The following is a 57,671-nucleotide window of genomic DNA, read 5'->3' as shown; positions in this document are numbered from 1 at the left end:
GGTGACCGCAGCATCATCAAAGGTTATATCCACCATCGGATACGGTTCATCTTTGACCTTTGTCGCTTCTCGCAACATCAGCTCAATAGCTTTGAGCCCGTCGGTGGTGATGATGCCAAAGTCCTGATCCGGTGCTTGACCGTTGTCCGCTTTAGCAATAGTGGTAGAAGGGTGGGTGCTGACATTAATCTGGATCATTTTGGCGGTATCAGTGGCTTCGATGACCAGTCTGCCGCGCCGTGCCACGACGTGTGCACCATCAATGGGCAGTTCTTTGGCGTTGTTGGGCAGCTTCTTGGCGATGAATAGCACGGCGTTTTTCACGGCGTTATGAAGGTCTCGGGCTGGCAGACAGATGGCTTGGAGCATGGCAATGGGGTCTTTCATGTCGGGTGCTATGGACTACCTTTACTGTGTCCGGCATAGTGCCAGTAGGCGGATTCAGGCGTTGTGGGATAGCTCTTCAAGGCCCATAAACCATGACGTAATCGGCATGAGCCGGGCGTTTTCCATCCGCAGTGTTGCCGCATTTCTGATGGCGGAGTCGCAGTGTTCAAAGGCCATGAAGCTGCCGGCCTTGAGCAGTATCTTCACTTGACGAGTGCCAGCGCTATTGGTTGTCTCGCCAGTTTGATACGTCACAGAACGATGCTGGCTCCATTGCTGAAAGACCAACTCTAAAACCTCCGAGACCTCCTGTGCTGTGTCTGGTGCAAACTCCACCAAGTAGACCCGGCCATACGTGGTGGTTGATCCGGGTTGGGGTTCGCTGGCGTATGTACCCCATCCGTCAATGGTGTCCCCTGGTTCAAAAGGGGTTTCAAGCAGGGCGTTGTTGTGCAAAGATGCCTCTTTCGTGTGCATGTGGTTGGGCAGGGTGCTTTCAGGCGTGCGCGAGCTGCCGACGGTGCGGCAATGAAACGTTCATCCAGCCGTCTAGGGTCCTCGACAGTCGGTGGAGCTCTGCTGGCGCAATGACGTCGTGGTTGATGGTGGATTCCATGCCCAAGGTGAATTGCTCATCTGGTGTGCCGACTGCGGTGCGGTAGGTGACAGAGATCAGCCCTTGATAGCTTGATGCAGCGTGCCGGATAGTCGAGGTAGAGATGGTGAGTCGATTTGAGCCATCGTGCAAACTGATGACGGTCAGTGCGGTTCCGGTCTCAATGTCGAACTGCCGAATATCGACATCAAGGTCATCTTGGCATTGGGTACGCTCAGCCACCATAGAGGTGACCGTGCGCGCCAAGTGTTGCGTTGGGTGCAGTGTCATGTTGAGCACTCCTGGAAGAATATGGTTTGTAAAATGGGTCTGACAGCAAGAAAGGATGCACCCAGGTAATTCCGGGTGCATCCTTGAAGTGTCCGGGGTCAGGCCGTGTGGCGGTCTTGGCCTTTCCGCTTGGCGACGTGATGGTCGAGGACGTCTTGCAACGTGGCGATCATCTGGCCATCTTCGTTGTAGACCGAGCTTGTCCAGTGCCAGTAGCCGTAGGTGCACTTGTAGTAGGTGATGGGCTGCATCGTTCGACCCTGTTCACCCAGAAACAATCGCTGGCCACGTGCATCAGCAAGGCTGTAGTGCTGCTGCTTTCCGCATCGGCACTGTTTGCGCGGCCGTGATTTCTTACGCTTTGACATGGCTTGGTCGCCACCTTCCAGATGATGAGGGTTTGCTGTTCTTCATCAATGTGTCCGGCAGCGACCAAGACCGCGTGTTGTTAGGATTTTTTCTTCCTGGCACCTCGTGCACCCAAGAGGACAACGCCGATCACACCGGCTGCTGCTAGCGCCCAGACTGGGTTGTCGCCAGCCCAGCCCACTGGATCATCCAAGGCCGCTTGAAAGTTGGTTGCTTCGATGTGGTCAGCGTCACGGTCACCGGATTGCTCCTGGGTGGAAGTATCAACAGCGTCGGCGTCGATGCTGGACATAGTCACTGCTGGGTGCGCTGGAGTTTCCTGACATTCGTCGTCAGTTAGGATCGAGGCTGCGACATCGTGCTCGGCTTGATCCATGGTCAGATCGTATTTGCGCTTGACCAAAACGGTGGTGGCGACATAATCGCAGTACAGTCCTTGGTTGGGTGGCAGATAATTGTCGATGTCGGCGTCAGATTTAGATTGGTTCTCTGATGCGATCACCGCCAGCAGGTTATCTTTATCCTGATAAAATTCCTGTTTCATGTCGGCGTCCCAGCTATGTGCACCACTGCGGTTTGCTTCGGCGATAGGGACTACGTGGTCTACGTCAAATGGGGTGCGGTTGAAGTCTGCTGCGTCACGGTCATGTTCAACGAACTCGCCGGTGTATGGGTCTACTGCGGTGCCAAAAATCAAGGTACAGCCGTCGTCGTCGATGACTTGCGATGCAGGCTCGGTGTCGCGGATCAGGATGTCTTGTTGGGTAGTGCAGCCAGTGTCGTCGGCATCAGCCCAGCCACTGGGTGCCCATTCGTCGCGGTCATAGGGCGCATCGACATGTTCTTCGGCAATGGTGATGTCATCGAGCAGGTCGATAGCAAGCTCGCCTTGGGTCGCGTGCGCCGGTGCTGCCACAAGGCTGATCGCGGCGATGATGGTCGTTGCTGCAAAAGTCTTTGAAATGCTCATACACAGACTGTGTCCGGCACTTTGACATCAGGGTAGCTGGTGGCTTCAGGTCGCCGGTTCAAACGGTGCTACGAATAGTCTCCGTTATAGGTTTTCAAAGACGCTAGCCGGTCATACTTGTCGTTGAAATACTGCTGTTCTCGCTGTCTTTTCTGTGACCTGTTCTGTGATCTCTTCTGCAAGATTCGCAATGCTGCATCGTAGGCGACATTTGGCAGGGATCGTACGCTGACGGCTATCAAGTATTCGGTCGCTACCGCGACAGAGAACCGTCCGATACGTCGGCGCAACTGTACTGCTGTGGATTGGTGGAAAACGCTGGTTTTGATGCGCCAAAAGTGCTTAGACGATGGCGGGTCTGGAAGATGGATGGAGTGTTGGTTCATCACAATCGCCTGCATCTTCTTCGAGGTCTGAACCTCATCGCGTCACGCTGTCAGGTTGCGGCACTTGCCAAATATCCACGACCGGATCAGCTTGGCCGCCTGCGAGGTAGTCTGTTTCGTCCAGCAATACCGCGTCGTCGGCTGTGGTGGCAATGTAGTGCTCTTGGTCAGTTCCAGAGTTGCCGGTTAGTTCAGCGACTGCTCCCTTGATTTCTACCGTGGTGCCGGTTGGCAGCTGAAGGTGTCGCACGAGCATGTCGCCAGCTTTGACTTGAGTACGGTTAGTCACCGGAGTCCATGCGTGACCATGGTCTAGCCTGTTCGATGGTGTATTTGCGTACCCTAGCGCCATTTCTGTCCAGGCATCGAAGGATTGCGGCTGTCGAATGGTATGGGTGGTGACTTCCTTGTAATAACCAGCCTCCGGGTCGGCAAAGAATATCCACCCGGTGTTCCAGCACATAACCCAGTGGTGGTGCTCTACGTTTGGCAGCAGTGCCAGTGATGCGGTGTGAAAGATCGTCAAATGTTCATTATCATCGTCCTCCGCCTGTGCCAAGATTGCTCCACCGCGGTCGGTGACCTGTTTGTCGCTTATGGTGGCGATAGCTCCCTGGGTTGCGATCAGTGTTCCGCTGTGCAGCTGTTCGACACGGCGCACTATGTCTCCGGGGATGGCGTCGGATTGCAGTTGAACAAAGCTACTGTCGTGCTCTGTCAGGTGCCTGGGGTGTTGAACTGTTGTACTCATGTACCTACAGTGTCCGGCGCCCCGGTGTAGAGGTCTGTTGGTGTAGCTTGTTCAACGTACCCGCTGTCGATGGGTTCAGTTTCGCCCAACATGGCTCTGACTGCCTGGGCTAGGAAAAATCCGAGGTTGACTGGCACAGCGTTGCCGATCTGACGGTACTGACTACCGATCCCGCCGGCGAAATGCCAGTTGTCGGGGAAGGTTTGAATTCTGGCATACTCTCGAACATTGAGCGGTCGGGTTTCGTCCGGGTGGCATAGCTCGGTCTGCTTCTGCGCCGGAGAACATGTCAGTGTCGGGGATGCTTTCGTCCACGCCAGTCGTCTGGCGATGCTGGTGCGACCTCCTGACCCATAATATGCCTTGCCCAGATAGCTTTTGGCGATGTTGTCTGGCAGGTCACGCCAGTGTCCACCAGCAGGCACCATGTCTAATACCGCGTGCTTGGCTTCAGAATAGGCTTGACCATCGCCTTGTGGTCGGTCGCCGATGGCGTCCTCCAGCGTATAGAGCTGCTGCTGATCCTTCGGGAAGAAAGTGGTGTCCCCGACGTCTGATCTCACACCGACAATGATGACTCGCAACCTGTTTTGCGGTACAAAGTGATCTTGGGATTTCACGATGCGATAGCCGATCCGATAGCTTGCACCGGTAGATGGGTCTTGTATGGCTGAGAGTTCATCCAGCATCGTAACTATGGTTCGGCCTTTGTCGTGACTCAGGAGACCACGCACATTTTCACCCACAAAAACCTTGGGCATCACCTGGGCAATGGCGCGTGAGAATTCAAAAAACATTGTGCCTCGGGTATCGGCTAGCCCCTGACGATTGCCGGCATAACTAAACGCCTGGCATGGGAAGCCACCTTCAACGACATCGACCTGATCGTAAAACGGTGTGAAGTCTATGTCGGTCACATCACCGTGGGTGACCGTCCACTCGGGACGGTTGGCGGCAAGTGTGGCCACTGCATCGTTGTCGATCTCTGACAGCAGCACGTGATCGAACCCTGCATGATCAAAGCCCAACGCGGTGCCACCTGCTCCGGCGAAAAGGCTGATGACGGTGGGGCGTGATAGCGGAGCGGGGTCATGGAGGATTGGGACACGAAATGCGGCTGCGGTTGATACTGCGGTGAGGGTCATGCACCGGTAGTGTCCGGGCTACCCTCTATCTAGTCAGTGGTGTCGCCAGTCCAGTACACCAGCCGGTGCAACTGTACACCCATGCGGCGGTAGTCCGTCAGCACAGGGCCGCGAAGTCGGTGCACCTGGTGAAAATCTGTCCGAAAGAACACACCGTCATCCGATGGCTCGAAGATACCGTGTTGCGCTGTGTTGAGGTCAACTGCTTCAAAGCGACCAGTCATCGCACCACCAGCCAGGCGAAAAGGCCGATCACAAAGTTCAGCGTGATGGCAATAAATGACGCTAAAATACACACGCGAGCTACGAGCTCTCGGATGTCGTAGAGGTTGTCCGATGGCGACAGCTTCAGCCAGACACTGCTAGCGATAGAGGTGACTGTCAAGATGGCGGCGATCCAGAGTATAGGCGTCCATGACGCTGGCGCGTGGCTGATGGCGTATTCCAGTGGTTCGGTGTTCATAGCCTTACCGTGTCCGGCAAAGCTGCTGGAATATATTGGTGTCCCCTATCGCTTCGACTTCTTCGACGACTTTCGCTGCTTCTTCTGCTCGCGTCGGGCTTTGTTTACAGCAGCTTCGACGACATCGTAAATAATCTCTGTGATGGACGATTCCATGTCTTGTGATTCGCCCACATCAGCTCCAGGGTCGATCACGCCGACATATTCAATCTTCTTGGCCAGCACGTTGTGGACCTGTTCGTCAAAGGTGCCCACGGCGACCATGTGGGTGACTTCAACCAGTTTGTCTTGGCCAATACGGTCAGCCCGATCCATGGCCTGAGCGTTGATGCCCGGAGTCCACCAGTGCTCGACGAACACAAGGCGGTGAGACCGGGTGAGCGTGACCCCGACGCCGGCTGCCTGAATGGAGGCAATCAACACATCAATTTGTCCGTCTTGGAAATCATCGACGATCTGACCTCTGTCATCTGCTGAGGTTGCACCGTCAAGCACGTCGATTTCATAGTCGGTTTCGTCCATGAGCGTGCCGTAGAGCTCATTGACGACATCCTGGTGGTGAGCAAAAACAATCAGTGGCGAACTGTCATCTTGTCGCATGAGGGTTTCGATCATCCCTAGAGCGGGCTCAATCTTTGATCGACCTGCCGCCCGGAACATCGGTGACATAATGCCCATGCCAAAACTGTCGGCAAAATCTGCAATGTCGCTGTCATCTAAGACAGCAGCCTCGTGGACACCGCCGAGCTTTTCAATGATGTTGTCGATAACCTCAGCGTGGGCTTTGCGATACTCGGTGGTAGAGACATCAAACAGTCGCCAGTCGTGGGATTTGCCTTGCAGGTGAGGTAGCAGTTCTGCCTTGGTCTTCTTCACCCACAGGGTGTCCATGATGCTGGCAAGTTCGGGCAGGCGTTTCTTAAGTGCTCTTGGATTGCCGAAATTATCTAGGGTGGTGTATCTGTCCATGTATTCGCCATAAGAGCCGAACACTGCCTCCAGCTGGCCGGTGATGGCCAGCAGGTTCGCCATCTCGCCGGGGTGTGATTCGGTTGGTGTTCCGGTCACGGCCAAGCGCCGGCCAACAGGGATTGTACGAGCCAGCTGTCGGGCGGCAATGGATCGCTGTGATTGCCATGTGGAGTATTCGTGTGCCTCGTCAAAGATCATGGCATCTGGGGAGAAGGCATCAATGAGTTCACGCACGTCGTCGCGTTGTAGCAATGATGATGGCACAACTAGCGAACCGACCTCGGGGGCATCAGGTAGCTTGCGTCCAGATGCTATGCGGCGCACCCAGGGACCCGATTCAGCGGCTTTGAACTTTCCGGGCTGTTGGTCTGGATGGGTTGTGGCAAACACTGGTGTCAGCCACTGGTTGATCTCCGAAACCCAGTTCGTTGCCACAATCGGGGGGCACACCACCAGCAGTCGCTGGGTGTCCAATAGATCGACAGCTGCCAAAGCAATACACGTCTTGCCAGCGCCCATATCGTGACACACCAGCTTTCGCGCCCCGGCCACAGCGTAGGCAGAGGCTTGCTGAAATTGTCGCAGAGCGTAGTGCTGTCCGCCAAACCCGTCGCGCTGGTCCCCAAAGACTTCTGCTGCCTCATCTAGCAGTCCCTGATGTTCTTCAGAGGTCATGTCGGCAAGGTCTTGGATCAGCGATGGGTCGTAGTGATCCAGCGGATGGATGAGCATCTGAGCTGCGTCATCGATGATCTGGTCTGCACAGTCAGTCTTTAGCCTTGATCCACCGATGAATAATGTGGTGGTGTCGGCGTTTTAACGTAGAGATGCGTCTTTGACGTGGGAAAATAGTAGGTGTTGAAGCCAATATTTCCCGTCCGAAAGACGCACCTCGTAGATGCTATTTAACCACACCGAAGCTGCTGTGTCGTATTCGTTTGATGAGCCCAATCTCGTGTCTTCGGCTGGGTTGGTCCCTGTCATGCGTTTAGCGCAGCAGGCCGGGCTGGCCCAGTTAGCCCAGCAGATGGTCACAGTCGCCAATACTGGGGCAGATAAAGGCGCCAACGCTGGCGCAAAGATCAGCTCGTTGGTGGCGGGCATGGCTGCTGGTGCCGACAGTATTGATGGCATGGATTTGCTGCGTCACGGCGGGATGACGTCGTTGTTCGATCAGGTGTATGCGCCCTCCACCCTGGGCTCGCATCTACGAGAATATACCCATGGTCATGTCAAACAACTGGCCGCGGTCTCATCACGTTTTCTGGCTAGACTGGGCACCCAGACGCCATTATTGCCCGTTGGTCCGCTAGCTGGTCATGGTGAACACATGGTGTTTGTGGATATCGATGACACCGTCGTCGAGGTCTATTCACCCAAGAAACAGGGTGCAGGGATTGGCTACAACAACACCCGCGGTCTCAACGCGCTGCTGGTGACAGCTTCCACCGCCAAGGCCGCCCCGATCATTATCGGTCAGCAGCTGCGCAAAGGCGCTGCTCATTCAGTGCGGGGAGCCCATAAACTCCTCTCCGATTCGTTGGCGACACTTGGCCGGTTGTCTGGGCAGAATGCTGCGGTGGTGGTACGAGCTGACTCAGCCTATTATTCGGCCAAAGTCGCCAAAGCCGTGCTGGCCAATGATGCCCAATTGTCAGTCACGGTGCCGCTGAACGCCGCCGTGCGAAAAGCTATTGCCACCATTGACCAAACGGCTTGGCAGAAGATCGAGTACACGCAGGCGATCAGGGATGAACATACTCAGCGATGGGTTTCTGCCGCCGAAGTTGCTGAAGTCGACTTCACCGCATTTTCGTCAAAACCAGATGCTGCTGACCACGTCACCGGGAGGTTGGTGGTGCGCAGAGTGCCAGAGAAAAACCTGCAAAAGCTAGCTGCCACCCAAGGCCAGTTGTTTGCCACGTACCGGTATCACGCGTTTTTCACCACGATACCCACCACAGTGCTAGACACCGTTGCCGCAGATAAGAGCCACCGCCAACACGCCATTATTGAACAAGTCCATGCCGAACTGAAAGCCGGGCCGTTAGCCCACATGCCGTCCGGTAGATTTCAAGCCAACGCCGCTTGGTTGGTAGCAGCTACCATGACCCATAATCTGATGCGAACCACCGCCACGATCGTCGGTGGCGCATTGGCCCGGGCACGGGCGTTGAGTATCCGACAGAAAATTATCACCGTCCCGGCCCGGATCGCTCACCGAGCACGCCGACTCATCATGCATCTACCCACCGGCTGGAAATGGGCCAGAGCATTCACCCGACTCTGGAACACCGCCCTATCGCCGCCACCTCAAGAATCCAGGACGTAACCAAGAGCTCTTTGATGGGCACCAGGCCGGGGCAGAAAGGACACCCGGAAAACTCACAGTGGACAAGACCAGAACAGGCTGGCAGACCTCACCCTGCCCAAAACCGGTGACGGACCCACCGAAGAATTTTAGGCAGACGTCCGACTACTCATCGGTGGATCAAGGTTTAGGCCCCGCACCGTGATCCGTTGGCCGTCCGAGAGATCAGTGGCGTCAACGATGAAACAGCCCAGCGGCTTTGACCAGACGGCACCGCGGCCAATATCGGCGGCAACGTCATCGTATCCGGCAAATCGGTGGTAAACCCGGTACGAGCCGCCGCCATGTGGAACTGCGACGGGGTGCCAGTGGTCATCGAGCTCGGTGTCGATGAAAAATCCGAGGTCTTCTAATACATCGTTAGGGTGATCGGTAGTGCCGGTGCCGGTGATAGACCAGGTTTTGTCCTTGGGATTCCAGGTGCGAGATGGCAGGGCTTTGACAGCATCCACAAGGCGTGTCCCGTCCTCGGTTTTGTCGTTGAAGCCAAATGTCACATCGACCCGCGGAATCAGCGGATCGTCGATGAATTGTGCTGTAACCATGTTCTCTACGTTCTCCGGTGGTAGAAAAATCGCCCACCAGACCGCAATGGCCTGATGGGCGAGGTGCCTTACGGCAAAGTGCTAACGGAAATGCTTAGTCATCGTATCCGCGTGACCGGCGCGACCCACCGGAGCGGGAGCGTGACGAGCGGGAGGTGCGGGACGACCGGGCTGAACCACCCGAGCGCGATGCACTTCCACCGGAGCGTGACGAGCTGCGGGATGAACGAGAGCGACGTGGCTTCTCTTCTTCCTCTTCGTCAGCGCCATCTTCATCAACAACATCTTCTTCGACGTCTTCGTCGATGTCATCGGTTTCATCGGCTTCTTCTTCACGACCGCGGCGACGGCTACGGCCTCGGCCACCGGAGCGACCTGAGCGGCCACGACTAGAGCGGGATTCGCGTGCTTCACGAGCCTCGTCTGCAAGGCCATCTTCTTCCAGTGAGCCAACGTGCCAGCGAAGGTCTGGTCCACCAGCAATCATGGTCAGACTCAGATGAGTCTTATCCACGACGTCGCCTTTGCGGTTTTCGCCTTCTTCTTTGTATGACTCAACTCGGCATGTGATGGCCATCGGAGGGTACTTTCCGGTTTCGTCTTTGATATTGGCAACCGTTTCTGCCAAGTTCAACGCTTCGCGTCCAAAGACGGTGAACGGAAAGTCCTGCTGCTTGTCGTACTGCTCGGTCTTAGGGTTGTAATGGTTTTCAATAACCGTTGCAACACCACGGACTCGTTCAATGTCGTCCTCGTTGTAGAGGATTACGTCGCCGGCCATATTGCCGCGGAGGGTGATCGTTTTCATCGTTTTCAAATTCCTTTGCTTCGTTTTACTACCGCCCAGGGTCTTCGAGGCGATAGGGTCGGTGGCCGATCCCCAGCCACCTGGCTATACAGTGTCCGGCGCTGCAACCTGTCCGAGGATGTAGCGTTGCGAACCTGCTGTGCTAACTGTGTCCGGCATCTCGGATGGTCTTCATCCGGTAGCTGCTGGGCTGCGTTGCACTATGACTGTGTCCGGCATCGGTCTCTTGCTCCGACAAGCGTGACGAATCCAAATCGCTGCGCTCTGCTGGGGTGAGTCCGCCAAACATGCCAAACCGCTGGTACACGCTGGTTCCGCGCTCAAACTCCATGACTTGCTCACGGCATTGCTGCATTACTGGGCACTGGTGACAGATGCTGCGTGCGGTGTCGTATTGGCGTGCCTGAGATGCTGTCCTCCCGGCGGTATCCGGGAAGAATGCCTCTGGGTCAACTTGGGAGCACATCGCCTCATCGACCCAATCTTGAGCCAACGTCGGTGGCGTAAGGCCTTGTGTCGGTACGGATATAGCTGTAGTAGTCATGGCCTACTGTGTCCGGCAAGGATCAGAACACCGTGGCCGTTGAACTGCGGTGGCGGTCAGGATCAAGCTCATGGGGCTTGCGAAGCACGATCATGCCGTCGGTATGATTCGTGTCGATGGCCATGACGTGCCCCTGTTGGCGGGAGCTAAATATGTCGTTGAGGTCCTTGTAGCTGGCGGCAATCGAACCGCCTTCTAGCTCCAGTCGGGAATGATCTTGGGCCATCTTCCGGGCGTCGTCGTGGTCGTCGAGTACAGCGACGTTGCGGTAGCCTTCTTCAGCCTCGGTTTCGGAGTGCACACCGTAGGCGTGGGAGACGAGCCACTTCTGCTGGCCTTCGTCATCGTAGGCTGACACGATGTAGGCAGACCGCAGTTCGTCAGCCAGGCTGGCACCGACACCGTAGTGGTGCTGCTGCATGTTGGAGTAGATCGATGTGGCGTTTTCTAAAACCTCGACGGGTGCTTCTTGGTAGTTTTCTAAATGCTCGGATTTGGCGAAGCTGCCGATGGCGTCAGAAGTCTGGGCATCATGGTTCACAGCTGACAGCACTTCGATATTCTCGGTGCGAGCTAGATCGTCTAGCACTTGTGCACGGTCGTCGTGACGGGCTACATAGGCGTCATTGAGTCGGCGGGAGCGCACTTTGTCTTTCGCCCAGTCGATGGCGTCATCCATGCTGTCTGCCTCGTAGGAGCTACGATGCTCGGATACTAGCCAGCCATTTTCTTCCAGTTCGGTGGCATAAGGTCCAGCCAGATCGTGGCCGTCAGACGGTGATTCGCAGTCGATGTTGATTTTGCCATTGGACAGATGATTTTCAGCGCCGATAGAAAACACCAGGTTCGTATCCTCGTAGTCGTATTCTTCGCGTTCATGGCTGCGGTCTGGCGCATCGACCTCGTGGACGTAGCTGACCTGGGAGTCTTCGTTGTGATCCACTACCCAGGATTGTTCGATGTCTTGGGAGAACTCTTGGAGGGATTCACTCAGCCGCTCGCCCAATTCGATGTGGTCTTCAGGGGTGAACTGTCGGGAGGCAGCCAGGTTCACTTCCGCTGCTTCGGAGTGGTGTTGGTGGCCGAATTTGCCGTCGGTCTGTCGGGAGCTTTCACGTCGGGATGCTGCATCAGAGCTGAAGTGGTGTGTCATGGTCAGCTAGTGTCCGGTGCGATGCAGAGACCTGAGACACCAGCACCCCTCTGCAGATCAGCTCAGCCATCAAACACTTCGGCGTCGTCATAGTAGATCTCCAGCTGCGGAGCCTGACGTCCAAACCCTTCGATCTTGCGTGTCCCCTCGGTGCCCGGACCCTTTTTATTCGACGACCGTATGGGTGTGCCCTGGTGGACGTAGGTGTGCAGCAACGACTGAAAGCGGTCAAGACGCTTGTATTGATCACCTTTGGTTGTGTCGTTGTAGAGGATGAACGAATACGGAGAGTCTCGAACGGGGTCGGACGCACCTTCACCATGCCCGACACTACGCAGTGAATAACCGGTGATCTGAGCAACCTTCATGACATCATCATCGGTCAGCTCTTGGTCGGCTTGGAGTCGGACTGCCTGGGGTTCCATCGGTGCCATACCTTCACGTGCGCGGTGATATGTTCGACCTTTGGAGACGACGGTGTCAAAGACCTCCCCGGTTTGCACGGCATCGCTGGTGGCGCTGATGGGATTGTCTGGACTACCCAGGGGGTGCTCTAGCTCCGGTGCAGGCTGAGCTGCTGGCTGTTGGACCGTGGATTGCTGATCGCTGAAAGCCTGTGGGTGGCGTTGGTTGAGAAAATTCCTAGCGTAGTGAGCCGCCTCTGGCTCCATCTGAGATAAGGCATTTCGGATGGCTGATGCTCCGATTGGATCGTAGCCAAGGCGCTGATGGCCAATCTGTGAGGCCACGGCTCGGATGTGCTGTGGCGTGAAGTTTCGGGTGTGCTTGATGGTTTCAACCACTTCAGGTCCAATAGCCTCAAGCTCGGGTTCAGTCATCGCCGTTGCATCGTGAACTGCATGGGTCGCTGCTTCGTCAGACACCAGCTCAAGCGGGGGCAATTGGACGCCCTGAGCTTCAGAATGAGGCTTGGTGGTGTAGCGGCCACCGGTATCGCGGTTGTGCTGCTGTTCCTGCTGCGCTTGGGTCATTGGCTTGCTCATGCACTGACAGTGTCCGGCGTGACGGGGTTGTGGGTGAGCAAAGGGTGTATACCCCTGGGGGTATTGGTGGGGTCTGTGTTAACAGTATGTATGTGTTAAGACAAACTCATTCACATACACATACATACAGCTCTGCTCTTTTCTTGCCCACACACTCTCTGCACGCTCGGGCAACATATTTGGCCTTATGGCAACATCTACCCTTGGAATGGCAACATATTTTCCTCTATGGCAACACTGCCATTTCACTACCTTGGCTCTATTGCAACGATCTGGGCACTTTATGGCAACATGGCAACGTATTATGCACCACAGTTTCCTACGTGCAACCCCCTGACTCACCCACCCACCCTCGTTGCTCGTCTGCTGTGTGACCTAATTTTGTGACCTAATTCAGACACACTGTGCACCCTGGTTTTTCCACTCTGTCCCTTAACCCCTTAAGGCGTGTTTTCCGCAAATGTGTTGCCATGTTGCCGAAAAACTCTACTTCCGCACAAACAAGCCGATCCAGCGATGGCAAGGAATGTTTTTCGACCTTGCCAATGGCAACATATTGTTACCATTTGTGGTTTTTGGTCTCGAAATCACCGAAAAACACGAACATTCGTGGCGACGGGCATCACACCAGCGTGATCGAAAACCGCCGGATTCTGGAATTTTTGCGGCAACGGCTTGACATGATGTGCTACCCTTGCTGAAGAGATGAACAAGCTCTACAGGCTTCATAGCAAGGGTAGCAACCTGATAATTAGGTCATACTTGAAAAATTCAACAATCTCCCCTCCTGGTGACGTACGTCACAACCTTACTGGACTCTCATCGACTGTGATGCGGTCGAATTCTGAGACAAACCCTGCTGCGCCGGACACTGTCTGGTCATGGAGCAATCAGATATCACTGCTAACAGCAGCTCAGACATTCCGGAAAAACGATCATCTCGTCGAGGAAAAACCCAAAAATCCTCGGTAAACACGAGTCATGGCAACGCCACCTGGTCGATTGATGACTACGGAAAAGACATGACCGGCGCTGCCGCGGCCAAGCTACACGACTCAGCGGTGGCTCCAGTTGTAGCTGCCGCACGTGGCTACTGGCGAGCCTCGACACAAGAAGAATACGACCGCTGGGCGAAATACGTCGGCATCAAAAAGACTCAACTGATGTACCTCAGCGTGGCTGAAGGTGTCGTTGGAACCGATGACGACGGCTTTGAACTCGACGGGCTGATCATGCCCTGGTATTCGATCAAATACACTAAACTGCAACGCGACGGTGAACCTACTGATGGCTTTGAGCCAGAATGGCAACTGCGTCCTGCTGAGCCTGTAGATATGGGCAACCCCAAGCCGATGAAGTACGTCTTTTCCAAAGGCGCTTCAATGTATCTGGACATTCACCCAGCCACGCCGAGCTCCTGGCTCGATAAAGCTCCGGTCGTGTTATTTGCCGAAGGTTTACTCAAAGGCGACTCAGCAATGACCGCCCACCTCATTGCCCATGGTGCCGACGAGGATTTGCTCACCGACACCTCCGAGCACGCCGCTGATCGTCTGATGGACTTTATGGAATCCCTACCCATCGACTCTCGTGTGCTGGTGCTTCGGTCGCCATCGGCCACCACCTTCCAAAACGACCCTGTCTCGCTGGGCATGTTGAACCTGACAGATCGCGTGGCGTGGATGGGCTTTGATGCTGATATTGAAACCAACCCCAAGGTCTGGGATCAAGCTCGCAAGTTCCGTCAGCATCTGCTGAACCACCAAAAAGTGCGCCAGGTCAAACTCCTGTCACCCACTGCCGACGATGGTGGCAAAGACGGCATTGACGATTTCTTGTCGCACCGGGGCAGTTGGGAAGACCTCATTGACCCTGATGGTGGGCACCTTCGCCACAAGATGCCAGAGCGTCCGCGCATCACCGACGAGAACGTCAAACCAGGTAGCTGGCGCATCACCGACGACTTTGCCGCGGTCGAGGAGCTCAAAGTCACCACTGATGATCAGGGTCTGAACTCTGGGACGCAGTGGATGCCAGCAGATGTCGGACTTGGCGGTCAGGTGGTCTTCATTGAAGATCGTCGTGAACCCACCAACAAGGAACTGCTCACCGGTCAGGCAGCCGACCCTATCGAAGGTGGATCAGCAGACGCCTACGTCGGCATTGACGTCTCTTACCGCACCGATGACAACGATGTCATCACCTACCGCGTGGTCGGACCCATCGTCATCCTATCCATGCTGCCAGCAGAGTGGCGCCAGACAGACACCCATATCCCCCACGGCCTGTCGATGCACCCGCACTGGCCGCCGCGTGGTCAAAAGGGCGAGAAGTGGTTGGAAGCCGTCAAGCGCGCCTCAAACAACACCGAAACTTACATCGAGTGGACCAAGATGGGTTGGGTGCCAGTCGAAGGCGATATGCCTGCATTCATTGTCGGCGACACGGTCACCGCATGGTCACACGAGTCGGCAGCATCAGTACGCCCAGGCATCACCACTGACGACCTACATAACCTGACCAGTTTTGGCGTTGGCGGCACAGATGAGAACCCGGTGCACCACCCGGCAGACAATCTTGAAGCATGGCGCACCCAAGCTGTTGAAGACTTCCACGAGATTCGCAGACTGTATTTAGATAACGAACCATGGACTGATCTGGGGGTTGCCGGCATCGTGCTGCTGTCGGCATTGCGTCCGGTGGTGCCGATCTTTGAACCAGTGTCGAATCCGCGATCAACGATCTTCATCTACGGTCCTGCTGGCGGTGGAAAGTCCATGACGGCAAAGTACATCATGGCTTTTTGGGCTGCCAACGGCTCAGACTTCAGCTCAGCACTACCCGGCTCAGCAGAAGACACCAGGGCCGCCATGGAACACGCTGTGTCCATCACACCGATCTGGACTATCGACGACCTGGCGCCAAGTCCCACCCGCCGAGCATCAGAAGCCCAGGAGACGGCCATTACTGACATCATCCGCTCCACGTTCAACGCTTCACCAAAGATGCGGATGACTCGTGAGATGGGTGTTCGTAAAACGTCCAAGCCAGCAGCTCAGCTGATTGTCACCGCAGAAAATGAGCTGTCAGTTCCATCGGCAACACAGCGGTCGGTCATGCTGCGGATTGGTCGCGGATCGCTGAACCCCTCACCAAATGTCACTAACACCATCAATACTGCCGCAGCATCCGGCCTGCAAGCTCGGGTCACCCAGCACGCAGTGCTTGGCTTGTACCAGTGCATGGGGCCATTTGGATGGCGTCGGATTACCGAACTGTTCACTCAGTATTACCACGATGAACAAAAACTGATTCAAAAGATGCTGATGGCTCGTGGACTGCCACAGTCGAAGGTGCAGCGTCTTTCAGAGGTCACGTCCGATATCACGATTGTCATCCCGTTTTTGAGAACACTTGCTCAAGGTCTAGGTCTTGGCACCGAGTGGGGTGAGTATCTGAAAGAAGACCCTCGGTGGGGCAAAGAGAAACTGCTACGGGAAGCTATCGTGGACTATATGGTGTCCAACTACCAGGAGCAGGAAGATGCCACACCTGGTAAGTCTATTCTTACCGCAGTGCGACTGACCCTCGATATGCACCAGGCGCATATCGAATCGGCTGAAGACCCCAAGCGTCCACCGTATGTCTCTGACGGCGACGAAAAGATCGACGGCATGACCGATGCCCACCTGAACTCTCGACTGGGCTGGCTCATTGATGCCGAGGGCAATGCCCGGCCACAGGGTCCTACTATCGGCAGGCTCATCCGGTCATCGAAACATGGCGATGTTGTGCTGTTAAATGCCCACGCAGCGTTCACCACCGCGTCTCGACATCACGACACCATCATTCTGCCGGGTATGAAACAGCAGGCTGCGATGAGTGGCATTTGGGAAGAGGGCTTAGCACCTGAAACGTTGTATGAGTTGCGCGGCAATGTCGGCAACTCACGCAACGGTGTTCGAGTGCAGACGGACAAAGGCGTGCGGTTTACCGGGGTGCCGGTCGATATTCGCACCCTACTTGAACTAGATTGAATATAAGCCAGCAGTGTGAGGTCTGATCGCTCCATACTTTCACCACACACTGGATGAAAAAACCACAAGGCCGGTGCAACGTGAACGCAACATTGCACCGGCATTGTGCTGTCTGGAGTGCTTGCCGATCTGGAGCTTACGCTGAGTCGATACCGTAGTGCTCCCGCAGCACCACAATGGATAGTTGTCGGATTTGTTCGGCAGCCTTGGCGCAGTCATCAAGGGTCCGGTAGTCGGCATGAAGCTTGATGGCCTTGAGCACACCGTGCTCCGAACGCTCACCGGCCAACGACTCATCAAGCCAGACTTTGGCAGCAGTCCCAAGCTGCTCATCTTGCATCTTGGCATAGTGCACTACGGTCTCTAGGAACTCCCGAGATTCCTGTGGCATCAAGACATAGTCAGGGTCGTCGTAGTTCTCAACATGAATGTGCTCATGCTCCATGGGTGGTGGGGTGTTTTCATGGAACCCAAACACGCTGTCATCAATTGCTCGACCTTGGCGCCGAGCATCCTTGCGACCTGAAGCCCGAGCATTCCACTCAGCAATAACCTCTGCACGTGTCGGCGACCGATGTAATTGCTGGGCTAGTTCGTACTCTAGGGTTTCCAACTCTCGGGCGTTGCGGAATCTGGAACGTGCTCCGGTCAGTCCACCGGTTTCGTCACGCTCAAACTCATCGCGGACGTTATTGCGTATCCGCAGGCGAATCACCGCGCGCAGTGATCGGACTTTCACTGCCTTGTCTGGATTGTCGCAGTAGTACCGCAGTAGCTGCCATGCAGCCAGTCGGGTGATCTGGACAATGTCATCTTCTTTATGCCTGGCCAGTCCACGGCCAAAGGCTTGTTGGGCACCGTAAGCAACTTGTTTGACCCATGGGTCAAAGACACTCAGCCACTGTGCGATAGCCTGTTCTTGCAGCTCCGGCGCCAAGTGGCAGATGTCGATAGCGGCGGCCTTTGGATCAGTATGATCAAACAAATCGTGGTTCATTGCGGGTTGCAAGCCTTTCCATACGTGAACGGGAAGCCTTCGTGGAATGCCACTTTGCGCGAATCGTGCACGGCGTCGAGCAGGGCTTCAAATCGTCGGCCAGATGCCCATTGGGATATCACCCAACCAACGGTGATCCGTTTGGGAACTTGGCGAATATGCGGGTACATCGTTTTGAACATGTTGGCCACAATCGCTCTGGCGCTTTGGTAGCCAATGTCCGGATCGTCAGAGATGATTTGCACCAGTGACTGGTTTCGTAACTGTGGGTCGTCGGTTGCCGCTCGAAGATAGTCTGTCCACGGCATCTGACCTTGGGTGATTGCCAGACGTAACGTTGCACGCTTGCGCTCTGCCTGAGCCTTGCCACCCATCAGGTGTGCGTTTGAACCTGGTTCGGCTAGCGCCATGTCGCCCACCCACTTTGGTCGCTGATGTCGTCAACGTCGAAATCGCTTGCAGCGACAGCAACCTTTGGCACTGGATTCAGCGCTGTTACAACCGAGGAGCGATGGTGGCGAACATTCGTCATCCCATGATCCAACATGAGCTGCGGGAGGGCTTCTGGGTCTTTGCAGTTCAACGTCTTGGCAGCGTTGCGTATTCGGGAGCCTAAGCCATTTGCTAGGTCGCCGATGGCGTCGTAGATCATAATCTGGGCCATGCGGCGAATCTTGGACGTCATGTGCCGCTGCGGGTCTACATTGTTGAAAAGCTGCTGGTCGGTGATGTGAGCTTCAAGCGTTGCCATCAGCGAGTGCGATGGGTTGTGGACTGCTGTAGACGCCATGTAGTCGATGTCTTCTGACGTGACCCAGCGGTCATACGAGATACCCAGCGTGGAATAGATTTCTGCGCGGAGATTGCTGTGCTCGTGCTCTAGTGCTGCCACCAGCTGCCTCTCCATGGAAAGTAAGATATCCCACAGCGCACCATGACCTGCACGATCTAGCGAGCTTCGCTGCAAGGACGTTTCGACTACTATTGAATTGCTCACCAGCAGCTTATCGTCAGACACAGCTTGCTCAGACTGGATTCTGTGCTGCTGTGGAAAACTTTGCCACGACAGCTCGCGTCGAAATCCGCCAGCACCAACCGCCACACATTCAACAGTCTGCATCTGATCGCCATACAGTACCTGTTGATCCTCTGGATACTGGAGGCGAACTGGCATCAGATATCGTTGCTGGCCAGCGCCCAGTTCAACGCCTCGTGGTGGGTGAGCCTTATCCCCCACAGCATCTCCGAGGTCTGTCCAACCAAACATTGGGGACACGACTGCTGGCAACTGTTTGACGTCGTGCAACAACCGTTGGGCGCGAACGGTGGAGAGTTTCTGGCAATACCACTCAAGATATGGATGGCGTGCCCATTCGTGCAGTGACATAGTTTATCCACGTCCCAACAGGCGTGCGAAAAAGCCTGGCTTTTTCTCTGCTCGACCTTGCTGGCTTGAATCTTCTGAACTCAGGATGTCAGTGTCAAACTTCTTATCGAATTCTTCGTATCCGGTGACTTGGAACAAGATGTTGTAAATGACTTGGTCAAACTGGGTGTTCATCAAGTCCGGCTCCCCTGCCAGGTTTCGACGCCAGACCCGTTGGTCTTCGTTGATGACCCCGACGTAAATTCCTACGCGAGACTGAATCTGATGCCGCAAGGTTTTCTCAATGGACTCAGTGGCAGATTTGATCGGTGGCACCTTGTTCATCGTCACCAGAATGCGCCGACGGTCAACGCCCATTTGCACCATGGATCGAATGCGATTGACCAGGTCTTTCAATGCAGAGTTTGAACTATCGGCAATGCCCACGTAGTAGGCTCCGTTGTCTCGCACTTCTGGGATGATCAATGTGTTGGTGAGCTTGAATTCGTCGGTGGTCTTCATAATTTGTGAATCTAAAACCACCATGTCGAAACGCTGTCGGACATCGGCCACCAGTTCCACATAATGGTGGGCGGTGACATCATTGACTGCCTGGTCGTCGTCTTCTGGTGCCAGCACTACAGATAGCAGGTCGGGAACAGGCGTGGAGTTGTCTGGACGGAGTTCATCGATGACATTGGATGTCAGCACGATCTCTTCCAGTGATGCGTCACCGATAGCGAAATCTGAGATGGTTGGCACGTTGTAGCTTGAGGTGTCCATACGAAAGAACTTGGCAACATTGCCCTGGCCAATATCTCCGTCGATCAGCACGGTGCGGTAGCCCTGTGATGCAGCGTGGATAGCAGTCTGCCGAGCAAGGGTGGTCTTGCCGACGCCTCCTTTGGCGCCGGAGAAGATAATCAACGGGCATTGGCGTGTTCGCACCCGAGCATTGCGAATGTCCCGCTGACCATACATACCTGGCACTGGACGCTTAGCAGGCGCTGGAGGTTGCTCATGCGATTGATTCCACTGTGGGCCACCCTGCTGTGGTGGTTGACCGTGATGCGGCTGCTGGGGCTGTGGAACAGAGGGCGCTTGACGGCGGTTTGCACGACGCGGTGGCAAAGACTCGGCTAGTTGCTGAGCTGGTGGTGGCTGCTGATGTTGGGCGGACAAGTTGAGGCCGGTGTTGTAGACATCCGTTTCATCGGACTGCTGACTGTAGTCCACTGGCTGTTGTGGGGTGGGCAGCTGGGTTCGATCCTCCACCGGTGCAGGCGCTGGCTCGTCAGCCGTCTGATCGTGCTGCATTTGCGCGCGACGTTCGGCGAGGCGGCGGCGATGCTGTGCAGTGGCATCCCAGGTGTCTTCTTCAACCTGTGGATTGCCACTGGTGTCCCCCTGGTGTACAGCGCCGTCAGAAGGTGAGTCACCAGGCTCCTGATCGAAGCTTGGCAAGCCTGGCAGTTGTGGCACAACACCCTGATTTTGTTCAATCTCAGTCTCTTGGTCATTCTGTGGCCAGACGACCTCTGCCCACTGCTCATCAACTGGAGCTAGGACAGCTTCTTCCGCCAGTTGTGCCAAAGTGAACGGAGCTGGGATTTCTGCAATGTTGTCGTGCACGATGTGCTGTGCTGCGCCATCGGTATCTGCATCATCAGTGGTGATGACCGAGACTTCTGGCCCAGCCTCCATGGAGGCTACAGCGGCAGTCCACTCGTGCAGTCCGCTGGTTGTTGAGTCTGCCACCACGATTGGAAACGAACCGGCGGTGAACGCTTCTTGTATCGCTTTGACGGCATCGGCCACCGTGTCACCGGTGACCACTTCATACCCGGCGTCGGACAGCACCGGCACCAGGTCGGGGACTTCAATAAGCCCCACGCGACGATCTTGATTGTTTTGGCTCATACCTTCTATTACCTCGACCAACCGCTCCGAGTCTTCCCGAACTCGACCAGCACTATGGATACCTCCGCGAGGTTCGGATGTGCGTAGTGGGTTTGGTTGAAAGCAATAGCTTTAGAGTCACGACCGCTTGCGATCAGCTAACGTTGATTTCCACAGTCGGCCAGCTGCCTCTCGATGTGACTCAACACATCTCCCCTGCCACCTGTCATTTGGCTCAACCACTGCAAGACCACTATCGGCACCACTGCACGAATAGATACCGACAGTCTTACACCAAAGTTCAGCTAATGTCGCCATCGGTGTAGAGCCGTGGTCAACGATTTTTGAGGTCAGTTGGGTTGTGTCAGATAGCGTCGCGAGTCACTATGGACAATCATCAGGTATGGCAAATTCAACCTCAACACGCTCAAAGTTACCGTGTCGTAAACTTACTCGTGATCTTCACGACAAAATCTCATTTGACATGCCCGTTTGTCGCGGCAATTCAAAAGGTGTTAGACATCTCGCCCCGACTGTCAGTTAGACCGACTGATGTAAACAAGCGTGAAGTACACTACCCAATTGTCTGCTTTTTTGCATCCAGCGACACCGCACATCAAGTCGTGTTTTTCGATTGAGAATCCTCAAACGCTGTTCACCAGCAGGTGAGTTCGTGGTTTGATAGTGCAAGTGCCCTGTCGCCTCTTGAGGCGACGCAATAACAGTACAGTAGGAGAAAAAATCGTATGGGAAGCATTGACCACACATCGGTCGTGTTACATGAATACTTCCACACACTGGTGGAGCCGCTGTTTCCACCCGAGGTCTCCCTGAAACGCTATGAGAATACTGTTGATGTCATGGTGGATCGCACCACCTCAACGACGTCTTTGCGTCGGCTCAGCGGGTTAATAATGACACTGATTGCCTCGCTGGACCCCGAAGACCCGCACCGCAACATTGACATTGCCAACCCCACCGACTTCACATCGCAGCTAACAGTGACTGTTCACGGCGATAGCCGACCCTTTGACCAAGCCACGATGGTCGGCGACGTGCATAACCTGGACGCCACTGACCCGGCAGAACGTTTAGAGTTCGAGGCGATATCCGACATCGACATTGAAGCACTTTCAACATACCTGCTGCTGTGCACGATCAGCCCAGTCCAAGCCCAGCAATGGATCGCTGATGACGGTAGACCAGCGACCACTGATGACGCCGAGCTGGTTACCCAAGCACTACGGTATGCACTGCACCGGCGGCGCACTTTTGTTGGCACTGATGATCCGGGCACATTGATTGCGATGTATGAATGGGAAGTAGCAGACGTCACCGATGCTGGAATTGATGAGGCGATAGCCAACGGATACGAACTCGCCCATGAGATCGGCGTTGGCGCCGGCGTGTACCGCACCAGGCGCATCAGCGACTGAACCCTGTGCCCAGCGCTGGCGCTGGGATGGTCCGGCGATAGCCACACGGATGCTGCCGAGCGGATGGGGCGGTATAACTTAAGATGCTCACCGCCGTCTGGCGGCGTCGGTTCGCTGGATCATCCTTTGGTTTGATCATCACCATGTCGGCACCTTCACTGCCACAACCGTCCTAGATCAGTCATCTTCCCAAACACCATCTGTCAGCCTTGCAATGCTTCGCCTTGCACCCCGCGCGATGCGCGGTGTCGTGTCTGCTGGTGTGGTCGTGACTGGAACGGAGTTGTGTCGGTTGCGGTGCCGGTGCGCGATGCGCACATCGTCGGTTTCTTTGGTCGTCAACATTCACTGATGTGCCAGCTGCTTGGTCACATTGCACGAAGTGCAATGACTCTTCCTCATCTTTGTTCTTCACCACTGGGTCAGCCAATCATCGGGTTCATCGAGCCACGATGTGGCTGACCTCCGTTGCCTTGTCCAATCAATGCCACTTCGTGTACCAGTACCGTCTCCACCAGCAGCAATCACCCGCCATTCAACCACCAGTGGCATCTTTCCGACACCCAGTTCAACCACTACTCGTATCGGTTTTCACCCCGCAGTTCGCACCGGTGATCTGTGCCTGGATGGCGACATCGTCTCACGATGTGGACTCGTCCCATCAGCGTCCACCTCCCCCACCGTAGCGAGCATCGTTCCGGCCACCGTGCCGGACATCTGTACACGCCAACGGAACCCAGTACCGCCAGTTCATAGTGCACCAGGTGCTGACCCGTAGCGATAACCACAATGAATACCTATCCGGTGATCCAGATGCACGATGTGCATACCCATCCCCGGCCTGGTAACCACCGTCACGCCGCCCAGACCGCACCCCGCACCGACCCCCATGTCAACCGAAGATGCACCCAACCGCCAGTCACTCCGCAGCACCCCGGACACTTCAGATGTACAACCCAACTGTCAGTCACCGGCCACCATCGGTGGCACATCCAGCATCCAGTCACCCCAGTCCCCCGCACCGACCAACCTGACCGAGTCACGTGCCGTCGGCACGTTGAACGCCAGCCCAACCAGCCGACCAACCAGGCCAGCCCACCACATCGTGGTCGAGCCAGTGCATCCGCATCACCAGGCGCAGCAAACACTTGAGGACGACACCAGCAGACAAGATGGCCAAACGCAACGACACACCAGATGGCACACGTGCCGCCTCGCGGGACGGTGACCTTGCAAGTCGTGGCTGGACAGCTTGGATGCGTCGGCATCAGTGGTGCAGCGTAGCCTGGCGGATCACTGGTGAGTCAGCACACCCGAAAACGTCCCACTGTATGAGATGACCCCGCAACGAAGTGACCAGGCGCGTCTCACTACGTGGACATTTGAGGGTTGCTGTCGGGCTGGCCGGTGGATTTGTGGAATACATCGGGTTTACGGGAGGAAATTGGTCTAGCCGAACCCGCGTGGATTCGGGACTTCCCGCAAAATCGAGGATATTTCGCCCCCGGACACTCTCAGGCCATGAATGATGCTGTGTTTTACACCTTCCAACGCGCCACTGGGATGCGTCCAAATCCTCAAGAATTTACCAGTAGAGCCAACGCTGCGATCAATGGTGCCGCCAATGCCGGTGACACGATGCTACTGGTGCATCGCACCGCCAGCCGGTACACGACCTACTTTGCCGTGTCGAAGTCAGCAGCCAGTGCAAATAAAGGATTAGAGCTTGCCCAAGCCTACGGTGCACGCGCCACCACGGTCGATGAACTGCCAGACGAGATCGTCGAAACCCCGCACATCGTCAAGCTGAAGTTTCGGTCATCCGACTTCGGTGCCGACACCCAGTACGGTGCTGATCCTGCCGAGATGGCGCGCAGTTTATCCAACGCCATGCCCGATGATTCCTGGGTTGGGTTTGCCATCCGGCAGGTGACCAAGCAGGAGACGCGACGTAACCGACCCTACGTTGACCACCGAATTGGTCCAGGCTCTCGTCACCTGTCCAAGACCAAGTCTGCATTAGTGTTTAGCATCTATGTGGGCGCTCAGTCTCGGACTGAAGCCATCAATTTGGCGCGCGACATTCCAGACATGATGACCGGTTTTGACCTGGCAGCCCGTCCAGTCACTGTGTCGAATGTCAACCGGAAGGCTGCGAAGTTCCTGGGGGTGGCGATTGCCGTTGCTGCGGTCACCGTTGCAGCCGATTCTGCATTCGACACACTGCCCGATCAAGTGGTGAGTTTCGGCTGGCTTGTCGCCGGACTGCTGACCCTGTTAAGCCTGGTGGGGTTTGTCTTTGGTCCACCGAAGCGTCAGGTGAGACGACATTTACAGCGCGGATTTTTACCACGTCCAAAGAGTTCGCCGGTCTTTGTTCGCAAGCCCAGAAAAGAGGGCACGAAAATCTTGCGAGACCATGAGGGTAACCAGCGAATCAAAACCATCAAAGCCTTCGATGGCAGCTACCCATTCCACAAAGAAGCGTTCTTGTTTGAACCTACCGTGTTTGCTCCAGCAGGCAACCCGCACGGCTCATCGTATGCCGGAGCGATCACGGCGTCAGACCGCGAAGTGACCCCAGAATTAACATCGTCGCATGGTCCAATCATCGGTCACACGGTGCAAGGCACATCAGTGCCCATCCCTGCATCATCGCTGCGGTACAACACCATGATTTTCGGTGAACCAGGCTCCGGTAAGTCGGTACTGTTGCAAGGTTTATGGGGTTGGCTGTGTCAAGAGCGAGTCAACCCGTCAGGCCGTGAACACCACCCCGGAGCAGACTCCACACTGATCGCTATCGAGACTAAAGGCAGCGGCGTGGAAGGCTATCTGTCGCACTCAGCGTTGCACGGTGACAAAGCGATCTTAGTCGATGCACTTGATCACACCACTCCGGCTATTGACCCATTTGATTTCGGCGACCTGCCAATGCGGGAGCAATCTGAACGGATCGTGTCTGCACTGAAGTATGCCTTTGATGACGGTTCGATTATGGGTCGATCTGCTGAGTCACTTCGTGCAGTGTACCCAGCAGCATTGGCCGCCATGCACTATCAGATTGTCGATGAGGATTGGATGGGCGATGACGCATCCCACCGTCGGCTGTCGCAACCCGGTGTCACCGAGCACGACTTCGCCCATGCACTGCTGATGGGTCAGACTCCAGAGACTTTTGACGCCATCATGGCAACGCTGTCCACACTGGCTGACCGGTGCAAACGTGAAGGCGATCTTGACGCTTACGATGAGATTACCGAAGCAGTCGATGACATGGGCACGCTGATCCAGATGACACCAGCAGCACGCCGGTCACACACCGAAGCGCCGAGAAATAAGATTGATGTGTTGCGCCGGATGGGGTACTACTTCCGAGACGACCGACCAGTAACCAGTTTTGAAAACGTGTTACGCAAGCATCAGGCCGTGGTGATAAATGTCGGGTCCAATGACAGCGGCCAGGTCATGGAAGATGAGCAGTCCAAGCTGCTGGCTTCCCTGTTGGTTTACAACTTGCGATCTGCAATCCAGCGCGTGTGTTCATCCTGGGAGGCTCAAGGCCGATCAGTGTCTTTGCTGTGTGATGAGCTGTCAATGCTGGCAGGCTCTAACGAAGAAGTGCTGATGTGGATGCGAGATCAAGGTCGGTCATACGGTGTGCGGATGCATCATGGTTCTCAGTTCCCAGCGCAGTTGAACGTGAAGTTGTTAGAAAATGTGTTCGGTTATCACACGGTGGCAACCTACACGATGGGGTCCAGCAAGCCGTCAGAAGTGGTGGCTCACGAGTTCGCTGACGATGTGACCGGCGAAGAAATCCGCAACCTTGGCAAGTACCAGTTGCTGATGGTCACCAACGTCAATGATGAAATCCAGCCGCCCGTCACCGTCAATGTCCACAACTTCAATGAGGACGTGTTACTGTGAGCCGATTTGATACCGGAGTCAACCTTCCGTCACTGGATGAGGTCACCGAAGACGATGCCGATAAGCAGTCAGTTTTTGACCCAGAAACCGGCGAGGTCTTCGACGATGAGTCCGTTGAGCTGCCAGATTTCGGCAACCCATCCGACAGTGATGCTGCACCTCAGTTACCCAACTTGCCCGACTTCATCACTGGTGACGATACCGCCAACCGTGACACAGGCAGACCAGACCTCCAAGGGGACACCAGTGACGATGTCCATCCTGATCCAGCAGTCGAGCAACAAGGCTTCCGCGCTACCGACGATTCACCAGTTCCGACCTCCGGATATGCCACCCGGTTCGACCCACGTGTCGCCGACTTGCCCGACACCCGGCCACAGCTTGGCAAGCCAGCGTTAAAAAATCCTCACGCCCACAGACACCGTGCCGACCCGTTTTATGACAAGCTGTGGCAGTTCGGTTCACAGGCGGCATGGGCGACCTATGAGGGCGTGGTCAAACACCGCAAGGATGGCTCATCGATGCTGCTGCCATCCGGGGTCATCAGGAAGGAACGAGCCACTGAAATGGTGCGCTACGGCGACCACCGATCACAACGAATTGCGATGCTATCGGCTATTGATTCCTGGGGTACAGTCACGGCTGAGCAAATGGTTGCGCTGACTGGCTATCGCAACCTGTTGCACCCGGATCACGATGTACCGATGTCACTGTTTTCGACTTCTTTGATGGATATTGGCCGATTGCAAAACTCCATGGTCGCTGTCAAAGATGATCCACGGTCTACCGTCTACCGGTTCCGCTCCCCTCGTGGACGGATACGCTCTGTTGCCAAGCGTGCCTGGACTTCTGCTGAGTACCTTCAAGTCGATGCCGGGGTGAACTTTGCTCCATCATTGGGTTTTATGGATCGCCACAACATCATGTCTACCGAGTTCGCCTTACGGTGTGCCGAGTCGCACCCAGAAGTGAACATGGTACTGGGTGAAAAGTGGTCATCAGGCGACTCATTGCTACCGCATACCCGAAAGAAGATCGGCTTTCACCGCACCTCCGAACAACACCCAGTTCGCGGCGACTCCACCATCATTTTGAAAAACGGTCTGCGGGTCGTAATTGAAATGACCTCGGGACACTCAGCGTCGGTCTATCGCAAGCTACAGCGCTGGGCGCAGTTTCTCACCAGGCACACATTGGCCGAGTCCGGCATCGTGGTCATCTTTGTCATGGCGTCATCAAAATACTCTGACGGTCGAGACTACGAGACCTCAGTCTCCACCTTCCGAACGTGGATGGAACGCACCTTGCGACGCTTCCGGTCACGCGACCAAGACTCCGCGGCAGCTCGCATGGGGCTTGCTCGATGGACTGACATGTTCCCGGCCAAACACGAGCTCGGAGAAGAGTTTTACACCCTGTCTGCCGAATACCTCGATGTGGACTGGCAGAAAAAGCCCATTGATTTCTTTGACCCCCAGTTTGCCGACCCACACGTTGCTTCAGCACCGATTGCCATGGGACCGGTGCTGGCCGCTACACCGCACTGGTGGCGTCGGGGAGATCAGACACCGCTGATCGGGCTGCCATCATTGCGAGCCGGAGAATCGCCACTGACCGATGACCAGACACATTTGACCACCACCGGCGCAGTGGATGAAGTGCATCCGCCGTCACGTCTCCGAGCCGTTGGGGCGCAGCGTCGGTTCAACTCCGCTGACGATGTCACTGGTCCCGAGGTGGTTGACCAGACAGATGACCAAGCAGCCAGCGATGGCCGAACGAAGGCAGAAGATGACGAATAACAATCAGCCAGAGCGCGACCCATTTGACGACATGCTGGCACGCTACTGTGTCAACGGCTCCAAACAGGGTCAACAATCAGCAGAGAATCAACCCACGACCTGGCAAGAGATACAAAACCGGCAGGATGGTGCTGACCACGGCATGATGGAAGACCAGAAATCTGAAGGAGTCTGGGATCGTGGAAAACAATTCATCCTGCCGGCAGTCTTAGTGCTGGGCATCGTGCTCAGCGTCGTGACCGGACTGTTTTAGGCCGGCGACACCGCAGCTGGCTTGTTCATCTCGGCACGTTCCTCCAGCCAGTCCATCGCATCGTCGAGATGATCGAATTTCTCACCATAGATGTCGATGCCTGCAAGGTACATATTGCGCGTCCCTGCTTGGTAGCTGATCGGTGAACCAGGCTGTAGTCGAGGGTCAAGCACAGCGACCATTCCGCGGTCTGATCCTGAGTTCCCTGCGATGAACGTTCTGCCGTTTCGGCGAGCAACAACGCTGCCAAGCTCAGTGTTGATGCACCAGGTTCTCCCAACGCCGTGATCGACAACATCCTTGCGAGTAGTATTTACGGAACCACGAGCCGCAAAGCGCACCTCCCACTGAGTCTCACTACGACATACAACATTACTTCGGTAACCGACTAAAGCGCATATCTCTTGGAATCTGTCGGCGTTTAGCTTGGTGCCAGTGTGGAAAGCTCCAGACTTGCCTTCTTGGGACCATTTGTACGTTCCGTCCCCAAGCATTAGTCCGTGAAATAGTGCAAGAAGATTTGGTCTAGATGCAGTATTGATAATCCACCGGGGGATAATTTTTTCTGCATCAAGCCAATTCCACACATCACGGTAGGAGGAGTATTGAACCGATCGAAACGATTTTAACTTTGACTTTCTTCGCCGCTGCCCTAGAACCATCAAATCGCGGATTCGAGAAGAGTCATGCCCATTGATCACCCACGTAACGAGGTCGCCATTACGGGTATATTCTTTCCCTCCCCGGACTGACAGTTTCGTGCCACTACGCTTCTGAACGTACCGGTTGAATTTCATTTCCATCCCGCTCAAGAGTTCGTCAATCTCATCGACTACCTCCTGTTTCGCGGTACTCTGCGCCAAGGTGATACTGTTTTTGCTCTTTGAAATGTGTCCATCACTTATGACTAAGCCAAGGAGCGTAAACCATTCTCTGGGAAGCTTCGACTGACCTCTAGAGACGCGACCGGCTAGCGGTAGTTGGAACCTGTGTGGCAGGTCATCGAATCTAGTTTTCACGTAGTCAGGAGCCTTACTGACATAGTATTCTGTGCTCCCGTCAGCGCGAGTTTGTATAGGTCTGGTTTTCTGAGGTTGGACCAACATTGTGTGGTCAGGTGTTGCTACGATGTCAGCCATCCTATTTTTGAACCGAAGCAGTGGCTCTGGATCATCGTTCACCTTAATCGCTTTGACTTTATGCTGCTCGATAGTTGGTGCGCCTTTAGTCGAGGCTGCCCTAGTCCCGCGTGCCTGCATTAGATGTGGAGGAATGCCGTATACCGTGTCACCAATCTCGATCTCACTGTAGTTCTTCCACCCATCTGTTGTGAGTATTTCTGTTTCGAGGTCGAAGCATCTTATTAGGCGACCTGCGGCTTGTTCCAATAACACTGCGGCATCTTGAACATACACTCTGGTGTCTGCCACCCATTTGTTCACACCGTTGTCGATCAGGGTTGCACACCGCGCTTTGTCTACCGGGTTCATCGGAGCGCGCGCCGGGCGGTCAATGACTACTAAGGTGTTGGTCAGCCCAGATGCATCCACCCCAGTCATTAAGGACCGAGTGCCGACAATGACTGATGAGGTTTCAGCGATCCAGTCATCAATAGCCTTGGCTCGACCGCGCGGGTCCCACTGCGTGTAGACGGTGAACGGCAGGTGCGGGTCGTCCTCAATAGCTTTGGCATATTCTTTGGCAGCTGATGCGGTTGCACAAATCACCATGGCCGAGCCGCGGTTGGCAAAAATCAGTTCTAGCATCTGTTCTTTTGCCCACGCGCGATGCAGCCCGGTATCCATTTTCATCTTGCCCCACCGGTCAGTAGTGATCTCTTCTAGGTCTTCATCGTCTGGATACGGGATATACAGTGCCGAGTTTGCATAGGCTGTGGAAAACGGCGTCACGACATCAACCACGTCGCACCGTAGACCTGCTTCAAACGGGAAGTCATCGGACAAGGTGGCCGACACAGCAATCACCGTGGAGCGTACCCGGTCAGCAACTGGCTCCACAGGTTCGTCACCTAACAGTCGCGCGAGGGCTTCTTCAGTCTGCTGCTGGGCAAGATCAACATCATTGGCACCGCCCACGGAGGGGTCGCGAGTCCACAAGCGGTGAAACAAATTTGATGACACATCAATCGGTGATGCAGCAAAGGATGGGATAACCGCCCCTGATGGAGTGGACTGTCGGATTGCCCACCGTGCCGTGTCCCGGATCGTCGTGGAGACCAGGTCAATGTCGTCAATCAAGGATTCAACAGACGAGATGTTTCGCAGTCGAATGTCTTGGGTCAACATACCGTCGTCTTTGATCGCTTCCTTCAGTGTGGACAGGCGAACATTGAGTGCGTCGAGTTCGGAGAATTCTTCATCATCTTCGATCCAGACTTCTTCGTCATTTCGGGCATCGCCGATGTAGTCGTTGAGGCACTGGGTGACAAACGGCAGAAGTTGTCGCACATTTTCACCAGCACTTTTGACCATCGGAGATGGTTGAGCGTCGGAGTCATCGGGTTCGACGATTCGGTTGAGTAGCCGGGCAATGCGAGGTTCCGAAACTTCGACGGCACCATTGGACCGCACCACGGATGGCAGTGCGTGAGCTTCGTCAATGATGATGTGGTCAAATTCCCCAAGTGTTTTGGAATCCACTAGCACCGGGATGCTTTTGGTGGCTTGAATGGCGATCAACGTGTGGTTGGTGACGACAATGTCTGCCACTGCTGCGGCCTTCCTGGCCTGATGTCCAGCACAGGCATCGTCGTTGTCACCGTCATTGGAGCATTGGCCAGACGGCACCGACACAAGCGACCATTCTCGCTCAATGGGCACCGGGCATTCATCACGCTGGCCGTTGGTTGGGTCACTTGAGTGCATCATCGCCCAGGTGACCAAATCCACCAGAGTACCCACGGTGGATTGAATTCCCGAGATTTTCATTGGTGTGGCAGCACCCAGCTGGTCTTTGACCTTGGAGAGACGGGTGAACAAATCTGTTGGCGATGACTCACCGGCTCGGCGCAAAATACGGTTCGCGGTGACCTTGGCAGCTTCGTTACACACGTAATTGCCAAAGCCTTTGAGTACCGCCACTTGTGGTTCACGGCCATACATCTCGGCGGTGGCCGCAGCGACTGCCGGGGCGTCTTTGGTGACAATCTGACGCTGTAGTGCCAGCCCCTCGGTGGAAATAAGCGTGCGTTCACCGCGGGTGGCCGCTGCGGCAAAAGCCGGAGTGAGGTAGGCGAGCGATTTTCCTGTGCCGGTTGGCGCTTGTGCAGCTAAGTGCTTACCACCAATGGACAGTGCTTGTTCGATCCAGCCAGAAAGTTCCGCCTGGGGTGCACGTGGTTTGGCTTCGGGTATCCCGGTGGTCTTGATGACCGCCTGGGTCAATAAGTCTTGTTGAGGTGTATTCTGATCTTCCATACCAGCACAGTGTCCGGCAGGACTAATCAGCTTGATAGGTCGAATGTGGGCAGCGGAGTGCTTGGGAACAGTAGTTGATGCCTAGCGGGTTGTCTTCGGTGGGTGGCTCGTCGTCGGTGTATCGCGATACACTGTTGATTTCCAAATTGTCCGTGTGGTTGCTGTCGCACTCTGGGCACCAGTCGCAGACGTAAATCTGCTGGTCGAGCTGGTCTTCGGGGATTTGGGAGAGGGCTTCAAGAAGTTCTCTGATCGTCATATCCCAACTGTGTCCGGCAAGGTCGGTAGAAGCCTGCTCCACCCGAGGTTGGTCTACCGCTCAAGGGCTGCGTTGAGATCGTCCATCTGGCCGTCGTACGCGGCACTTCGACGATGCTGCGATACCGCAGAGCGGCTCAGGTGTTGAAGCAGCCGTTTGATCCAGACCAGAAAAGGGGTGGCAGTTCTTTGACTACCACCCCTTGTGCAAGGACAGCGCTGAATTCATGCAACGCGCTCTAGTTCTTCCACTAACGTCGTAGCGTGTGCCAGCGTGTTTTTGAGTTCGGTCACCAGTGTTGTGATGTCAGGGCTGTCGCCTTCTGCCGCGTTGGGGTCTACTACGAAATAGCGACGTGGTGAATCCTTCCGAACCACCAATCCCTCATCGATCAACGTGTTATAGGCCGTCCTAACGGTTTGAACGCCATTGATGCCAAAGCGTTGCTGCACCTCAGAAATGGTCGGCAGCATAGCTCCGTGGTGGCGCTGCTCGACGAGGGTGCGCAACCATTCAGTGATCTGCTTGTAAACCGGTACATAGCTCATTGTTCTTCCTTTGCTTTTAGTTTATACCCTCATTTTTAGAGGACATAAACAGAATATCACAAATGCTCAGGGTTGGTCTCGCAATAGCCGTCAGTTCACGACGAAAAGTGCCCGGACACTATCAGGGCATGAACACATTAGACACGCTTACCCTCGATACGCTCACCGCCCCGCAAGACGTCTTGGCAGGCTACCGGGCTACCGACACCTTTGGCTCCGGTTCCGGTTGTCACCGATTGATCTGTGATGACAACCTGACGGTGCTGCATCAGCTAGATACCTCCGGTGAACTCTTTGATTTCATCTTCGTTGACCCGCCCTACAACACCGGACGCACCCGAGATGCCTACCAGAACCGATTTGATGCCGGAGACTGGCAGATGGCACTGTTGGAGCGCCTACAAGCCGCACAGCAAGTTCTGGCGCTGTCTGGCGCGATGGCGCTGACAATTGATTCACGGTCGCTGGCAGATGCTTTGCAGGTCGTAGAACGGCTGATGGCACAGTCAACAGGTTGGTGGTATCAAATCATCACCATGTCCACGGTGCCATCGGGATCGGCAATGAAAGGCTTTCGCCGTTCGCACGAGTACATCATTTGTATCCATCCGGCCTCTGGCGGTCCACAGCCAGCAAAGCTCGGCGACCATTGGGGGTTGCACCAAGAGGGTCGCGTGGCAGGCACAGTGCAGTGGAATCGGCTGCTGAAATCTGGAATCGGTCACACCGCCCAATCGTCTCCGGGGTGCTTCTACCCGGTATTCATCGACCGTGCCACCGGAAAAGTTGTTGGGGTGGGAGAACCGGTGTCCCCTGGTGCCTATCAGAAATTCAATGACCCCGATCCTGATGTGGCTACCTGCTGGCCTATTCGCAAAGACGGATCACTTGGACGCTGGCGGGTCTCTGCTGACACCGCACGAACATTGCTAGCCCAAGGGTTTGTCACTACCGGACGGCTCGTGCGCGGCGATGAGCACAAGACGGCGATCAAATACCTCACTTCCGGGGTGGTTGCCAAAATTGACCGCGGGGAGTTTGAAATCACCGGATACGACGAAGACACTGGTGCTGCCATCGTGGTAGCCACTGAGGATGATCCAGCAGTGCTGCCGACGACAGTATGGACGGTGCCCAGTCACAACTACTCTGTCTATGGTTCGTGGTTGCTGCGCAAGCTGGTGCCACAGTGCACGTTCTCGCATCCCAAATCAATCTATGCCATGGAAGATTTGTTGCGCTTCTACGCCGCCGATCCAGACGCCAAAATTCTTGACCTGTATGCCGGATCAGGCACGGTTGCTCATGCTGCGATGCTGCTGAACGACACCGATGGCGGGTCCCGCGATACGGTCTCTGTGACGCTCAACGAGCTGCCCCAGCAAGGTCATGCACCTGGTGATAAGGCCGGGGTCTTCCACGCGGTGCTAGTGCCCCGGATGCGCGCTGCTTCAACTGGTATCACCACAGCAAAGCACCCCGTCGCGGGAGACTATGAGTTTCCGCTGCGGGGTGCGATAGCTGATGGCTTGTCTGGGGCTGTTGAGGTGCTGATACCAGATCAGTCGTGATGTGCTCCTACTGCATGAGCACTGGCTGGTCTCCGGGAATGTCGGTGGCGTCGAGGTTGATGGCAATACTTGATGCTGTCAAATAGGCAGATGCACGGTCGGCGTATTGTTGCGATGTTGCATCTGATAGGTCGATACCGACGAACACAGGAGTACCACGAGAACGAGAAACCGACAGTGTGAACCGAAATATGTTGAGTGTTTCTTTAGTCGTCTAGGGACTCGTCTTGTGAGTTGTCATCTTCATCGTCATCCACCATGGCGGCTTCATCATCGTCCTCGAAACCCTGTTCTTCGCTGAATCCCTCTTCGTAGGAATCCTGAGCTTGTGGGGTCCATAAGCCTGCATTGCGTAGGGCTTCCAAAGTGCTCACAATTCCTTGAGATGCATTGAAATTCGCAGTTTTGAGAGCATTTTGCAGACCCGGTTGAGTAATCGTTTCAAAAATACTGTTGTAGTAGTCCCTGCCAGAGATGTTATTTAGTGCAGTTTGGAGAGCAGCGGATGAATTCAATTCACTCATAACTTGCTCGACAGCACCGCTATGCCACGGAAGATTGTAAGAGCTTTGAAGGACGGGTTGTTGCTGAGCTTTACGCCTCTCATCGGCATATGTGGTGACATCTTTTACTGTTTCTTCTTTGACACTCTTGCCTCGCTGCCACGCCTCTTCGACAAAATCTTCGGATGTATAAAATTTTATGTTCCTACCGCCGCTGTACCTTAAATACTCGTCGATAAGTTCTTGTCGAGCTGCAATGGGGCCAGTTTTGTCAATTGTCCACCAGTCTTCCTTGAGGTCGTCTGTTATGAAGATAACCGAACACTGGTTTTCGCGAGCAAAATCGAGAATCTGAAACCAAACTATTAAATCCCCAAACTTGTTGTTACCTTTGCCAGCATCTTTGTAGCCGGGGGGGAATGTTCAAGCGATATCGCTGTTCACCTACGCTGTGGATCTTAAGCAGCTTTTTTGAGGTATAAGACTCTCCAACGCGACCATCATAGAGTTCAGAGATTTTCTGGAAGGTTTGGTCATGCGCGTCATCACTGAGAACATCTACTTTGTAGTCATGGAACTTCTGTTTAACGCTCTCACGCAAGGCGTTCAGTTCTTCATTAATAAAATCTGAAATCTCTTCTGATTCCTCTCTCATAAGTGGCTTAAAGTCACTCAGAAAGGATTTCAAATTGGCTTTGGCACCTTCAATCGCTTTACTGAAACCTTTTAGCGCTTCTTTCTGGCGTTTCGGAACTTCCAGTCGTTCGCGGTGAAATTCAGTGCCTACTTGATTAGGCATCCACAGTCTTTCGGCGAGCTCTTCAAGTAAGTGCAGGAAATCATTACGGGTCTTGGAAGGGTAGCGAAAAACGTCCAACAACACATTGGTATCGAAAACAATGGTGGCGTTTTCCCACAAGTCAGACAACTCATCGTCTGACATCGAGTAATGAGCCCTGAAATGATCTCGCAATGGTTCTCCCAAGTGTAATAAAAACTAACTGCTTTTCTCACCATAACTAACGCCACTACTTGAAGTCTTGATGCTGCTAGCTACTGCGCAAAAAGTTGCCGTGGTCGCCGGACATATACGCTCGACGATCACCGTTGACTACCTGGCCAAATGCTTGCCGCATCATTTGCACATCGACCAGCGCGCGGTGGGCGTCATTACCGTAAGCGCCACCTGTCAGCTGAACCATGTCTTGCATTCGGTTGCCCGAGCCTGCTGGGGTGTGGACGAAATAGGTCATAGTGTCTTTGGTGTCCAAGGTGTCGCGCCACTTGCTGGCATAGCCGTTGAGTGAATATGACAGCTGCGTATGTTCAAAGTTTGCTTGGTGAGCTACCAGTACCGAGCCTTCCATGACCTCCATCATGTGTTGCTGGATTTCTGAGTCGGAGAATTTCGGCTTGCCCTCAATCATCTCAGGGGTGATGTTGTGAACATCCTGAGCGCCGGTCCCGGCCAGTGCTTTGAGTTTTTCGTCGGCATCCAGCAGAAACGATCCGGAATCAACCCGTCCATCGGGGTGTACCTTTTCGTAACCGACCTCAATAATGTCGGAGTATTGACCGGTGTCCACGGTGCCAATATCGTCAGTTGTGCGACAGGCGGTTTCAAAGTCAATGAAGACTAGTGGCTTGTCGTCGCGGATGTTTGCAGTCGCCCAGAGTTCTTGCATCGCCTGGTGTCGGTCGATGCCGCGTTCATGCATCAGCGCTTCAGCTCGACGGTCAACTTCTTTGGGGTGTCGTCCGGTGAATGTGGCCAGAAATCGCTTGGCTTTGTTGTAGTGGTAGTCATCGTTCATGGTCGGATTTGGCATGTGCACATATTCTGCACCCCGAGCCTTGTTCTGCTGATCTTTCCAGCGTTGGAAGTTCTCGGCTTCACGTTGATAGTGGGTGTAGCTGTTGAGCGCCATAGCTGACCGGTCATAACCGTGGTCTTCTGCGTGTTTAGCGTGAGCAACATCGGTCAGCGACATCTGGTAAAAAGCTTCCTTGCGTCGCAGGTGTGCCTGATACATGGCATCATCAGCGGGAAAAGCGCGATATGACCCTCGACCGGTACGGCGCTTGTTCTCGTTGTAGGCGTCCCAGAATCGTCGTTCTGCGGCGACAAACGCTTCGATATTGGCGCTGTTAGCATCGTGTAGCTGGTGGAACTCATCTCGCTCGATGTCAACGCGGTGCACGTAGGATTCCACCCCGCCTGATGCTGCATCCTGGGAAGACAGGCTGAGGTCGCTGGCTTCCGAGTGGTGTTTGAAATCGTACTGTCCACTGGTGCGGCGGTTGTTTTGCTGGGCAATCTGAGCTGCGGTCATCGGCTTCATCATACAAGGTCAGTGTCCGGGCGGCAGGGCTCTTATTCCGCGCCGTCGTCGCGAATGATGCGGAAGATGCGTTCTTCAATATCGACCGGACTCAGATCATAGGGTGCGCCCCAGGCTGTTACGAGATCAAGGTAGCGTCCATAGCTCGGTGTTCTCTTGTATTTCAGCTGTTCTCCAGCATTGTCGTTGATCCAGTCGATAACCTCGTCGTCCAAAATCGGTGCTGCACCGTCTTCGCCCTGTGGTCCAGTTGCGGTGATGTAGTAGAGCCATTTAGTGAAAAAGGACGGGCCAAGTCCACGCAGTTTGCCGCCATTATTTAAATGCGAAAACCCTGCAACGCTGCCTTGCTCTCGTGCAACAGTGATGGAGTCTTGAAGTTTTCCTACGACTGCGTCGGAGAGTTTTTTACCATCTCGAAAGTTATCGCTGAGCACCTGCAATGTTCGGTATGGACCGTAACCGACCGTGCCATGCCCCCAAATCATGACCGCGATGAAGGCCCCGGACAAGTTGTCATTTTCCAAGTCGCTCACAGCCTGACGAATGATGTATCGATCTACGGCATCTGGCAGGGAGTTGATCGCATCGGTGGCACCGGGGATATCTCCCAGCCACTTCAACCACTTCTCAGGGTCGTACCCAAAAGCACGCTGCGGCGGGAAGGGTGGCTCCATGAGTTCGACAAGTTCTGGTGGCGGCGGTGGAATGGGTGCTGACATGACGTTTCCTCTGAGAATGTGATGAGTGTCTACTATCGAGCCTAAGCAATACCGGGGACACCAATAGAAAAGTCAGCGCTTCCCTGGCTATGTGACATTTGGGCACCTCAAACAAGGGTGCCGGCACACCGCGGCCCCGACACACTTGTTTGATGAACTCACCTGCTAGCTTTCCTCAGCCAACCGATTGACTAGGTCCTCGTCGTCCAAGAAGTCGATCAGCTGCCGACGCTGCTGTGTGATGGTGTTGTACTCATAGGCAGCCTGACGATATTGAGGGTCGGAGGTGTCGTTGACCTCGTATTCGATACCCAGTTCATCAGCCCACTCGTCAAGATCGCGTTGTTCATAGGAGTTTTCAACGTAACTGACATCGTGGAGCACCGTGGACATGACCTCGGCGCCGTAAACCTCCTTGTCAGCCAACTGCCCTGATGTCCAGCCAGTGGCAAAGTGCCGCTCGTTGCCATCGTCATCCTTGCGGTAAAAGTGCACGGTGGATTCAAAAGCATCGGGTGAGCGATACGGGCTGTCGAGGTCTTCCAAAGGGTTTCCGGAGCCGTATTCGACAAAGGTTCTGACACCTTTGGCGTGCAAGGCATGAGCCACAGCCATCTGGCCTTCGCTGAATTCTCCAGGCCCTTTGTCCGGCAGCAGCCCAACCTCGGTCTCACCATCTGGATGCGCTGTGTTCAATGGTGAGTTCGGATCGTTGTAGGCGGTTTGAATGTCGGAGACACTGGTGGGCGGGATAGCGTGAACAAAATCGTAGTCGCCGCCGTAGTAGTCGTACTTGTTCAACTCTGGCTGGTGTCGGTTCTCTGGGTCATCGTCAAAGAAATCTTCGGGGTTGGTATAATCGTCGTAAGCATCTTCGCCACGCCCTTGCGTGAGCAGGTCTTGGTCTGACACTTTCGCCCAGCTTTGCCCGTCCTTGTCTGACATCCACAGTTGCGGGGTATAACCACTGTTTGAGTGTGCGGCATCATAGGGGTCAACCTGATCGTCATAGAACTGGTGCAAGTTGATGGTTTTGAACTGGTCGTTGAGCTTGGACATGTCATACGGGTCGTGGACGTCCCAGCCGTAGTTGGCGACTTCTCGTAAGGCAGGGACGTCGTGGTTGATGAAGTCTTGATGCCATTGGTCGTCGTGGCCATCTGCGAATATCTCCAGACGTCGTCGTTGCTCGGAAGTGCTGTCGCCAGCACTCAAACTTACCTCTGCTTCGGAGTGGTGCTGGTGGCCGAACTTGCCGTCAGTCTGTCGGGCGTTTTCACGTCGGGATGCTGCATCGGAGCTGAAGTGATGTGTCATGGTCAGATAGTGTCCGGCTATCAGTGGTCGCCAAGGGGACACCAGTGTTAGGCCAGACTCAAAACGCCCCGGCCAACACAGCGATGAGCGGGGCGTTGTGACCACCGTTGTAGTGTGGCAGTACAGTCTCTTAGAAGCCTTCCATAGTTATCTGGCCATCTTCCAGCTCCACATTGACCTCTAGGCTTTGCATCTCGTGGATCGTAGAGCGCTCAAGTCGCCGGGCAATAACCTCAGATTCAATATCAGCGGCGTCAGTATTGGACCGGAAGCCTGAGCCATGGCCTGATGCTGCAAGGTAAGCGTCAACGCCGCTGTGGACGTAGCCAGATTGTTTTGATGGCCTGCCGACCTTCGACCACGCTGCCAAGTCGCCAGCATTATTGTCATAAAATGATGCTGCCATATCTTCCAGCTTCTTCTTGGTGTCGGCGTCCACGTCGATGTCGCCGATGTCTGTTTCCTCATCGTCGAAGTCGATCTCATCTTCAAGTATTGCCAGACTGTCCTGCCGATTGGCACTCACGAAGTCGTTGATGAACTGCTGCTTGTGCGGCTCGTCAGTTTCTTCAGGGTTGGGCAGTTTGGCCATATCGTGGTCGTGTAGGCGCTGGGCAAGCATAGCGTGGACGTTTTCTGTACCGTCTGCACCCACCATGTCGTTGTGGAATTCGGTGGCTTTGGTGTCATTGATCAGCGTTTCAATGGCATCCGGCTCGGATATCGGGCCATCGACATTGGTGGCAAAGTCGAATGAAAACGCACCTTCTGGACCAGGGTCGAGCTGGGCACCCGGATAGCGTTGCTGGACGAAGTCTTCGATCACGTGTGCTCGACGGTTGAGGTATTGGTCGATGTCATCTTCGTCAAAGCTGTCGCGCATTGCATGAAGCTGAGCAGGAAGGCAGTCGCGCATGGTGTTGCTGACAGTTGCCTCGACTGTGTATTGACCCTCGTCGTTGAAGATTTCAGCGCGGTCGAAGCCGGTGCCGATCAGGAGCCGGTGGTTGATTTCGTGGCTGCCACCGTCGTCAAGCTCTATCCGGTGAAGCGCAGCATCATTGATACCAAGGCCAATATCAGCTTCGGAATGTGATTTGGTGGTGTATTTGCCATCCTCGGTGCGGTTGGTCTGTTGGGCAAGTTGTGCAGAAGTCAGTGGCTTATTCATGCCCAGCAAGTGTCCGGTGACTAGCTTGCCCGCAGTACACGTGCCCGGTAGCGGGTGTAGAGCTTCGGGTTGGTCTTTTTCAACCGGACGGTATCTACGACATCGCGCTGCTTGTGGTACTTTTCAAACAACTTCGGATGTTCGTCGCGGAACTTCCGCTCAGAGAACGTGCCGTTTTGCTTATTCGTTGCAATGATCATGCCGCGGTCATCAGTCAGTGCCTCAGCATTTTCCATGTAGGAGCGGATTCTGGCCTCATAGTGCTTGCTGAGTTCTTTGGCCTTGACTTCTGTTTCTTTCGCTTTCCGATACTTGGCGATGTCCTGAGCAGCCTGGTCATCGGCTACCACGGTCGTGCCAACATTGGCACGAGAGTACACATCTTTGATCTTGTCTAAACGCTCTGGTGCTGGTGGGACGTCTTGGACGAGATGGTAGTGCCAGAAGTGGTCGATTTCAGAGATGAGGTCATCAATGAGGTCGTCATCGCGTTCGATGTAGATGATGTGGAGTTCGCCACCAACATCAGCCACAATCCAAGCGTGCGACCTGCCGGTGACATACATGCCATGCTGAACTTGCCAGAAGGACTCTGATGACACGCGGCCTTCGATTTCAGACCAGTCATCTTTGAGGTGGTGGGAGTGCACCTTGGCCTCGAACAGTCCACCATCAGAGGTTAATGCATCGACGTTGACTCGAACATAAGGACGCTCTTTGCTGGCCATCAGTCCGCGGCGCTGGGTTTGGATGCCGGTCTCTCGGGTGAATTCTTCTCGCAAGAAGTCTTCCATGTGATGACCTCGACGGGTGAGGTAATTGCCCTCGAAGTCCGGGGCGAGCCCCTTCTTTTCCTCATAGAGGTCTAACAGTTCACGGTAGCGGTTCTCGCCCATGATGATCGACGCCTCAGAGCCGCCGATGCCGTTGCCGCGCTCAGCCTTCCAGTCTTCGTCTGGGGCATCATAGGGCAGAATCTGCACAGCATTTGGGCAGCTGTAGTCGGGCTTTTCGTCGTGTTGCTCGTCTGCAAAGGTCTGTACTTCACTCATACACTTACTGTGTCCGGCATAATGTCATCGAGTGCGATGCTGCTGCCTCTGCGGCGATCTTGCCACCAGTAGCCCACTTGTTATCTCGGCCAGCAACAGAACACTGAAGACAGTCAGTCGGATGCTGTGGGTAGGAATGTACAGAGTCCATTCCAGCGGTCCCCCACCCCTAATGTAGACAGACAATGCTGGATCACCCCAAGCCATTGGCTTGACCACCTCAATGTCAAAGATGCCGATGACGAAAATACATCAAGACTCAGTATTCATGCAGCACATGCCAGCACCCAGTCGGCGGCGGTGAACAGCTCGAATTGCGGGGCGATGTCGAAACGTTATGGCAGGACGTGTTCTTGGCTGATGTCTGTCTTCAAGACATAGTCTGATTGCGGTGCGCAGCTGCATAGGTCAACACCAGGGGGCCGATTACAGACTGGACGATCCGACGATTAGTCTGACCGCCAGCACGGCAAGACCGATGAACAGCAGCGCCATCCCGAGAACCAACAGGGATCGGTATCTGTCTGGAAAGACGATGGACTCCAAATAGTGCTGCGGTGTTTTTGGCCTCCTGTTCCACGCGGCGATAAACGCAATGACCGCACCAACAGCTATTACCACAAGGCATAGCACATCTATCAAGAGGTTGATGGAGGGTACGGTCGCAAGGTCAGAGGCTTTATTGCTCTGCGATAACAGTAAACTCATGGCTTCACAGTGTCCGGCATTGGTGCAGGTCCGATGCTGGCGTCCCCATAGATATACCGCCCAGCACTCGATAGAGACCCTTGTGCTAGGCGGTATGCTGTCGCATCTTACGCTGTTTGACGGCGAAGATCACGTCGCGTGGACATGCCAATGTCCGAATAAGACGTCACAGCAAAGCACCCGGCCAAATCAATGCGACCGGGTGCTTTCACATACGACTGCGCCTTTCCTCTGTGCACCGCTACCAAAGTAAAAGTGTCACTAGCTCGACCATGTCTGGTGGACTAGATACCCTCAAAATGGATGGTTTTGCCTTCTCGATATATGCCATTTTCAAGACCGGAGATTTCTTCGGACGCCGAACCTGACAGACGTTTTGCCATAATGCTTGGCTCCAGCTCGTTGCCTGGCACCCGGTCGCGGTATCCGACACCAAGACCTGCCGCCTCCATGTAGGCGTCGTGGCCACCAACGCCGTCGTTCATGTATTCTTTGCGCTCAGAAACATCTTTGCGCCAGGCTTCAAGATCGCCAGCGTTTGCAACGTAGAACTCCCCTGCCATCGTCTTGAGCTTATTCAGCGATTCGTCATCCACCTCGAAGTCGGAAGCCTCTTCTTCGGTCTCCATGAAATACTCTTCTTCGGCGGTCATCTTGGCATCTTGAACTGCTGTGGACACAAAATCGTCCACAAATCGTTGCTTGGCTTGTTCGTCAATGGTCTCGGGGTTGGGTAGTTTGGTGGCATCGTGTTCGGCGAGCTTGTCGCGGATGGTCGATGAGAAGTCTTCGGAGCCAAATGTGCCAGGGTCGATTTCATTGGCGAATTGCACCCCGTCAGACTCTTCCCACAGAGTGTGGGCGGCATCTTCTTCGGTGACCGGTCCGTCAAGCTGGGCGTAAAATTCTAAGGCGAACGTGTCGTCTGGTCCAGGGTCAAGCTGGACATTCTTATACCGCTCGTTGATCGCACCCATGATGACATCAGAGCGGTCGTTGAGGTATTCGGTGATCTGGTCATCCCCGTAGGCTTCGCGCATCCGGTCGATGTCGGCAGGCAGGCAGTGGTCAAAATTTTCGTAGATGGTTCCTTCAACGACGTACCCGTCAGAGTTGGCGATCACTACACGGTCAAAGGCATCAGATGGTGGAGTGATGTCGTGTGAGTCGCCATCATCAACTTCGATGACCTCTTGGAAGCCATCACCGAGACTGACATCTGCCTCAGAATGGGCCTTGGTGGTGTATTTCCCGTCGTCGGTACGGTTGGACTGTTGGGCTCTTTGTGCTTGGCTCATGTTGTTGCTCATGCCCGGTAAGTGTCCGGCGAACGGTCCAGCCCACCCCCTGATTTTCCGGAGATGGGCTGGCGATTGGCTGTTAGCTGTTTTGCTGGGCGAACGCTACACCGTCAAGGAATGCGTCGGCTTCTTTCATTTTCGGATACTGGTGGCAGAATGCTTGGAAATCGTCGCCATGGCCTGGGTATTTCAAATGTGCCAGTTCGTGGACGAGCACGCCGTCGATCACCCACTGTGGCATCTGACGCAACATCGTGGAGATGCGGATGGCTCCGGTTGATGCAGTGCATGAACCCCACAGAGTTTTCTGGCGATCAGACCAGACCACCGATGTCGGTGCAACTTCACCACCCAGCCAAACCTTGGCCAGATGCTCGGCTCGCTGCATGAGTTCATCATCGGTCGATGATTCGTTGCTACGCTGCTGACGCTCTTTGACCTTGGCAGTCAACTGTCGAGCAACGGTAATGATTTGCAGATCGTCCACGGTGGCTGGAATCGACAGCTGCACCATGCCGTCGCGCATGGAGGCGGAGATGGTCTTTTTCCGTCGAGTAGACGAGATCAGACGGATTGCTTCGCCGTCGATTTCTACGATTGAGGCGGTGCGTCCGCCGGAGAGGGTCTGAATGTTTGTCCGGTTGAGTCTCGTCGTGTGTGTCATATACCTACTGTGTCCGGCATGAGTCTCCACCCCGCCACTTATGGCAGCACAATGCCAACTGCCACGCTGATTGCTGGCAGGTGGCATTGATCGGAGTGCAGGTGGCTTAAGCCACCATGAGCCGCCCCCGTGTTTAGGTCCAGGCGGTATGTGAGTCTATTTATCGTTCTTGTGTGGGTGCAGGTTTGAGCGTAGCCGACTGGGGCGAGGTATCCCAGCGATGAATGCCTCCGGTCATGATTGTATTCATATTTCCAGTCGCCGATGATGACTTGGGCATGCAACAACGAGTAAAAACTGTTGATATTCAAACACTCATCGCGCAATCTGGCGTTCAACGATTCAACGTAGCCATTGTGCCAGGGTTGGCCGGGCGGGATATAGGACAATGCTGTCCGGTTGGCTGCCCAGGTCGTCAACGCTTGGGAGATGAATTCGGGCCCGTTGTCACTGCGCAACACCGCAGGAGCGCCCCGCTGAGCGATCAGTGCTTCTAGGTGGTCGATGAAGCGATCTGCGGTGATGGATCGCTCAACCAGGCCGCCGAGGCACTCGCGAGTGTATTCATCCACGATCGAGCAAATCTTGAGTACTTTGCCTGACTCACAGACATCGAACTGGAAATCCACTGCCCACACCACATTGGGGGCATCCGCCACCGGGGCGTCGATGGTGGAGCTGCCGACCCGTTTGCGTCGGTGTCGCTGGGGCACTTGGAGTCCTTCGTCACGCCACAGGCGCTGGATTTTCTTATGATTGACGTGCCATCCCTCCCCGCGAGCATCATGGTAAGCGCGACGATATCCCCAGCGTGGGTGGTCTGTGGCGTATTGACGCAACCAGGCACGCAGCGGCTGGTCAGGATCAGCCACGGTGTCCTGGTTGAGGGGTCTGCGCCATGCAGAGCGGGACAGCCCAGCCAGACGGCATGCCATACGCTCACTGATCGAAAAGGATCGTAGCAAGTGAGCAATCGCGGCACGGCGTCTGCCTGGGCCGAGAAGTTTCCCTCTGCAAGCTCTTTCAACGCGGCTTTCTCTAGCTCAGCCTCGGCCAGGAGCCGTTTCAGCGTGGCGTTTTGCTCCAGTTCTTTGAGCCGCTTGGCGTCATCGGCCTTCATCCATCCGTATTGGTTGCGCCACCGATAATAGGTTTGCTCGGCGACCTCAAGTTCGCGGCACACGTCAGCTACGGTGTTGCCTTCACCTAGAAGGCGGTCTGCTTGGCCAAGTTTCCGAACTATCTGTTCCGGCGTGTGGCGCTTTCGTTGAGTACTCATCGTGTAATCCATTCTCCCCGAAAATACGGGGTTTATGGACTCACATAACGATTGGACCTAAAAAATGGGGTCAGGCCGATAATGCTCGTATATATAAAATTGCGATTTTGCAGAATATTGAAGACTACCTCGTTGGAGAAATGCTAGACCAACAAAATGGTGTCAATTTTGCTGATTTTTTCATGTCAGCTTTTCTTGGTTGTCGCTTAGCGGACGACGCTGAAGTGCGGACCAAACAATTTACTGATTCGTCATTGCGGTGGATAAACAATGTCGACAACCATGAACTTAAAACACAGTATGCGACAGCCCTTCTGGCCTATATGCATTCCCAAGAGACAACTTTTCAGGCAACTGACTTTGCGACAAGTTTTTTGCGATCTGAAGACCAAGATAGCTATTTAACTTCATTACCGGACGAAGTTTCAACGGGTGTGATTGAAAAAACTTTGGGCCTGCTGCACGGTTAGGTGACAGGTGGTGTGTTAGGAAGCGAGTACTACCTGGGTGTTCATCATGGTCTCAAATTCCACAGGGGTCAACCGGCCGAGCCGGGTTTGTCGGCGTCTGCGGTGGTAGGTGCGTTCGATCCAGGTGACGATCGCCAGGCGAAGCTCACCTCTGGTGGCCCAGGGTTTGCGGTCCAGCACGTTGTTTTGCAGTAGCGAGAAGAAGGATTCCATCGCTGCGTTATCGCCAGCGGCGCCGACTCGGCCCATGGATCCGACCAGTCCGTGACGTTTTAGGGCACGCACAAATTTTTGGGACCGGAACTGAGATCCGCGATCAGAATGCACCACAACACCTGCCGGATTGCCCCGGTGGGCGACCGCCATCTCGAGCGCATCTACCGCAAGTCTTGCTTTCATCCGCTTGTCAATCGAGTAGCCGACAATCTTGTTCCCGCACAAATCCTTGATCGCACACAGGTACAGTTTTCCTTCCGCGGTCCAATGCTCAGTAATGTCGGTGAGCCAAACTTGGTTTGGGGCGTCAGCGGTGAAATCACGTTGCACGAGATCATCGCCCACGGGCGGGCCAGCCTGCTCGTAGCGTCGTTTACGCTGCGTGATCACTGACGTGATCTCGGCCACGTTACACAGCCGCCACACGCGCAGCTCTGACAACACATGGCCGAGCTCCTCGAGTTCGTCAGAGAGGCCCCGATACCCAAACTCGGGCTCTTCTGCATGTAAGTCATGCAGCTCGTTGATCAAGTGAGCCTCTTCCCATATCCGGTCGGCGACGGGCTGCCGCAACCATTTGTAATAGCCCTGTTTAGTGAACCCCAGTACCCTGCACGTCACCGCGACCGGCACCGCAGTTGAACACCTGCCCGTTGACAGTCGCCGATCCATTCGATGCACTGCGAAGCAATCCGGTTCGTTCGATCAAGTTTCCAGAATGCAACGGCCCCTATTTTTTCTGCCTTGATGTCAGCGTTGAGCTGACGCCACCCTTTTCGAGTCTTGATCGCTGGGGAGCTTGCAGAATCGTTGTCGATGTACTCGCCCATGATCGTCCAGCCTCCCTCTGCCGTGAGCATGCGCGTCAAGTCGATCCTCTGCCGCTCGATCGCGTCGGCCTTGTCCTTGTGGTACTTCGACAACCGCAAATACAGATAGATCGGCTTCGTCCCCGGGGTTGGGGACTCGGGGCCCGTCTGCGTGTAGGCCGGATAGACCATCGATCGGCCTGTACGGCCTGGACGAGCATTGACGCCTGGTGGTGTCGTGATGTGTTCATGTGCTTCCTCCTTGTTCAAGGAGGTGCACTTTCCATCCCGTGCCTCCTCCCCCGCGAAAACACCACACGAACCCACATTTAGGAAGGTTCCACATGGCAACTTGGCTCATTACCGGATGCTCCACCGGACTCGGACGCGCACTAGCTCAAGAAGTGTTAGCCGCCGGGCACAACGCCGTCATTACCGCTCGCGATACAGCGACGCTGACAGAGCTGGCCGAAGCGTATCCACAGACGTACCTGGCTGTGCCGTTGGATGTTCGGTTTGGTGACCAGGTGATTGCAGCCGTGGATACCGCCCACCAGCATTTTGGTGATATTGACGTGTTGGTCAATAACGCCGGCTATGGATATCGCGCCGCCGTGGAAGAAGGCGAAGAAGATGAGATCAAACAGATGTTTGAGACGAACTACTATGGTGCGGTGCGCATGATCAACGCAGTACTGCCCGGTATGCGGTATCGTCGCAGCGGGACGATTATCAATATTTCTTCAATTGCCGGGCAGCGTTCAGCTCCTGGTTCGGGCTTTTATGCGGCGTCTAAAGCCGCCTTGGAATCGACCTCGGAAGCGCTACAGCAGGAAGGTGAGCCACTGGGCATTCGGGTGGCTATCGTACAGCCGGGTCCGTTCCGTACCGACTTTGCAGGCCGCTCACTGCGCCAGTCCGCTGATCCGATTGAAGCATACGCTGAGACTGCTGGTCGCCGTCGGAAAGAACATGATACCAGCGATGGTACTCAGCCGGGTGACCCAGTTCGGGCAGCCAAAGCGATTATCACGCTGGCCGAGACGCCGCAGCCACCGATGCGTCTGGTATTAGGAAGCACTGCCGCGAAGCTGGCTGAGGTAGATCTGAATCAACAGCTCGATGATCTCATGGACTGGGAGCCGGTGAGCCTCAGCACCGAATTCTCCACCGAAGCTGACTAGCGTTCTAACCGAATTTTATCCCGGGCCGCGGTGAGCTTTTCAGCCACCGCGGTTTGGACGTTAATGAACATATAGAGCAGACCAATCACGGTGAATGCACCGACCACTGTCCCGACCAACACATCATGTGGGTAGTGGTGGCCTGCCAGCACACGTGAGATGGCTTCGAGAATGGCCACCGGAAACACCAGGTATGACAGCCATGGGATGGCAAAGGCGAGACCCATGGCTAGTCCGAAGGCGATGACCGTGTGGTTTGAGGGGTACGAAAAATTGCTGATGTCCGGGCAGCTGCCGCCGGTATCAAACGTATGGCAGGGCCGGATCATGCCATAGGTATCTTTCAAGATCAGCTTGTTGATCGCGTAGACCAGGGTGGTTGCTGCCCCGCCGAAGACCAGTCGGACAAAGGGCACATGGTCCTTGAGTATCAGCGTTCGCAGCAACATGACGCCGTAGAGGCCGACGAGAACCAGCATCGTGACGGTAGATAAGGTGGGTCCGATATTGACCCAGGGCTCGACAGCCACGGTTTCGAAAAGCTCCGCGCTCCATGCAGGAACATCCGTCAGCGCCCCGATGGTTGCCGCCACCATGAGCCAAATGAGAACCGGCCCCACGATCTGTCTTGTCTTACCCAAAAAACCCTCACATTTTCGCACGTTTTGATTATCGGCCGGATGGCGCAACAACATCGTTGTTACTCTAATCTTGCATAGCCATTCACACCGAATTAACTCGCCGAGTGCGTGATTCCGTTTTCTAAGTAGCGATGACTTTGTTAAAAGACTTCGGCCTCGAATCCAAGAGCATGGATTCGAGGCCGACGTTCTGCTGGACTAAAGGTGTCCTAGGAGTGCTACCTAGTTGGCTGCACGGCGACGCATGTACAGCAGTCCAGCACCTGCGGCTACCAGCAGGACGCCTCCAATAGCCAGGATGGCCGCTGAGGAACCGGTGTCCGAGAGTTTTTCATCGGAAGCTTCTTCTGCAGTTTCCTCATCTTCTACTGGGTCTGCAGTTTCGGAAGGATCTGCTGTCTCAGTTGGAGCTGAAGTGGTTGGAGTTTCCGTTGGCTCAGCCGATGGAGTTTCACTTGGCGCTGGAGTTTCCGTTGGTTCAACGATGACTTCTTCAGCAACAGTGATGGTGACCGTGGCTGGTTCGCTGTCTGCTTCGCCGTCGTTGGCAACGTAGGTGAATGAGGTGGTCCCGGAGAAACCCTCTTCTGGGGTGAAGGTGACGTTTGCGCCGTCGCCTTCAAGTTCACCTGCGAGGTCGTCGGTATCAACGACGTCAAAGGTCAGGTCGTCTTCGTCTGCATCCGAGCCGGTCAAGGTGATGTCGGCTGGGGTGTTGAAGTCAGTTTCAACATCCTGATCATCAGCAACAGGTGGAGTGTTTTGGACTTCTCCGACCTGAATGGTCACGGTTGCGGTGTTACTGTCGTATTCACCGTCGTTCGCGGTGAAGGTGAAGGAAGTGGAGCCTTCAAAGCCTTCTTCAGGTGTGAATGTCCAGTTTGCGCCGTCGCCTTCGAGGGTACCGTTGAGTCCCTCGTCGTTGACGGTGTAGGTGAGCTCGTCTTCGTCTTCGTCGGTGGCGACCAGAGCAATATCTAGCGGCTCGTCAACACCAGTCTCGAGGTTTTGGTCCTCGGCCACCGGTGGAATGTTCGCCGGAGAGGAGCAGGTACCTGCTTCGATCATGACGGTCGAGTCATAGATGGTGTCCGAGACATCAGCGATAGCTAATTTCAAGGTATTGGTCTCACCAGCATTGACCTCGGCTTCAAAACCGAGCACGGTGGTCATGCCGTTCAAACCCGTGTCATAGGGAGAAGTTCCGCCAGACACATAGTCGTTGTCACGGAAGTACTGGGCGTTTTGATCAGCATTGATGTTGTTGATCGAAACGAACGTCTCGGTACCGTCTTCTCCGGTGATGGTCGCTTCGTTCTCGCCGTTCACGAAGAAAGCGAATCTCACATAACGAATGGACCTAAAAAATGGGGTCAGGCCAACCATGTCAAAGAGTGGCACTTCGATCATCGTGCATTTTGTCCACCGACCGGTGCCACCGGCTTCCCGGTAGACTAGCTCGGCATTGTCGCTGATGGATGCGCTGGGTTCAAAGGCATCAATGGCCGCAAACATTTCGTCGAAACTGTACCATTTGCAGGCTTGCCAGGTTTGACCCCCGTCAGCAGTTTCAATGCATCCCATCAGAGTACCGTCGCCGTCGAGCACATCGTGACGGTAGACGGTGCGATCAACATAGTCGTCGTAGCGGCTGCAATCAAGGTCAAGGTCTTTCCAAACCTGCTGCATTGGTGCAACATCGAACGGCGATTCCTGCCCTTGTCGTTCACCAGTGGACCTGTCATAGTAGGTCCGTCAAAGACCGGAGTTCGTGCGGTGAGCTGATAGGTCACACCAGGTGACGATGCGTCTTGGATGACCAGCGTGCCGGTGGCTGGGACAGTGACCATGATGGCACCTTCGTCACCGGTGGTTTCAATGCTGGCGCGTTGTTCACTGGGCTTGTCAGCACCTCGGTCGATGCGCCCGATGCCGATGAAGTCGTCGTCACCCTCCCGCATGTAGCCCTCCATGGTGCTGTAGGTTGCAGGCTCATTCGAGGATTGGGGGTTAATCCAGGTTTCTAAGTGAACGTACTGGCCTGGTAAGAAGTGAGTGTTGAGCTCGTCCAGCAACTGGTCAGTGGTGTGTAGTTGTCGTCCTGGCTCTGGGGTTGCAGGGGTATGGTTCAGAGTTTCAGTCGAAAGTGTCATATACAGACTGTGTCCGGCACGAGTGTCATTTTCAGAAGCTAACTGCACGGAGTTCAGAAGGCGTCTTCAAAACCGATGCCGAGGACCTTTACCCGTCAGGACATAGTTCCCTTGTATGATGATGCGTGTCCGAGCCTGCTTTGATTGGTCTTTACTAGTCCTCATGGACTACTGTGGTGTGCATGACACTTTGATCCTTTTTCCTCCTCGTGTCTGAGGCGTGCGCCCGACGAGGTTCGAAACGTTCAAGGATCTTTTTGTGTCGTATTCACGCACCGTATATTCCCATCTGCGAGTTGAGGGCTTGTCGAAGTCTTTTGCGGATCGCAGAGTCTTCACTGACATTTCGTTTGTTGTCCCGCAAGATGATTGTGTCGGGGTGATCGGCGAAAACGGTGCCGGCAAATCTACCTTGCTTCGCATTATTGCCGGCCATTTATCTGCTGATGCTGGGCAGGTCGAAATTTTCCACCATGACACCGTACAACCAGCTGTCGGATTGTTGTCTCAGCAACCGTCTTTTGCGGCGTCTGAAACAATGGAAGACGTCTTGGAAACCGCCGTCGCTCCCCTACGGGCTGCGGTTTGCGAAGTCGACGACGCCGCCCAAGCTCTTGCTGACCGTCCTCACCAAGAGGCTGCCATGGTGCGGTACACCGAAGCGTTGGACCGTGCGGAACGTTTCGCCGCTTGGGACGTGGACGCGCATGTGAACCGGATGGTCGCAGGATTAGGCCTGGCGGATGTCGAGCTTTTGGCCCCTGTGGGTCAGCTGTCCGGGGGGCAAACTGCACGCCTCGCGTTGGCGAGTTTGTTATTGAGTGCCCCGGACGTGTTGTTGCTAGATGAACCCACCAACCATCTGGATGATGACGGAGTGGATTTCATCAGCGGTTTGGTGTCCAACTGGCGAGGACCTGTGCTGATTGCCAGCCACGACCGGGCCTTTCTGGATCACACGGTACGGTCGCTGATCGATTTAGATCCTGCCCCACAACCGCATCAACTTAACGAGGCCGAGGATCAGCTCACGACCAGGGGGATCACCCGATTTACGGGCACATACTCTGACTACATCCAGCATCGACGTGACGCTCGACGGCGCTGGCAAAACCAATACGACCAAGAACAAGCCCAGCTAAAGCGGCTCCGAGCGGCAGTGGACCAAAATCAAGTCGTCGGCCACGAGGATTGGAAACCCCGCACCGAAATTCGGATGGCCCAGAAATACTATGCCGATCGCAACGCCAAAGTCGTGGCCCGTCGAGTCAATGACGCCCGATCCAGGTTACGAGAGTTAGAACAGCGTCAGATCGTGAAACCTCCACGCGAACTGTCCTTCCAGGGTCTCGATGCCGCTTACACCACCGGGCCACACTATGCCCCTGACGAGGAGCTTATCCGGGCAACGCAGGTGGCAAGTACACACCGGCTGGCCCCGACCTCGCTGGCGATTACCGCGAATGACCGGTTGCTGATTACCGGCCCGAATGGAGTGGGGAAATCCACGCTGCTTGCCATCATGGCCGATAAGCTAGCACCGGACTACGGCACCATCATGCGAAAACCCGGTCTGTCCGTCGGCCTGCTCACGCAGGAAAGCGACTTCTCAGCATTTGCTGGTCAGACCGTCCAAGCGGTCTACGAACAATCGGTGGGACTAACCGTGGCCGAGGCCACCCCCTTGACAACGTTTGGCCTGTTGCATCCGCGCGACCACACCCGGTCGATCGACAGCCTCAGCGTCGGACAACACCGCCGTCTGGCCCTGGCCATCATCCTGGCTAACCCACCCGAGGTGCTCATGCTTGATGAGCCGACCAACCACTTCTCGCTGCCGCTGGTCACCGAGCTCGAAGCATCCATAGAACACTACCCCGGAGCAGTCATTGTCGTGTCGCACGATCGATGGCTCCGCAATCACTGGAACGGCAGAACACAACACCTCACCAACTCGGATGCGTCGGAGAGCTAGTGTTTCGAGAAGCTCATGGCACAGAATTTTCAAAAACGGTCACTTCATGCTCCGATGCCGAGAACCTTTTTCCCGTCGAGACGGAGTTCCCCTGTCGGGGAGACGTGGCGGTAGAGGGTTTGGCGTGTGACACCGAGTTCTTTGCACAGCTCGCCAATGTTGGTACCGGTGTCATTTTCAGAAGCTGACTGCACGGATTTCAGAAGGCGTCTTCAAAGCCGATGCCGAGGACCTTTTTCCCGTCAGGACGTAGCTCCCCCGTCGGAGAGACGTGCCGGTAGAGGGTTTGGCGTGTGACTTCGAGTTCTTTGCACAGCTCACCGACCTTGGTGCCGGGTTGGCCCATGGACGCCATTGCGAGTCGGACTTTTGCCGCGGTCATTTTGTAGGGTCGTCCACCTTTGCGGCCACGTGCTCGTGCTGAAGCGAGTCCAGCCTTTGTGCGTTCGGAAATCAGTTCGCGTTCGAATTCGGCCAGGGCAGCGAAGATCCCGAAGACCAGCTTGCCGGAGGCGGTAGTGGTGTCGATGGCAGCACCTTGGCCGGTGAGTACCTTCAAGCCCACACCACGTTCGGTCAGGTCATGGACGACGTTGACCAGGTGACGCAGATCGCGTCCGAGGCGGTCCAGCTTCCATACCATCAGTGTGTCACCAGACCGCAGCGCTTTCAAACAGGCAGTCAGCTGTGGCCGATCGTCTTTCTTACCGGAAGCCTTATCTTCATAGAACTGGCCGGGCTCGACACCGGCGGCGAGCAGCGCATCTCGTTGCAGGTCCGTCGTTTGGGAGCCGTCTGCTTTCGAGACCCGCATGTATCCGATCAGCATCGTGGTCTTCTCCTGTCATGTATCCTGTCGTTTCTGAACGGCCAGGGCAGTAGCAACCTCCAGCGCAGTATTGTTCGAACTCCGCCTCCTTAGTCCCGTTTGAATATTTGGCGCGCGATTCGTTGCACGTTACGCGCTGCCCGATCATCAGGCGTGCCAAGTGGATTATCTGGCACCATATACGTCCAAGTAGCTGAGGGCCGCCGCAGACCAAGCTGGTCGATGACATCTGCGCGAGCATCAACATCGAAACTTGCCACCAGTTCACAAACGCTTTGGTCTAGCCTGTCAAAGAAGTCATCAAACTCGCGGAGCGCAATGAGGTGAAACTCTTGAACGGGGTCCTGGCCAGCGAGTACTCGCAAGTTGATGCCTTCTCTGACGTCGTTGAGGAACGCGAGGTGGGAGGTCCACGCATCATCGATGATATGAAGTGAGATAGTACGGACCAGTGCCTTGTACCCCGGCCAATCCAGCTTCGTTATCAAATTCTCAGCATGGTCAGGGATGGTGCGCCGAACCCGGGTAGCCATCTGATCAGCGCCATGCAGCAGATCCAAACGATTGGTGATCACAGCTTGGCGCTGGATAGCAATAGCTCTGTTGTAATGCCACGTAGAACGATGCCTCTCTAAGCGAAGCGCTTCAGCAATCTTTTGAGAGGAGTTCACAATATCAACTAGCTCGCGGGAGGTGATCTTCCGCCCTCGATGTTGAAGCTTCCTTCTCATGAAGCCCGGCACATGAGCGTCTATAAGCTCATCGGTTAGGGAAACAAAGCGCAGCGATACACCGGGGTCTCCCTGCCGTCCTGCCCGACCGAGTAATTGCGCATCCAGTCTGCGTGACGGGTACAGCGAGGTGGAAATAACCGCGAGCCCACCAAGCGCCACGACCCGATCTCTGTCGCTCTCATCGGGGCCGCCAAGTTTAATATCAGTGCCTCGACCGGACATTTGCGTTGAGATTGTCACGGAACCATACTGCCCAGCATGTGAGACAATTTCGGCTTCCTCCGCAGAATTGCGCGCATTCAGGACCTGGGCGAACACACCTTCAGCGCATAATTCGGTGGCTAAGTGTTCCGACTCGGCAACGCTCTGGGTGCCGACTAAGACTGGTTGACCTCGTGCATGTCTTTTCGTGATCTCATCGAGAATGTCGTCTTCTTTGTCGGCATTGGTAAAGAAGACTCGAATGGGTTCATCAACCCGGATTCTTTCCTTATGCGGCTCTATGCGGCCACTGGCCGTGCTGTAGAACTCTTGAAGCTCGTCAGCTACCGCAAGCACTGTGCCGCTCATACCTACTAGCAAGTCGTAACGCAGCAGAAGGTCTTGGATCGTTAAAGAATCCAACACAATACCTGGTGCCGTGACTGTCAAACCTTCTTTCGCCTCGATCGCCGCGTGCAGTCCATCTGGCCAGCGGTGCATATGCGATATGCGCCCCCGTGACGTGTTGATCAATCGGAGAGCACCGTTTTCGACCAGATAATCAACATCACGATGGATCAATGCTCGGGCATGCAGTGCGAGGTTGATTCGCGTGAGCAGGTCAATATTTTCGGTGTCATATAAATTGACCCCACCAAAGTGGTCTTCAAGTAAGTCCGTACCAAGCTCTGTGAGCGAGACTGCGCTGCGATCAGCATCCACCACAAAGTGTTCACCGGGCTGCAAAAGCTCGACAAGCGAGGTTGCGCTATAGAAATCAGCGTCTATATTATCGCCCTCGCCGGCAAGTACCAGCGGTGAGATGGCCTCATCGATCATCACGGCATCCGCTTCGTCCACGATCCCAACGTCGAAAGTAGGTCCCACCTGTTCTGACACACTGTGTGCGAAGCCATCTCTGAGGACGTCGTAACCTACCTCACTGACAGGCGCATAGACGACATCGGCAGCGTAAGACAGCTTTCGACAGGTCTTGGAAGTGCGCTGCCCAACCCAGGCGACACGGATGCCGAGCAGCTCATAGATTGGCCCCATCCAGTTGGCATCGCGTTCGGCGAGGTAGTCGTTCACTGACAAAACATGAACCCGCCGTCCAGAAAGACTGTGAGCAGCAGCCGCCAGTGCACCTACGATGGTTTTGCCTTCACCCGTATCCATCTCAATGACATAGCCATGTATCATCGCAGCGCACCCAAGAAGCTGTTCATCGTATGGCTCTATCCCCAGTGCCCGGCTGCACACCTCGCGGGCAGCGGCCAAGACTCGCACCAAGCTCCGGCGATCGTCAACCACGCTACCCTGGCCCGCAGTAGCAGCCCACGCACGAAGCTCATCGTCAGGAACACCGGAGATCTCCGGTTGTACCGACCTGACATCGTCTACGATAGAACGAAATCGCTGCAATGCGGCTGTACCAGGAGTGCCAAGAGCACGAAGGAACCAACGCGGAAGATACTGTCGTATCAAAAAACCTCCAAAATTGTAGTTCCACCTCGCGAAAGTGACCGGTCCCGAACAGCGTTTTTGCTACAGATCCTTACCAAACTACGTTAGTCAAACCAAGCGTTCTTCCAGCCCGAACAGTATGTCATAATCGATCGTTTAAGTGACAATCCGACGGCACAGCACCGACTAGGGAAAATTGTCACTTAACCCGTTACGTATTCTACGTCATGCAAACAGGGTCGCCGGCAGCTAATGTGACAGATATTCTAGACGCAAGAGCACCCTCTTATGGGTTGATGGTGGCAGTGATTTCCATGGCCACCGGCACACCTTCGTCGTGGAGTACTGCGGCTTGTCGTAGTTGACGAAGTTGGTGGCCGTTTTTATCCAGGTATTCGACGAAGTCGAGATACTTCGGATGCAGCAAACGACCGCCTGCAGTATCGTCAAGGAGGTCGTCTTCAACCTCATCGATCTCGGTGCGCACGAATGCTTCGGTACGATCTGGCAGAGTCCCAGTGCGTAGCTCTACACCGTCGAGGGAGAAGTCCTTCGGGACTGGTTCACGCACCGGCCAACTCAACAATACCTCCACCTCATCAGCGGCATCAGCTGGATCGATAGCAGTCCACCAGCCGCCGATAGGCGGATTACCCGCCTGAGATAGTGCGGTGTGGAGCATCTGAAAGTCGCTGTTTGCCCAATCGGCATCGTCAATGTCATCGTCTGCGACCCGGACCGTGGTTGCAATCGCTGCCCAATGGGTGGGACCGACATGTCGGGTTTTGACGTCTGGCTGCTGGCCTGATTCGGCCAGCATGCCTTGGCCGATACGGATCGCTCGGTCTTGAACTTCCCGCTGGGCTTGGAGCTGACGCTCATGGGAGGCCAGCAGGTCCACAGCACGGTCTGGCTCCTGCAACACCTGTTCGACAGATTCCAGCGGCATCCCAGCTGCCCGCAGAACCCGAATAGTGGTAGCGGCCCGTAGCTGCCCGGCGGCGTAGAACCGGTACCCGGTGGCCGGGTCGACCTCGGCCGCTGGCAGGATTCCACGCTCATCATAAAATCGCAGCGCCTTCACGCTGATACCGGTGTGCAGGGCAAATTCTCCAATAGTCATCATGACTGCAATCTCCTCAAGTAGGGCTAACACTTTTCAGTATCAGGCCTCCAGTAACAGGAGAGTCAAACGCTCCACACCCTGCAGCCAGACACCCGTATTGAGGATCGGCAACCGCACAGGGAAAACGCCTGACCGATAAGGAACTCAATGGCAGGTTGTGCAGGCGACTCCTGACAATGACATGTCAGAAGCTGGCTGCACACCCCGCGCCACGACTGGCATCGAAATGCAGTCGCCTTCTGAAACTGACAAAACACTGATTTTCAACCTGCGTTTACAGCATACTCTCGTCGGGCTGCAAGGTGTGTAAAAGGGTATACCTGGTTGGATGTTATTCATGAGCTACAGATCGTGTGGTCAATGTGTCCTTGTATCGTTATAGAGGCTCAGGTGTCAGAGCTTTGCGAGCGGTATTGCGGCTATCGGTATAGAAGAAGATCTGGTCTATCTTATGATCCGCTAATTTGGGATTTAATGTCACGATATTCTCCATGGCATGGGTCTTCAACCTCATGTTG

The 57,671-nt window shown here is 55.0% G+C and carries 52 protein-coding genes and 3 pseudogenes (1 of these 55 running past the window's edge); 11 read left to right on the top strand and 44 right to left on the bottom strand.

Annotated features, from left to right (window positions below; all coding sequences use genetic code 11):
- The 10 genes from A6F49_RS01930 to A6F49_RS01880 all read right to left on the bottom strand — a co-directional run.
- A protein-coding gene (locus A6F49_RS01930; protein ID WP_043055549.1) for a hypothetical protein crosses the window boundary here: on the bottom strand, positions 1 to 387 show its 5' portion. The gene continues 342 nt to the left of window position 1, outside the view; 387 of the gene's 729 nt are visible here — the first part of the coding sequence; it begins with the start codon at positions 385 to 387; its stop codon lies off the left edge, out of view.
- Positions 388 to 441: 54 nt separating this feature from the next.
- A complete protein-coding gene (locus tag A6F49_RS01925; protein WP_161485756.1) occupies positions 442 to 843 on the bottom strand; it encodes a hypothetical protein in 402 nt (133 codons plus the stop codon).
- A 40-nt stretch (positions 844 to 883) separates the two neighbouring features.
- Complete coding sequence (locus A6F49_RS01920; protein WP_043055547.1) at positions 884 to 1,273, bottom strand: hypothetical protein; 390 nt, start codon at positions 1,271 to 1,273, stop codon at positions 884 to 886.
- 98 nt (positions 1,274 to 1,371) lie between these two features.
- Complete coding sequence (locus tag A6F49_RS01915; protein WP_043055546.1) at positions 1,372 to 1,641, bottom strand: hypothetical protein; 270 nt, start codon at positions 1,639 to 1,641, stop codon at positions 1,372 to 1,374.
- Positions 1,642 to 1,721: 80 nt separating this feature from the next.
- Entirely contained in the window at positions 1,722 to 2,612 is an 891-nt protein-coding gene (locus A6F49_RS01910) for an HNH endonuclease family protein (RefSeq protein ID WP_052499958.1), read from the bottom strand.
- A 420-nt stretch (positions 2,613 to 3,032) separates the two neighbouring features.
- Positions 3,033 to 3,749, bottom strand: coding sequence for a hypothetical protein (locus A6F49_RS01900; protein WP_150119352.1), 717 nt, complete (start codon positions 3,747 to 3,749; stop codon positions 3,033 to 3,035).
- Positions 3,746 to 4,894, bottom strand: a complete 1,149-nt coding sequence (locus A6F49_RS01895) for a DNA cytosine methyltransferase (protein WP_052499957.1) — start codon at positions 4,892 to 4,894, stop codon at positions 3,746 to 3,748. Before A6F49_RS01895 ends, A6F49_RS01900 begins: the two co-directional genes overlap by 4 nt.
- 29 nt (positions 4,895 to 4,923) lie before the next feature.
- Positions 4,924 to 5,118 (bottom strand): hypothetical protein, encoded by a 195-nt coding sequence (locus A6F49_RS01890; RefSeq protein WP_043055543.1) that lies wholly within the window; start codon positions 5,116 to 5,118, stop codon positions 4,924 to 4,926.
- Positions 5,115 to 5,357, bottom strand: a complete 243-nt coding sequence (locus tag A6F49_RS01885) for a hypothetical protein (RefSeq protein WP_043055542.1) — start codon at positions 5,355 to 5,357, stop codon at positions 5,115 to 5,117. Before A6F49_RS01885 ends, A6F49_RS01890 begins: the two co-directional genes overlap by 4 nt.
- A gap of 45 nt (positions 5,358 to 5,402) precedes the next feature.
- Positions 5,403 to 7,061 (bottom strand): DEAD/DEAH box helicase, encoded by a 1,659-nt coding sequence (locus A6F49_RS01880; protein ID WP_043055541.1) that lies wholly within the window; start codon positions 7,059 to 7,061, stop codon positions 5,403 to 5,405.
- Positions 7,062 to 7,227: 166 nt separating this feature from the next.
- Between A6F49_RS01880 and A6F49_RS01875 the strand changes: the two genes are divergently transcribed.
- Entirely contained in the window at positions 7,228 to 8,661 is a 1,434-nt protein-coding gene (locus A6F49_RS01875; RefSeq protein WP_082911529.1) for an IS1380 family transposase, read from the top strand.
- A 128-nt stretch (positions 8,662 to 8,789) separates the two neighbouring features.
- Here A6F49_RS01875 and A6F49_RS01870 read toward each other — a convergent pair whose 3' ends face one another.
- From A6F49_RS01870 to A6F49_RS01850, 5 genes are all read right to left on the bottom strand, one after another.
- Positions 8,790 to 9,245 (bottom strand): hypothetical protein, encoded by a 456-nt coding sequence (locus tag A6F49_RS01870; protein WP_043055540.1) that lies wholly within the window; start codon positions 9,243 to 9,245, stop codon positions 8,790 to 8,792.
- A gap of 94 nt (positions 9,246 to 9,339) precedes the next feature.
- Positions 9,340 to 10,053 carry a hypothetical protein gene (locus A6F49_RS01865; RefSeq protein WP_043055539.1) on the bottom strand — a complete coding sequence of 238 codons (714 nt, stop codon included), beginning with the start codon at positions 10,051 to 10,053 and terminating at the stop codon, positions 9,340 to 9,342.
- A gap of 142 nt (positions 10,054 to 10,195) precedes the next feature.
- Positions 10,196 to 10,597 carry a WhiB family transcriptional regulator gene (locus tag A6F49_RS17185; RefSeq protein ID WP_082911528.1) on the bottom strand — a complete coding sequence of 134 codons (402 nt, stop codon included), beginning with the start codon at positions 10,595 to 10,597 and terminating at the stop codon, positions 10,196 to 10,198.
- A 22-nt stretch (positions 10,598 to 10,619) separates the two neighbouring features.
- A complete protein-coding gene (locus A6F49_RS01855; RefSeq protein ID WP_043055538.1) occupies positions 10,620 to 11,750 on the bottom strand; it encodes a hypothetical protein in 1,131 nt (376 codons plus the stop codon).
- Between the two features lie 62 nt (positions 11,751 to 11,812).
- The gene (locus tag A6F49_RS01850; RefSeq protein WP_043055537.1) at positions 11,813 to 12,754 is read right to left on the bottom strand and encodes a hypothetical protein; all 942 of its coding nucleotides are present in this window, start codon (positions 12,752 to 12,754) and stop codon (positions 11,813 to 11,815) included.
- An 881-nt stretch (positions 12,755 to 13,635) separates the two neighbouring features.
- On the opposite strand from A6F49_RS01850, the gene A6F49_RS01840 reads away from it, so the two are divergent.
- Positions 13,636 to 16,791: a P-loop NTPase family protein gene (locus A6F49_RS01840; protein WP_043055697.1), complete on the top strand. Its 3,156-nt coding sequence runs from the start codon at positions 13,636 to 13,638 to the stop codon at positions 16,789 to 16,791.
- Positions 16,792 to 16,927: 136 nt separating this feature from the next.
- Here A6F49_RS01840 and A6F49_RS01835 read toward each other — a convergent pair whose 3' ends face one another.
- Genes A6F49_RS01835 through A6F49_RS01820 form a run of 4 tightly spaced genes read right to left on the bottom strand, consistent with a single transcriptional unit; the run spans position 16,928 to position 21,074 of the window.
- Entirely contained in the window at positions 16,928 to 17,776 is an 849-nt protein-coding gene (locus A6F49_RS01835) for a hypothetical protein (RefSeq protein WP_150119351.1), read from the bottom strand.
- 8 nt (positions 17,777 to 17,784) lie between these two features.
- Positions 17,785 to 18,198: a hypothetical protein gene (locus tag A6F49_RS01830; RefSeq protein WP_043055695.1), complete on the bottom strand. Its 414-nt coding sequence runs from the start codon at positions 18,196 to 18,198 to the stop codon at positions 17,785 to 17,787.
- Positions 18,189 to 19,175 (bottom strand): hypothetical protein, encoded by a 987-nt coding sequence (locus A6F49_RS01825; RefSeq protein ID WP_043055694.1) that lies wholly within the window; start codon positions 19,173 to 19,175, stop codon positions 18,189 to 18,191. The genes A6F49_RS01830 and A6F49_RS01825 overlap by 10 nt, the downstream gene beginning before the upstream one ends.
- A gap of 3 nt (positions 19,176 to 19,178) precedes the next feature.
- Positions 19,179 to 21,074, bottom strand: a complete 1,896-nt coding sequence (locus A6F49_RS01820; protein ID WP_043055693.1) for an AAA family ATPase — start codon at positions 21,072 to 21,074, stop codon at positions 19,179 to 19,181.
- Between the two features lie 725 nt (positions 21,075 to 21,799).
- Between A6F49_RS01820 and A6F49_RS01815 the strand changes: the two genes are divergently transcribed.
- The 5 genes from A6F49_RS01815 (at position 21,800) to A6F49_RS01800 (ending at position 28,474) form a co-directional block, all read left to right on the top strand.
- Complete coding sequence (locus A6F49_RS01815) at positions 21,800 to 22,489, top strand: hypothetical protein (protein WP_043055692.1); 690 nt, start codon at positions 21,800 to 21,802, stop codon at positions 22,487 to 22,489.
- A gap of 889 nt (positions 22,490 to 23,378) precedes the next feature.
- A complete protein-coding gene (locus A6F49_RS17610; protein ID WP_150119350.1) occupies positions 23,379 to 23,717 on the top strand; it encodes a hypothetical protein in 339 nt (112 codons plus the stop codon).
- A gap of 293 nt (positions 23,718 to 24,010) precedes the next feature.
- Positions 24,011 to 26,419, top strand: coding sequence for a type IV secretory system conjugative DNA transfer family protein (locus tag A6F49_RS01810; protein ID WP_043055691.1), 2,409 nt, complete (start codon positions 24,011 to 24,013; stop codon positions 26,417 to 26,419).
- Positions 26,416 to 28,221, top strand: coding sequence for a hypothetical protein (locus A6F49_RS01805; RefSeq protein ID WP_043055690.1), 1,806 nt, complete (start codon positions 26,416 to 26,418; stop codon positions 28,219 to 28,221). Before A6F49_RS01810 ends, A6F49_RS01805 begins: the two co-directional genes overlap by 4 nt.
- A complete protein-coding gene (locus A6F49_RS01800; RefSeq protein WP_043055689.1) occupies positions 28,211 to 28,474 on the top strand; it encodes a hypothetical protein in 264 nt (87 codons plus the stop codon). Before A6F49_RS01805 ends, A6F49_RS01800 begins: the two co-directional genes overlap by 11 nt.
- Here A6F49_RS01800 and A6F49_RS01795 read toward each other — a convergent pair.
- From A6F49_RS01795 to A6F49_RS01785, 3 genes are all read right to left on the bottom strand, one after another.
- Positions 28,471 to 31,911, bottom strand: coding sequence for a DEAD/DEAH box helicase (locus tag A6F49_RS01795; RefSeq protein ID WP_043055688.1), 3,441 nt, complete (start codon positions 31,909 to 31,911; stop codon positions 28,471 to 28,473). The genes A6F49_RS01800 and A6F49_RS01795 overlap by 4 nt on opposite strands.
- A 22-nt stretch (positions 31,912 to 31,933) precedes the next feature.
- The gene (locus tag A6F49_RS01790; RefSeq protein ID WP_043055687.1) at positions 31,934 to 32,170 is read right to left on the bottom strand and encodes a hypothetical protein; all 237 of its coding nucleotides are present in this window, start codon (positions 32,168 to 32,170) and stop codon (positions 31,934 to 31,936) included.
- A gap of 224 nt (positions 32,171 to 32,394) precedes the next feature.
- Positions 32,395 to 32,718 carry a GntR family transcriptional regulator gene (locus A6F49_RS01785; protein ID WP_043055686.1) on the bottom strand — a complete coding sequence of 108 codons (324 nt, stop codon included), beginning with the start codon at positions 32,716 to 32,718 and terminating at the stop codon, positions 32,395 to 32,397.
- A gap of 128 nt (positions 32,719 to 32,846) precedes the next feature.
- On the opposite strand from A6F49_RS01785, the gene A6F49_RS01780 reads away from it, so the two are divergent.
- Positions 32,847 to 34,289, top strand: coding sequence for a DNA methyltransferase (locus tag A6F49_RS01780; RefSeq protein ID WP_043055685.1), 1,443 nt, complete (start codon positions 32,847 to 32,849; stop codon positions 34,287 to 34,289).
- Between the two features lie 7 nt (positions 34,290 to 34,296).
- Here the strand turns inward: A6F49_RS01780 and A6F49_RS17950 are convergent, their stop codons facing one another.
- The 13 genes and pseudogenes from A6F49_RS17950 to A6F49_RS01720 form a co-directional block, all read right to left on the bottom strand.
- Positions 34,297 to 34,437 carry a hypothetical protein gene (locus tag A6F49_RS17950; RefSeq protein ID WP_161485755.1) on the bottom strand — a complete coding sequence of 47 codons (141 nt, stop codon included), beginning with the start codon at positions 34,435 to 34,437 and terminating at the stop codon, positions 34,297 to 34,299.
- 58 nt (positions 34,438 to 34,495) lie between these two features.
- Entirely contained in the window at positions 34,496 to 34,663 is a 168-nt protein-coding gene (locus A6F49_RS18365; protein ID WP_235604812.1) for a hypothetical protein, read from the bottom strand.
- Between the two features lie 426 nt (positions 34,664 to 35,089).
- Positions 35,090 to 35,158: pseudogene (locus tag A6F49_RS18785) on the bottom strand (hypothetical protein); the annotation flags it as partial.
- A gap of 19 nt (positions 35,159 to 35,177) precedes the next feature.
- A complete protein-coding gene (locus tag A6F49_RS01765; protein ID WP_043055683.1) occupies positions 35,178 to 35,735 on the bottom strand; it encodes a PIN-like domain-containing protein in 558 nt (185 codons plus the stop codon).
- A gap of 106 nt (positions 35,736 to 35,841) precedes the next feature.
- Positions 35,842 to 37,137 (bottom strand): 3'-5' exonuclease, encoded by a 1,296-nt coding sequence (locus tag A6F49_RS01760; protein WP_082911527.1) that lies wholly within the window; start codon positions 37,135 to 37,137, stop codon positions 35,842 to 35,844.
- Between the two features lie 29 nt (positions 37,138 to 37,166).
- On the bottom strand, positions 37,167 to 37,856 hold the full coding sequence (locus A6F49_RS01755) for an 8-oxoguanine DNA glycosylase OGG fold protein (protein WP_043055681.1): 690 nt from the start codon (positions 37,854 to 37,856) through the stop codon (positions 37,167 to 37,169).
- A gap of 165 nt (positions 37,857 to 38,021) precedes the next feature.
- Positions 38,022 to 39,173: a hypothetical protein gene (locus tag A6F49_RS01750; protein WP_043056755.1), complete on the bottom strand. Its 1,152-nt coding sequence runs from the start codon at positions 39,171 to 39,173 to the stop codon at positions 38,022 to 38,024.
- A gap of 130 nt (positions 39,174 to 39,303) precedes the next feature.
- Positions 39,304 to 40,344: a hypothetical protein gene (locus A6F49_RS01745; protein WP_043055679.1), complete on the bottom strand. Its 1,041-nt coding sequence runs from the start codon at positions 40,342 to 40,344 to the stop codon at positions 39,304 to 39,306.
- 20 nt (positions 40,345 to 40,364) lie between these two features.
- The gene (locus A6F49_RS01740; RefSeq protein WP_043055678.1) at positions 40,365 to 41,396 is read right to left on the bottom strand and encodes a YqaJ viral recombinase family nuclease; all 1,032 of its coding nucleotides are present in this window, start codon (positions 41,394 to 41,396) and stop codon (positions 40,365 to 40,367) included.
- Between the two features lie 426 nt (positions 41,397 to 41,822).
- A complete protein-coding gene (locus tag A6F49_RS01735; protein ID WP_043055677.1) occupies positions 41,823 to 42,104 on the bottom strand; it encodes a hypothetical protein in 282 nt (93 codons plus the stop codon).
- Between the two features lie 284 nt (positions 42,105 to 42,388).
- Positions 42,389 to 43,414, bottom strand: coding sequence for a hypothetical protein (locus A6F49_RS01730; protein WP_043055676.1), 1,026 nt, complete (start codon positions 43,412 to 43,414; stop codon positions 42,389 to 42,391).
- Positions 43,415 to 43,484: 70 nt separating this feature from the next.
- Entirely contained in the window at positions 43,485 to 44,069 is a 585-nt protein-coding gene (locus A6F49_RS01725; RefSeq protein WP_052499978.1) for a M48 metallopeptidase family protein, read from the bottom strand.
- Positions 44,070 to 44,242: 173 nt separating this feature from the next.
- Positions 44,243 to 45,348: pseudogene (locus A6F49_RS01720) on the bottom strand (IS3 family transposase); the annotation flags it as partial.
- 107 nt (positions 45,349 to 45,455) lie between these two features.
- Between A6F49_RS01720 and A6F49_RS01715 the strand changes: the two are divergent.
- On the top strand, positions 45,456 to 45,818 hold the full coding sequence (locus A6F49_RS01715; RefSeq protein ID WP_150119349.1) for a hypothetical protein: 363 nt from the start codon (positions 45,456 to 45,458) through the stop codon (positions 45,816 to 45,818).
- A gap of 15 nt (positions 45,819 to 45,833) precedes the next feature.
- Here the strand turns inward: A6F49_RS01715 and A6F49_RS01710 are convergent.
- Both A6F49_RS01710 and A6F49_RS01705 read right to left on the bottom strand, forming a co-directional pair.
- Positions 45,834 to 46,667: pseudogene (locus A6F49_RS01710) on the bottom strand (IS3 family transposase); the annotation flags it as partial.
- Positions 46,652 to 47,035 carry a recombinase family protein gene (locus A6F49_RS01705; protein ID WP_043056753.1) on the bottom strand — a complete coding sequence of 128 codons (384 nt, stop codon included), beginning with the start codon at positions 47,033 to 47,035 and terminating at the stop codon, positions 46,652 to 46,654. The pseudogene A6F49_RS01710 and the gene A6F49_RS01705, both read right to left, overlap by 16 nt.
- Positions 47,036 to 47,187: 152 nt before the next feature.
- On the opposite strand from A6F49_RS01705, the gene A6F49_RS01700 reads away from it, so the two are divergent.
- On the top strand, positions 47,188 to 48,027 hold the full coding sequence (locus tag A6F49_RS01700; protein ID WP_043055672.1) for an oxidoreductase: 840 nt from the start codon (positions 47,188 to 47,190) through the stop codon (positions 48,025 to 48,027).
- Here the strand turns inward: A6F49_RS01700 and A6F49_RS01695 are convergent.
- From A6F49_RS01695 to A6F49_RS01685, 3 genes are all read right to left on the bottom strand, one after another.
- Complete coding sequence (locus A6F49_RS01695) at positions 48,024 to 48,668, bottom strand: phosphatase PAP2 family protein (RefSeq protein WP_161485754.1); 645 nt, start codon at positions 48,666 to 48,668, stop codon at positions 48,024 to 48,026. The two genes, A6F49_RS01700 and A6F49_RS01695, sit on opposite strands and share 4 nt — an antisense overlap.
- Positions 48,669 to 48,890: 222 nt before the next feature.
- Positions 48,891 to 50,357, bottom strand: coding sequence for an Ig-like domain-containing protein (locus A6F49_RS01690; RefSeq protein WP_150119348.1), 1,467 nt, complete (start codon positions 50,355 to 50,357; stop codon positions 48,891 to 48,893).
- Positions 50,252 to 50,821, bottom strand: coding sequence for a hypothetical protein (locus tag A6F49_RS01685; protein ID WP_150119347.1), 570 nt, complete (start codon positions 50,819 to 50,821; stop codon positions 50,252 to 50,254). Before A6F49_RS01685 ends, A6F49_RS01690 begins: the two co-directional genes overlap by 106 nt.
- Before the next feature lie 259 nt (positions 50,822 to 51,080).
- Here A6F49_RS01685 and A6F49_RS01680 point away from each other — a divergent pair, with 259 nt between their 5' ends.
- Entirely contained in the window at positions 51,081 to 52,796 is a 1,716-nt protein-coding gene (locus tag A6F49_RS01680) for an ABC-F family ATP-binding cassette domain-containing protein (protein ID WP_043055670.1), read from the top strand.
- A gap of 44 nt (positions 52,797 to 52,840) precedes the next feature.
- Here the strand turns inward: A6F49_RS01680 and A6F49_RS17605 are convergent, their stop codons facing one another.
- The 4 genes from A6F49_RS17605 to A6F49_RS01665 all read right to left on the bottom strand — a co-directional run bounded on the left by A6F49_RS17605 (position 52,841) and on the right by A6F49_RS01665 (position 57,153).
- Complete coding sequence (locus tag A6F49_RS17605) at positions 52,841 to 52,990, bottom strand: helix-turn-helix domain-containing protein (protein ID WP_407643822.1); 150 nt, start codon at positions 52,988 to 52,990, stop codon at positions 52,841 to 52,843.
- Between the two features lie 5 nt (positions 52,991 to 52,995).
- A complete protein-coding gene (locus A6F49_RS01675; protein ID WP_043055669.1) occupies positions 52,996 to 53,625 on the bottom strand; it encodes a recombinase family protein in 630 nt (209 codons plus the stop codon).
- Between the two features lie 89 nt (positions 53,626 to 53,714).
- Positions 53,715 to 56,048 carry an accessory Sec system translocase SecA2 gene (gene secA2, locus A6F49_RS01670; RefSeq protein WP_043055668.1) on the bottom strand — a complete coding sequence of 778 codons (2,334 nt, stop codon included), beginning with the start codon at positions 56,046 to 56,048 and terminating at the stop codon, positions 53,715 to 53,717.
- 265 nt (positions 56,049 to 56,313) lie between these two features.
- Entirely contained in the window at positions 56,314 to 57,153 is an 840-nt protein-coding gene (locus A6F49_RS01665) for a MerR family transcriptional regulator (RefSeq protein WP_043055667.1), read from the bottom strand.
- Positions 57,154 to 57,671: the final 518 nt, after the last annotated feature.

It is taken from the genome of Enteractinococcus helveticum, assembly GCF_001657475.1.
Lineage (GTDB): Bacteria > Actinomycetota > Actinomycetes > Actinomycetales > Micrococcaceae > Yaniella > Yaniella helvetica.
Note: the sequence above shows the minus strand (reverse complement) of the source record. Positions and strands in the feature narration are given on the sequence as shown.

What these genes read in the sequence shown, in the direction of transcription:
- A6F49_RS01920 (WP_043055547.1), bottom strand. Translation starts at nt 1,273, where the DNA reads ATGACACTGCACCCAACGCAACACTTGGCGCGCACGGTCACCTCTATG.
- A6F49_RS01915 (WP_043055546.1), bottom strand. Translation starts at nt 1,641, where the DNA reads ATGTCAAAGCGTAAGAAATCACGGCCGCGCAAACAGTGCCGATGCGGA.
- A6F49_RS01910 (WP_052499958.1), bottom strand. Translation starts at nt 2,612, where the DNA reads ATGAGCATTTCAAAGACTTTTGCAGCAACGACCATCATCGCCGCGATC.
- A6F49_RS01900 (WP_150119352.1), bottom strand. Translation starts at nt 3,749, where the DNA reads ATGAGTACAACAGTTCAACACCCCAGGCACCTGACAGAGCACGACAGT.
- A6F49_RS01895 (WP_052499957.1), bottom strand. Translation starts at nt 4,894, where the DNA reads ATGACCCTCACCGCAGTATCAACCGCAGCCGCATTTCGTGTCCCAATC.
- A6F49_RS01890 (WP_043055543.1), bottom strand. Translation starts at nt 5,118, where the DNA reads ATGACTGGTCGCTTTGAAGCAGTTGACCTCAACACAGCGCAACACGGT.
- A6F49_RS01885 (WP_043055542.1), bottom strand. Translation starts at nt 5,357, where the DNA reads ATGAACACCGAACCACTGGAATACGCCATCAGCCACGCGCCAGCGTCA.
- A6F49_RS01880 (WP_043055541.1), bottom strand. Translation starts at nt 7,061, where the DNA reads ATGCTCATCCATCCGCTGGATCACTACGACCCATCGCTGATCCAAGAC.
- A6F49_RS01875 (WP_082911529.1), top strand. Translation starts at nt 7,228, where the DNA reads ATGCTATTTAACCACACCGAAGCTGCTGTGTCGTATTCGTTTGATGAG.
- A6F49_RS01870 (WP_043055540.1), bottom strand. Translation starts at nt 9,245, where the DNA reads ATGGTTACAGCACAATTCATCGACGATCCGCTGATTCCGCGGGTCGAT.
- A6F49_RS01865 (WP_043055539.1), bottom strand. Translation starts at nt 10,053, where the DNA reads ATGAAAACGATCACCCTCCGCGGCAATATGGCCGGCGACGTAATCCTC.
- A6F49_RS17185 (WP_082911528.1), bottom strand. Translation starts at nt 10,597, where the DNA reads ATGACTACTACAGCTATATCCGTACCGACACAAGGCCTTACGCCACCG.
- A6F49_RS01855 (WP_043055538.1), bottom strand. Translation starts at nt 11,750, where the DNA reads ATGACACACCACTTCAGCTCTGATGCAGCATCCCGACGTGAAAGCTCC.
- A6F49_RS01850 (WP_043055537.1), bottom strand. Translation starts at nt 12,754, where the DNA reads ATGAGCAAGCCAATGACCCAAGCGCAGCAGGAACAGCAGCACAACCGC.
- A6F49_RS01840 (WP_043055697.1), top strand. Translation starts at nt 13,636, where the DNA reads ATGGAGCAATCAGATATCACTGCTAACAGCAGCTCAGACATTCCGGAA.
- A6F49_RS01830 (WP_043055695.1), bottom strand. Translation starts at nt 18,198, where the DNA reads ATGGCGCTAGCCGAACCAGGTTCAAACGCACACCTGATGGGTGGCAAG.
- A6F49_RS01825 (WP_043055694.1), bottom strand. Translation starts at nt 19,175, where the DNA reads ATGTCACTGCACGAATGGGCACGCCATCCATATCTTGAGTGGTATTGC.
- A6F49_RS01820 (WP_043055693.1), bottom strand. Translation starts at nt 21,074, where the DNA reads ATGAGCCAAAACAATCAAGATCGTCGCGTGGGGCTTATTGAAGTCCCC.
- A6F49_RS01815 (WP_043055692.1), top strand. Translation starts at nt 21,800, where the DNA reads ATGGGAAGCATTGACCACACATCGGTCGTGTTACATGAATACTTCCAC.
- A6F49_RS17610 (WP_150119350.1), top strand. Translation starts at nt 23,379, where the DNA reads ATGTCAACCGAAGATGCACCCAACCGCCAGTCACTCCGCAGCACCCCG.
- A6F49_RS01810 (WP_043055691.1), top strand. Translation starts at nt 24,011, where the DNA reads ATGAATGATGCTGTGTTTTACACCTTCCAACGCGCCACTGGGATGCGT.
- A6F49_RS01800 (WP_043055689.1), top strand. Translation starts at nt 28,211, where the DNA reads ATGACGAATAACAATCAGCCAGAGCGCGACCCATTTGACGACATGCTG.
- A6F49_RS01795 (WP_043055688.1), bottom strand. Translation starts at nt 31,911, where the DNA reads ATGGAAGATCAGAATACACCTCAACAAGACTTATTGACCCAGGCGGTC.
- A6F49_RS01790 (WP_043055687.1), bottom strand. Translation starts at nt 32,170, where the DNA reads ATGACGATCAGAGAACTTCTTGAAGCCCTCTCCCAAATCCCCGAAGAC.
- A6F49_RS01785 (WP_043055686.1), bottom strand. Translation starts at nt 32,718, where the DNA reads ATGAGCTATGTACCGGTTTACAAGCAGATCACTGAATGGTTGCGCACC.
- A6F49_RS01780 (WP_043055685.1), top strand. Translation starts at nt 32,847, where the DNA reads ATGAACACATTAGACACGCTTACCCTCGATACGCTCACCGCCCCGCAA.
- A6F49_RS01765 (WP_043055683.1), bottom strand. Translation starts at nt 35,735, where the DNA reads ATGTCAGACGATGAGTTGTCTGACTTGTGGGAAAACGCCACCATTGTT.
- A6F49_RS01760 (WP_082911527.1), bottom strand. Translation starts at nt 37,137, where the DNA reads ATGATGAAGCCGATGACCGCAGCTCAGATTGCCCAGCAAAACAACCGC.
- A6F49_RS01755 (WP_043055681.1), bottom strand. Translation starts at nt 37,856, where the DNA reads ATGTCAGCACCCATTCCACCGCCGCCACCAGAACTTGTCGAACTCATG.
- A6F49_RS01750 (WP_043056755.1), bottom strand. Translation starts at nt 39,173, where the DNA reads ATGACACATCACTTCAGCTCCGATGCAGCATCCCGACGTGAAAACGCC.
- A6F49_RS01745 (WP_043055679.1), bottom strand. Translation starts at nt 40,344, where the DNA reads ATGAATAAGCCACTGACTTCTGCACAACTTGCCCAACAGACCAACCGC.
- A6F49_RS01740 (WP_043055678.1), bottom strand. Translation starts at nt 41,396, where the DNA reads ATGAGTGAAGTACAGACCTTTGCAGACGAGCAACACGACGAAAAGCCC.
- A6F49_RS01735 (WP_043055677.1), bottom strand. Translation starts at nt 42,104, where the DNA reads ATGAGTTTACTGTTATCGCAGAGCAATAAAGCCTCTGACCTTGCGACC.
- A6F49_RS01730 (WP_043055676.1), bottom strand. Translation starts at nt 43,414, where the DNA reads ATGAGCAACAACATGAGCCAAGCACAAAGAGCCCAACAGTCCAACCGT.
- A6F49_RS01725 (WP_052499978.1), bottom strand. Translation starts at nt 44,069, where the DNA reads ATGACACACACGACGAGACTCAACCGGACAAACATTCAGACCCTCTCC.
- A6F49_RS01705 (WP_043056753.1), bottom strand. Translation starts at nt 47,035, where the DNA reads ATGGTCTATCCGGCCTACACGCAGACGGGCCCCGAGTCCCCAACCCCG.
- A6F49_RS01700 (WP_043055672.1), top strand. Translation starts at nt 47,188, where the DNA reads ATGGCAACTTGGCTCATTACCGGATGCTCCACCGGACTCGGACGCGCA.
- A6F49_RS01690 (WP_150119348.1), bottom strand. Translation starts at nt 50,357, where the DNA reads ATGCAGCAGGTTTGGAAAGACCTTGACCTTGATTGCAGCCGCTACGAC.
- A6F49_RS01685 (WP_150119347.1), bottom strand. Translation starts at nt 50,821, where the DNA reads ATGACACTTTCGACTGAAACTCTGAACCATACCCCTGCAACCCCAGAG.
- A6F49_RS01675 (WP_043055669.1), bottom strand. Translation starts at nt 53,625, where the DNA reads ATGCTGATCGGATACATGCGGGTCTCGAAAGCAGACGGCTCCCAAACG.
- A6F49_RS01665 (WP_043055667.1), bottom strand. Translation starts at nt 57,153, where the DNA reads ATGATGACTATTGGAGAATTTGCCCTGCACACCGGTATCAGCGTGAAG.